50 protein-coding genes and 1 tRNA gene (1 of these 51 running past the window's edge) are annotated in these 57,671 nt (G+C 61.4%); 31 read left to right on the forward strand and 20 right to left on the reverse strand.

Going from position 1 to position 57,671, the window contains the following annotated elements; all coding sequences use genetic code 11:
- Positions 1-561: 561 nt before the first annotated feature.
- Together JKL46_RS17925 and JKL46_RS17930 are read left to right on the forward strand one after the other, a co-directional pair.
- A complete protein-coding gene (locus JKL46_RS17925; RefSeq protein ID WP_201835412.1) occupies positions 562-1,854 on the forward strand; it encodes an adenylosuccinate synthase in 1,293 nt (430 codons plus the stop codon).
- A 34-nt stretch (positions 1,855-1,888) separates the two neighbouring features.
- On the forward strand, positions 1,889-3,079 hold the full coding sequence (locus JKL46_RS17930; protein WP_201835414.1) for a histidine kinase: 1,191 nt from the start codon (positions 1,889-1,891) through the stop codon (positions 3,077-3,079).
- A gap of 110 nt (positions 3,080-3,189) precedes the next feature.
- On the opposite strand, the gene rpoH is transcribed toward JKL46_RS17930, so the two are convergent.
- Complete coding sequence (gene rpoH, locus JKL46_RS17935; protein WP_201835416.1) at positions 3,190-4,080, reverse strand: RNA polymerase sigma factor RpoH; 891 nt, start codon at positions 4,078-4,080, stop codon at positions 3,190-3,192.
- 188 nt (positions 4,081-4,268) lie between these two features.
- Positions 4,269-5,267: an RluA family pseudouridine synthase gene (locus tag JKL46_RS17940; RefSeq protein WP_201835418.1), complete on the reverse strand. Its 999-nt coding sequence runs from the start codon at positions 5,265-5,267 to the stop codon at positions 4,269-4,271.
- A 95-nt stretch (positions 5,268-5,362) separates the two neighbouring features.
- On the opposite strand from JKL46_RS17940, the gene JKL46_RS17945 reads away from it, so the two are divergent.
- Positions 5,363-5,438: transfer RNA gene (locus JKL46_RS17945), tRNA-Glu, on the forward strand.
- Between the two features lie 263 nt (positions 5,439-5,701).
- On the opposite strand, the gene JKL46_RS17950 is transcribed toward JKL46_RS17945, so the two are convergent.
- From JKL46_RS17950 to JKL46_RS17980, 7 genes are all read right to left on the reverse strand, one after another.
- Positions 5,702-7,207: a tripartite tricarboxylate transporter permease gene (locus JKL46_RS17950; protein ID WP_201835420.1), complete on the reverse strand. Its 1,506-nt coding sequence runs from the start codon at positions 7,205-7,207 to the stop codon at positions 5,702-5,704.
- A gap of 1 nt (position 7,208) precedes the next feature.
- Positions 7,209-7,655, reverse strand: a complete 447-nt coding sequence (locus JKL46_RS17955; protein WP_201835422.1) for a tripartite tricarboxylate transporter TctB family protein — start codon at positions 7,653-7,655, stop codon at positions 7,209-7,211.
- A gap of 131 nt (positions 7,656-7,786) precedes the next feature.
- A complete protein-coding gene (locus JKL46_RS17960) occupies positions 7,787-8,791 on the reverse strand; it encodes a Bug family tripartite tricarboxylate transporter substrate binding protein (protein ID WP_201835423.1) in 1,005 nt (334 codons plus the stop codon).
- 136 nt (positions 8,792-8,927) lie between these two features.
- Positions 8,928-9,785, reverse strand: coding sequence for an amidohydrolase family protein (locus JKL46_RS17965; RefSeq protein ID WP_201835425.1), 858 nt, complete (start codon positions 9,783-9,785; stop codon positions 8,928-8,930).
- Between the two features lie 32 nt (positions 9,786-9,817).
- Positions 9,818-10,783, reverse strand: coding sequence for a PhnD/SsuA/transferrin family substrate-binding protein (locus tag JKL46_RS17970; RefSeq protein WP_201835427.1), 966 nt, complete (start codon positions 10,781-10,783; stop codon positions 9,818-9,820).
- 75 nt (positions 10,784-10,858) lie between these two features.
- Complete coding sequence (locus JKL46_RS17975) at positions 10,859-11,752, reverse strand: substrate-binding domain-containing protein (protein WP_201835429.1); 894 nt, start codon at positions 11,750-11,752, stop codon at positions 10,859-10,861.
- 437 nt (positions 11,753-12,189) lie between these two features.
- A complete protein-coding gene (locus JKL46_RS17980; protein ID WP_201835434.1) occupies positions 12,190-13,416 on the reverse strand; it encodes a LysR family transcriptional regulator in 1,227 nt (408 codons plus the stop codon).
- A gap of 359 nt (positions 13,417-13,775) precedes the next feature.
- Here JKL46_RS17980 and JKL46_RS17985 point away from each other — a divergent pair, with 359 nt between their 5' ends.
- From JKL46_RS17985 to JKL46_RS18015, 7 genes are all read left to right on the forward strand, one after another.
- Positions 13,776-14,822, forward strand: coding sequence for an amidohydrolase family protein (locus JKL46_RS17985; RefSeq protein WP_201835436.1), 1,047 nt, complete (start codon positions 13,776-13,778; stop codon positions 14,820-14,822).
- Positions 14,815-15,678 carry an HpcH/HpaI aldolase family protein gene (locus JKL46_RS17990; protein ID WP_201835437.1) on the forward strand — a complete coding sequence of 288 codons (864 nt, stop codon included), beginning with the start codon at positions 14,815-14,817 and terminating at the stop codon, positions 15,676-15,678. Before JKL46_RS17985 ends, JKL46_RS17990 begins: the two co-directional genes overlap by 8 nt.
- 24 nt (positions 15,679-15,702) lie before the next feature.
- Positions 15,703-17,388 (forward strand): thiamine pyrophosphate-dependent enzyme, encoded by a 1,686-nt coding sequence (locus JKL46_RS17995; RefSeq protein ID WP_201835440.1) that lies wholly within the window; start codon positions 15,703-15,705, stop codon positions 17,386-17,388.
- 520 nt (positions 17,389-17,908) lie between these two features.
- A complete protein-coding gene (locus tag JKL46_RS18000; RefSeq protein WP_201835442.1) occupies positions 17,909-18,925 on the forward strand; it encodes a Bug family tripartite tricarboxylate transporter substrate binding protein in 1,017 nt (338 codons plus the stop codon).
- A gap of 136 nt (positions 18,926-19,061) precedes the next feature.
- Complete coding sequence (locus JKL46_RS18005; RefSeq protein ID WP_201835444.1) at positions 19,062-19,517, forward strand: tripartite tricarboxylate transporter TctB family protein; 456 nt, start codon at positions 19,062-19,064, stop codon at positions 19,515-19,517.
- A gap of 14 nt (positions 19,518-19,531) precedes the next feature.
- Positions 19,532-21,073: a tripartite tricarboxylate transporter permease gene (locus JKL46_RS18010; protein ID WP_201835454.1), complete on the forward strand. Its 1,542-nt coding sequence runs from the start codon at positions 19,532-19,534 to the stop codon at positions 21,071-21,073.
- 10 nt (positions 21,074-21,083) lie between these two features.
- A complete protein-coding gene (locus JKL46_RS18015; protein ID WP_201835456.1) occupies positions 21,084-22,241 on the forward strand; it encodes a M24 family metallopeptidase in 1,158 nt (385 codons plus the stop codon).
- 117 nt (positions 22,242-22,358) lie between these two features.
- On the opposite strand, the gene JKL46_RS18020 is transcribed toward JKL46_RS18015, so the two are convergent.
- Positions 22,359-23,288, reverse strand: a complete 930-nt coding sequence (locus JKL46_RS18020) for a LysR family transcriptional regulator (RefSeq protein ID WP_201835458.1) — start codon at positions 23,286-23,288, stop codon at positions 22,359-22,361.
- 111 nt (positions 23,289-23,399) lie between these two features.
- Between JKL46_RS18020 and JKL46_RS18025 the strand changes: the two genes are divergently transcribed.
- From JKL46_RS18025 to JKL46_RS18050, 6 genes are all read left to right on the forward strand, one after another.
- Positions 23,400-24,167 (forward strand): alpha/beta fold hydrolase, encoded by a 768-nt coding sequence (locus JKL46_RS18025; protein ID WP_201835460.1) that lies wholly within the window; start codon positions 23,400-23,402, stop codon positions 24,165-24,167.
- A 16-nt stretch (positions 24,168-24,183) separates the two neighbouring features.
- The gene (locus tag JKL46_RS18030; protein WP_201835462.1) at positions 24,184-25,317 is read left to right on the forward strand and encodes an LLM class flavin-dependent oxidoreductase; all 1,134 of its coding nucleotides are present in this window, start codon (positions 24,184-24,186) and stop codon (positions 25,315-25,317) included.
- 129 nt (positions 25,318-25,446) lie between these two features.
- Entirely contained in the window at positions 25,447-26,982 is a 1,536-nt protein-coding gene (locus JKL46_RS18035) for an acetolactate synthase large subunit (RefSeq protein WP_201835464.1), read from the forward strand.
- Between the two features lie 399 nt (positions 26,983-27,381).
- Positions 27,382-27,921, forward strand: coding sequence for a flavin reductase family protein (locus JKL46_RS18040; protein WP_201835466.1), 540 nt, complete (start codon positions 27,382-27,384; stop codon positions 27,919-27,921).
- Positions 27,922-27,979: 58 nt separating this feature from the next.
- On the forward strand, positions 27,980-28,744 hold the full coding sequence (locus JKL46_RS18045) for an SDR family NAD(P)-dependent oxidoreductase (protein WP_201835468.1): 765 nt from the start codon (positions 27,980-27,982) through the stop codon (positions 28,742-28,744).
- Positions 28,745-28,774: 30 nt separating this feature from the next.
- On the forward strand, positions 28,775-29,650 hold the full coding sequence (locus JKL46_RS18050; RefSeq protein ID WP_201835470.1) for an aspartate/glutamate racemase family protein: 876 nt from the start codon (positions 28,775-28,777) through the stop codon (positions 29,648-29,650).
- A gap of 92 nt (positions 29,651-29,742) precedes the next feature.
- Here JKL46_RS18050 and ppk2 read toward each other — a convergent pair whose 3' ends face one another.
- Positions 29,743-30,582, reverse strand: coding sequence for a polyphosphate kinase 2 (gene ppk2, locus JKL46_RS18055; RefSeq protein WP_201835472.1), 840 nt, complete (start codon positions 30,580-30,582; stop codon positions 29,743-29,745).
- 414 nt (positions 30,583-30,996) lie between these two features.
- Between ppk2 and JKL46_RS18060 the strand changes: the two genes are divergently transcribed.
- The 14 genes from JKL46_RS18060 (at position 30,997) to JKL46_RS18125 (ending at position 46,222) form a co-directional block, all read left to right on the forward strand.
- A complete protein-coding gene (locus JKL46_RS18060; RefSeq protein ID WP_201835474.1) occupies positions 30,997-32,100 on the forward strand; it encodes an AraC family transcriptional regulator in 1,104 nt (367 codons plus the stop codon).
- Positions 32,101-32,253: 153 nt separating this feature from the next.
- The gene (locus JKL46_RS18065; RefSeq protein ID WP_201835476.1) at positions 32,254-33,066 is read left to right on the forward strand and encodes a DUF2092 domain-containing protein; all 813 of its coding nucleotides are present in this window, start codon (positions 32,254-32,256) and stop codon (positions 33,064-33,066) included.
- The gene (locus JKL46_RS18070) at positions 33,066-33,362 is read left to right on the forward strand and encodes a hypothetical protein (RefSeq protein ID WP_201835660.1); all 297 of its coding nucleotides are present in this window, start codon (positions 33,066-33,068) and stop codon (positions 33,360-33,362) included. The genes JKL46_RS18065 and JKL46_RS18070 overlap by 1 nt, the downstream gene beginning before the upstream one ends.
- Positions 33,363-33,538: 176 nt before the next feature.
- On the forward strand, positions 33,539-33,982 hold the full coding sequence (locus tag JKL46_RS36340) for a helix-turn-helix transcriptional regulator (protein WP_201835662.1): 444 nt from the start codon (positions 33,539-33,541) through the stop codon (positions 33,980-33,982).
- A 332-nt stretch (positions 33,983-34,314) separates the two neighbouring features.
- A complete protein-coding gene (locus JKL46_RS18080; RefSeq protein WP_201835478.1) occupies positions 34,315-35,295 on the forward strand; it encodes a phosphate acetyltransferase in 981 nt (326 codons plus the stop codon).
- Between the two features lie 3 nt (positions 35,296-35,298).
- Positions 35,299-36,507: an acetate/propionate family kinase gene (locus JKL46_RS18085; RefSeq protein WP_201835480.1), complete on the forward strand. Its 1,209-nt coding sequence runs from the start codon at positions 35,299-35,301 to the stop codon at positions 36,505-36,507.
- A 16-nt stretch (positions 36,508-36,523) separates the two neighbouring features.
- On the forward strand, positions 36,524-37,033 hold the full coding sequence (locus JKL46_RS18090; protein WP_201835482.1) for a hypothetical protein: 510 nt from the start codon (positions 36,524-36,526) through the stop codon (positions 37,031-37,033).
- 101 nt (positions 37,034-37,134) lie between these two features.
- Complete coding sequence (locus JKL46_RS18095; RefSeq protein ID WP_246529382.1) at positions 37,135-39,462, forward strand: DUF3141 domain-containing protein; 2,328 nt, start codon at positions 37,135-37,137, stop codon at positions 39,460-39,462.
- On the forward strand, positions 39,459-40,265 hold the full coding sequence (fabI, locus tag JKL46_RS18100; RefSeq protein WP_201835492.1) for an enoyl-ACP reductase FabI: 807 nt from the start codon (positions 39,459-39,461) through the stop codon (positions 40,263-40,265). The genes JKL46_RS18095 and fabI overlap by 4 nt, the downstream gene beginning before the upstream one ends.
- Before the next feature lie 59 nt (positions 40,266-40,324).
- Positions 40,325-40,807, forward strand: coding sequence for a hypothetical protein (locus tag JKL46_RS18105; protein WP_201835494.1), 483 nt, complete (start codon positions 40,325-40,327; stop codon positions 40,805-40,807).
- Positions 40,800-42,035, forward strand: a complete 1,236-nt coding sequence (locus JKL46_RS18110) for an HlyD family secretion protein (RefSeq protein WP_201835496.1) — start codon at positions 40,800-40,802, stop codon at positions 42,033-42,035. The genes JKL46_RS18105 and JKL46_RS18110 overlap by 8 nt, the downstream gene beginning before the upstream one ends.
- A gap of 122 nt (positions 42,036-42,157) precedes the next feature.
- Positions 42,158-42,499 carry a phasin family protein gene (locus tag JKL46_RS18115; RefSeq protein ID WP_201835498.1) on the forward strand — a complete coding sequence of 114 codons (342 nt, stop codon included), beginning with the start codon at positions 42,158-42,160 and terminating at the stop codon, positions 42,497-42,499.
- A 258-nt stretch (positions 42,500-42,757) separates the two neighbouring features.
- Positions 42,758-43,396: a hypothetical protein gene (locus tag JKL46_RS18120; protein ID WP_201835500.1), complete on the forward strand. Its 639-nt coding sequence runs from the start codon at positions 42,758-42,760 to the stop codon at positions 43,394-43,396.
- 69 nt (positions 43,397-43,465) lie between these two features.
- On the forward strand, positions 43,466-46,222 hold the full coding sequence (locus JKL46_RS18125; protein ID WP_201835508.1) for an SH3 domain-containing protein: 2,757 nt from the start codon (positions 43,466-43,468) through the stop codon (positions 46,220-46,222).
- A 140-nt stretch (positions 46,223-46,362) separates the two neighbouring features.
- Here the strand turns inward: JKL46_RS18125 and JKL46_RS18130 are convergent, their stop codons facing one another.
- From JKL46_RS18130 to JKL46_RS18170, 9 genes are all read right to left on the reverse strand, one after another.
- The gene (locus tag JKL46_RS18130) at positions 46,363-47,805 is read right to left on the reverse strand and encodes a porin (RefSeq protein ID WP_201835510.1); all 1,443 of its coding nucleotides are present in this window, start codon (positions 47,803-47,805) and stop codon (positions 46,363-46,365) included.
- A 136-nt stretch (positions 47,806-47,941) separates the two neighbouring features.
- Positions 47,942-49,510, reverse strand: coding sequence for an aspartate:alanine exchanger family transporter (locus tag JKL46_RS18135; RefSeq protein WP_201835512.1), 1,569 nt, complete (start codon positions 49,508-49,510; stop codon positions 47,942-47,944).
- A gap of 9 nt (positions 49,511-49,519) precedes the next feature.
- Complete coding sequence (gene pflA / locus JKL46_RS18140) at positions 49,520-50,341, reverse strand: pyruvate formate-lyase-activating protein (protein ID WP_201835514.1); 822 nt, start codon at positions 50,339-50,341, stop codon at positions 49,520-49,522.
- 4 nt (positions 50,342-50,345) lie between these two features.
- A complete protein-coding gene (gene pflB, locus JKL46_RS18145; RefSeq protein WP_201835516.1) occupies positions 50,346-52,571 on the reverse strand; it encodes a formate C-acetyltransferase in 2,226 nt (741 codons plus the stop codon).
- A 194-nt stretch (positions 52,572-52,765) separates the two neighbouring features.
- Positions 52,766-54,412, reverse strand: a complete 1,647-nt coding sequence (locus tag JKL46_RS18150; protein WP_201835531.1) for an L-serine ammonia-lyase — start codon at positions 54,410-54,412, stop codon at positions 52,766-52,768.
- A 197-nt stretch (positions 54,413-54,609) separates the two neighbouring features.
- Positions 54,610-55,014 carry a hypothetical protein gene (locus JKL46_RS18155; RefSeq protein WP_201835533.1) on the reverse strand — a complete coding sequence of 135 codons (405 nt, stop codon included), beginning with the start codon at positions 55,012-55,014 and terminating at the stop codon, positions 54,610-54,612.
- 32 nt (positions 55,015-55,046) lie between these two features.
- Complete coding sequence (locus tag JKL46_RS18160; RefSeq protein WP_201835535.1) at positions 55,047-55,802, reverse strand: calcium-binding protein; 756 nt, start codon at positions 55,800-55,802, stop codon at positions 55,047-55,049.
- A gap of 226 nt (positions 55,803-56,028) precedes the next feature.
- Positions 56,029-56,454 (reverse strand): hypothetical protein, encoded by a 426-nt coding sequence (locus JKL46_RS18165; RefSeq protein WP_201835537.1) that lies wholly within the window; start codon positions 56,452-56,454, stop codon positions 56,029-56,031.
- Positions 56,455-56,605: 151 nt separating this feature from the next.
- Positions 56,606-57,316: a GntR family transcriptional regulator gene (locus JKL46_RS18170; RefSeq protein WP_201835539.1), complete on the reverse strand. Its 711-nt coding sequence runs from the start codon at positions 57,314-57,316 to the stop codon at positions 56,606-56,608.
- Between the two features lie 130 nt (positions 57,317-57,446).
- Between JKL46_RS18170 and JKL46_RS18175 the strand changes: the two genes are divergently transcribed.
- A protein-coding gene (locus tag JKL46_RS18175) for a dihydrodipicolinate synthase family protein (RefSeq protein WP_201835541.1) crosses the window boundary here: on the forward strand, positions 57,447-57,671 show its beginning. Its footprint extends 702 nt past the window's final position; 225 of the gene's 927 nt are visible here — the first part of the coding sequence; it begins with the start codon at positions 57,447-57,449; its stop codon lies beyond the right edge, outside the window.

The raw sequence follows: 57,671 nt of genomic DNA on the forward strand, positions 1-57,671 counted from the left end.
CGCAGGGTGAGATGACGGCGAGGGAAACGTCATCCCGGGAGGAGCGTGGCGCTGTCATCCCGGACGGCGCAGCCGAGCCGGGATCGCTGGAGGAGCGTGGCGCTGTCATCCCGGACGAAGCAAAGCGAAGATCCGGGATCGCAAGCCGAATAAAGCGCTGTCATCCCGGGGCGGCGCAGCCGAGCCCGGGATCCAGAACCGCCGACGCCGCAGAACCATGCGCGACGCGGATCGTCTCGTCCTGAGACGACGCGGTTCCGGATCCCCGCCTGCGCGGGGATGACAAGGTCGAGGGTTCCTGCGCGTCGTTCTGCATACGATCCCGGATCGTCGCTCACGCTCCGTCCGGGAGGACGTAGAGGAGCGCGCCGAACGGGAATGATGCAGCCTCGATATTTCATCTGGCGAAAAACCACATTCCCGCCCATCGGGGCTTATATGATCTCGGAATCGAGGTTCATTCCGCCTTGACCTGCGGCGCGCGATCCACCATGAGGGTTTGCAAGGTTTTTACCCAACCCTGGCCTTGCGCCGGGGTTTTTTTATGTGAGGCTTTAAGCGATGGCGAACGTGGTTGTCGTGGGCGCCCAATGGGGCGACGAAGGCAAGGGCAAGATCGTCGACTGGCTGTCCGAACAGGCGGACGTGGTCGTGCGGTTCCAGGGCGGGCACAATGCCGGCCATACCCTCGTGATCGGCGAAAAGGTCTACAAGCTGTCGCTGCTGCCCTCCGGCGTCGTGCGCCCGGGCAAGCTCTCCGTCATCGGCAACGGCGTCGTGCTCGATCCGCATGCGCTCGCCGGCGAGGTGGCGCGGTTGTCCGAGCAGGGCGTTTCGATCTCCCGCGAGAACCTGCGCGTGGCCGAGAACGCCACGCTGATCCTGTCCATCCACCGCGAGCTCGACGCCCTGCGCGAGAGCGGCAGCGCCGGCACCAAGATCGGCACTACCAAGCGCGGCATCGGCCCGGCCTACGAGGACAAGGCGGGCCGCCGCGCCATCCGCCTGATGGATCTCGCCGATCTGTCCGCACTGCCGGAAAAGATCGAGCGGCTGCTCACGCATCACAACGCGCTTCGCCGCGGCTTCGGCCTCGAGGAGTTCGGCGCCGACGCGATCTACGAGGAGCTGGCCTCCGTCGCCCCGAAGGTGCTGCCCTACATGGATGCCGTGTGGCGCCTCCTCGACGAGGAGCGCAGGGCCGGCAAGCGCATCCTGTTCGAGGGTGCGCAGGGCGCGCTGCTCGATGTCGACCACGGCACCTATCCCTTCGTCACGTCCTCCAACACGGTCGCCGGGCAGGCTGCCACCGGGTCGGGCCTCGGCCCGGGCAGCGTCGGCTACGTGCTCGGCATCGCCAAGGCCTACACGACCCGCGTCGGCGAGGGACCGTTCCCGACCGAGCTGTTCGACGAGACCGGCGAGCTGATCGGGCAGAAGGGCAAGGAATTCGGCGTGGTCACGGGCCGGAAGCGCCGCTGCGGCTGGTTCGACGCGACGCTCGTGCGCCAGACCGTGAGCACCTCCGGCATCGACGGCATCGCGCTCACCAAGCTCGACATCCTCGACGGCTTCGAGACGATCAAGATCGGCGTCGGCTACAAGCTCGACGGTGAGATCATCGACTACTTCCCCGCGAGCCAGGGCGCTCAGGCGCGGGTCGAGCCGATCTACGAGGAGATCGAGGGCTGGAGCGGGTCGACCGCCGGAGCGCGCTCCTGGGCCGACCTGCCGGCGCAGGCGATCAAATATGTCCGCCGCGTCGAGGAGCTGATCGGGGCACCCGTCGCCGTTCTCTCCACCTCGCCGGAGCGTGACGACACAATCCTGATGAAGAACCCCTTTGAGGGTTGACGACGGAGCCGCAGCGGGTCATTCCCTGTGAGAAATGGCAGATTATTACCCTCTCATCGCGCGGGCCGTCGAAGGCCTGCCCGAGCAATCCAGCGACCAGCGGCACGCTGTGTACGAGCGTGCCCGTACGGCACTGATCGCGCAGCTGCGCAATCTGAATCCGCCTCTGTCCGAGGCGGAGATCCAGCAGGAAGGCCGCTCCCTCGACGAGGCCATCACCCGCGTCGAGGCTGATTACGCAGTGGCAGACGGGGCCGTCGCGGATGATTTCGCAACGGCCCATTCCGGCGATCACGCTGCCGCAGGAGGTTCGCGTGCCGCGCCGCCGGCGCACGGCCTGCGCGCGCCGGCGCCGCCGATGGCGGCCGACGACGAGGTGGAAGACGACACTCCTTACGCCGAGCCCGCCGTCGCCCGGCCGAAGGTCGACAGCCGGCCGCATCCGGCCATGCAGAACAAGGGACGGACGCGGACGATCATCTTCGGATCGGTCCTCGCCTTGGTGATCGCGGCGATCGCCGCCTTCGCCTTCCTGTGGCGCGACAGGCCCGAGAATCTGCCGCCGGAGACGCCCGTCGCAGAGGCACCGCAGGCGCCGCCCGCCGATTCCAAGATCAACGAGCGGGTCGGAGGGCAGGCCGCGCCGGCTCAGGCGCCCGCGCCCGCTCCCCGTCAGGAGGTCGCGGCGGTTCAGCGTGCGGTCTTCTACGAGGAGGATCCCGCCAATCCGCAGGCGCCGAAGGCGCAGGTCGGGCGCGTCACCTGGCGCCTCGAGGACGTCAATCCAGGCCAGGGCCAGCCGCTCGAGCGGGCGGTCACCGCCATGATCGAGATTCCCGATGCGGGGCTCAACATGCGGATGGTCCTGCGGCGCAATCTCGACACGACCCTGCCGGCCTCGCATACGGTGGAACTCACCTTCACCACCCGCGAGGGCGACCTGACCCGCGTCATCCGCGACGTCGGCCTCCTGCAGTTCAAGGACGAGGAAGCGGCCCGCGGGACGCCGGTGGCAGGTCTCCCGGTGCCGGTGCGCGAGAACCTTTTTCTGATCGGCCTGTCCAACCTGCAGGTCGACGTGGCGCGCAATACGCAGCTGTTCGTGCGCCGCAACTGGATCGACCTGCCGGTGCGCATGGCCTCCGGACAGCGCGCGATCCTGAGCTTCGAGAAGGGCGCCTCCGGCAACCAGATCCTCAACAACGCCTTCAGCCAGTGGCAGTAGGCTAGAACGTTTTTCGGCGAAGAGGATCCGGCTCGCCGTAAAAAATGTTTCAAAGCAAAAAGCCGCGCGAGAGCGCGGCTTTTCTCTTGGTCGACGATTGTCGGTGGGATTTAGGCGTCGGCCGAGGTCGTCTCGATCTGGGTCAGGTTCTTCTTGACCGCTTCCTGGATCTTCTCGAAGGCGCGCACCTCGATCTGGCGAACGCGCTCGCGGGAGACCCCGAACTCGGTGGAGAGTTCCTCCAGGGTGATCGGATCGTCCGACAGACGGCGGGCTTCGAAAATGCGCCGCTCGCGCGGGTTGAGCACCGAGAGCGCATTGCGCAGGGCCTTGAGCCGGTTCTGGCCCTCTTCCTCCTCGACGAGCGTCTGCTCCTGGCTCTGGCCCTGATCGACGAGCCAGTCCTGCCATTCCCCGCCGCCCTCGCCCTCATCGCGTAAGGGAGCGTTGAGCGAGGCGTCGCCGCCGAGACGACGGTTCATGTCGACCACATCCTGCTCGGTTACGCCGAGCTGGGTCGCGATCTGCTTGACGTTGTCGGGATGCAGGTCGCCTTCCTCGAAGGCGGAGATGCGGCCCTTGGCCTTGCGCAGGTTGAAGAACAGCTTCTTCTGGTTCGCGGTGGTGCCCATCTTCACGAGGGACCACGAACGCAGGATGTATTCTTGAATCGCCGCCTTGATCCACCACATGGCATAAGTGGCGAGGCGGAAGCCCTTGTCGGGCTCGAAGCGCTTGACGGCCTGCATCAGGCCGACATTGCCTTCCGACACTACTTCGCCGATCGGCAGGCCGTAGCCGCGATAGCCCATGGCGATCTTGGCGACCAGGCGCAGGTGGGACGTGACGAGCTTGTGAGCGGCTTCGCGATCTCCATGCTCGCGCCAGCTTTTGGCGAGCATATATTCCTCATGCGGCTCGAGCATGGGGAAGCGACGGATCTCGTCGAGATAACGCGAAAGGCCTCCTTCATTGGCAAGCACCGGAAGCGCTGCAGCCATAGTTTCTCCTCCTCTGGCTCCCTCAGGGTGAGGCAAGCCTGTGGCGGCCCCCCTCCATGGCCGGCCGCCGAACGTGTCTATATAAGCGGTTCAACCGTGTCCGAATAGAGGCGTCAGGCTTCAAGACGTGGTGAACGCTCCAGACTCCCAAGGGTGCCAGCGTGGCCGCATTTTGCGGCCGATTGACGCTAAATCGGCGCCCTCAGGGCCTGCAGGAGGGCGGCCATGTCCGCGGGCAGGGTGCTCTCGAAACGTAGGAATTCGCCGCTGCGCGGATGTTCGAAGCCCAGGATCGCGGCATGCAGGGCCTGCCGGTTCAGGGCGTTCAGGGCCTCCCGCTGCGGCTCGCCAAGGCGGTTCGCCTTGGTCTTGAACCCGGAGCCATAATTGGCATCGCCGAGCAGCGGATGGCCGATATGCGCCATGTGCACGCGGATCTGGTGCGTGCGCCCGGTTTCCAACTCGCAGCGCACGAGGCTCGCCAACGGCAGGGCCGGGGGCAGATCCTCCAGCACCTCGTAATGGGTGATGGCGTGGCGACCTCGCTCCTCGCCGACCACGACGATCTTCTCGCGGTTATGCGTGGAGCGGGCGAGCGCCGCCTCCACGATGCCCTTCCGTCGGTCGGGCACACCCCAGAGGATCGCCAGATAGGAGCGTTCCAGCGGCCCTGAGCGGCCGTGATCGGCGAATTGCGCCGCCAGCGCCTGGTGAGCGAGATCGTTCTTGGCCACCACCAGAAGCCCTGACGTGTCCTTGTCGAGACGATGCACGATGCCCGGCCGCTTCACGCCGCCGATGCCGGAGAGGCTCTCCCCGCAATGGGCGATGAGGGCATTCACCAAGGTGCCGGAATCATGCCCGGCCGCGGGATGGACGACGAGCCCGGGCGGCTTGTCGATGACGATCACATCGTCGTCCTCGTAGACGATGACGAGCTCCATCGCTTCTCCGGCCGGCTCAGCCGGCACCGCCGGCGGCACCGTCAGCGCAATCCGCGCGCCGCCCGCCACCTTGCGGTTCGGGTCGAGCACCGGCACCCCGTCGACAACCACCTGGCCGTCCCGGATCAGCGCCTGCAGGCGGCTGCGCGACAGATCGCCCTGCAGCCGCGCCAGCACCCGGTCGAGCCGCTCAGGCGCCAGAGTGTCGTCCAAATGCCATTCCTGTCGAACCGCGTCGTTCACCACATCCTCATTCCAACCTGCGCCCTCGCTTTTTTCGGCAAAAGGGCTTGAAGCAAATCAGAAGGGTGGTTATACGAGCGGCCTCCACCTTGCTAGCTCCCTTCGTCTAGCGGTCTAGGACGTCGCCCTCTCACGGCGAAAACAGGGGTTCGAGTCCCCTAGGGAGCGCCAAAGGTTCGATAAGGCCTTTGAACGCCTTAACCTCACCCATAAATATCTTGACGCTCGTCAAACGGGACGGACCGGCGCTATGCGCATCCCGGGCTTCTCCAAGCCTGAGGCGCAATTCGTTGAATTACGCGCCAGGGAAAAGCCAAGCTGGCCCTTAAGATTAAAAGCCGATCTCAAACCGAGCCGAGACAGGGTTGGCTAACCCTGTCTCGGAGCACGCTGAAAGTATCATCGATCGAAGGGCATCCGATGACTTGCCGAAACTACTCGGCTTCGGAGAACACCTCTTCTCTCTTGTTCCGGATCTGGGGAAGAACGGTCACGAGCAGCAGGGCGAGAGCGACGAGGAGAATTCCCGCCGAGATCGGATGCGTCACGAAGATCCACGGATCGCCACGAGACAGCTGCAGCGTCCGGCGCAGGTTTTCCTCCAGCATCGGCCCAAGGATGAAGCCGAGCAGCAAAGGTGCCGGCTCGCATTTCATGCGGACCAGCAGGTATCCGACGAAGCCGAAGATCGCTGCGATATAGATCTCGAAAGTCTGGTTCTGGATCGAATAGAGACCGACGACGCAGAACATCAGGATTGCAGGATAGAGCACCTTGTAGGGAATGGTGATCAGCTTGACCCATAACCCCACCATCGGCAGGTTGAGCACGACCAGCAGCACATTGCCGACCCACATCGAAGCGATCAGGGCCCAGAAAAGATCCGGGTTGGTCGTCATTACCTGCGGGCCGGGCGAGATGTTGTTGATCATCATCGCGCCCATCATCAGCGCCATGACGCCGTTGGAGGGCAGGCCCAGAGTCAGCATCGGGATGAACGAAGTCTGAGCGGCCGCATTGTTCGCGGCCTCGGGACCCGCCACGCCTTCCACCGCACCGTTGCCGAATTTCCGTGGCTCGCGCGAAACCCGCTTCTCCAAGGTGTAGGCGGCGAACGACGCCAGAGCGGCTCCTCCGCCAGGCAGAACGCCGAGGACCGAGCCGATGAGCGTACCGCGTACAGCAGCGGGAGCCGCGGCATCGAACTCCTTTTTGTTGGGCCAGAGCGAGGTGATCTTGTGAATGGCCGGCCCGCTGCCCGTCTTTTCCGCAACCGTGCTGATGATGTCGGCGAAGGCGAACATGCCCATCGCCAAGGCCACGAACTCGAGTCCCGAGCTCAGCTCGAGAAAGCCGAACGTAAACCGATAAGAGCCACTGCTGGCATCGACGCCGATGCAGCCCAGGATCAATCCGACCAGCACCATGCAGATGGCTTTGAGCAGAGACCCGTGAGCAAGGATGACCGCTGCGACCAATCCCAGCACCATCAAAGAGAAATACTCCGTCGAGCCGAATGACGATGCGACATTGGACAGGATCGGCGAGAAGGCGGCGACGACGCCAGTCGAGACCGTTCCCGCGAACACGGAGGCGAGGGCGGCGATGGCCAGGGCTGCACCGGCGCGGCCCTGCTGAGCCATCTTGTAACCGTCGATTGCGGTGACCACGGAAGACGATTCGCCGGGGAGATTGACCAGGATTGCCGCTGTCGAGCCGCCATACTGGGCACCGTAATAAATGCCTGCCAGCATGATCAGCGACGAGATGGGATCGAGCGCATAGGTCAGCGGCAGCAGCATCGAAATGGTGGCGAGAGGCCCCAGCCCGGGCAAGACGCCGATCGCAGTGCCGAGAAGCACCCCGACAAAGCAGAAGAGGATGTTCTTGATCTCTAACGCGTGTGAGAAACCGAGACTCGGATTGGCGATCAGATCCATGTCATAGCCCCCAGAGCAACGGTATGCGCAGGTCCAGGCCCAGGATGAAAATGGCGTATGCCATGGCAGTAAGCACTGCAGCAGTGATGACGACCGGCAGGATTTTGACATTCCGTCCGGCAAAGGCAGAGATGATCACCAGGGCAGGGATGGCGATCAGAAGTCCTGCCGTCAGCAACAGGCTCGCGGATATGACGATGGCCAGCGTGATGATGGCGGCGGATCGCCATTCCAGCGGGGCAATTCGTTCCGATTCAGCGCGCAGCGACTGCACGATCACGAGGCTGCCGGTGACGGTGAGCAGGATGCCGAGCCAGAAGGGGAAGAAACCAGGTCCCATTCTGGCAGGCGTGCCGAGCGGATACTGCAGTGCCAGCGTTGCAACGATAAGTCCGAAGGCGGTGAAAAATAGACCGGATTGCCCATCGGGGCTCCGTAGAAGATTCATGGTTCTCCTCCTGAACGGCCGAGCAGGCGCCAGGAGCAGCTTTTGAGAGCTGCATCCTGATGCCCGCTGGCATGATCCCAACCCGACATTAACGGCATGCAGGTCGTTTTGGTGGGAGCTATAGGTTGCACTTATTGTTCAATCGGCATTCCCGAGGCTTTAATCACGGATTCCCACTTTGCAACGTCCGCTTGGATCCGCTGGGACACGACGTCCGGACCACCGTGGAACGGCTCCATGCCGAATGAAAGCATCTTTTCGCGAATGTCAGGCTGGTCGATGATGCGCTGAATCTCCGCATTGAGCTTCTGCTTGACCTGATCCGGTACACCTTTGGGCGCGACGTACGAGTTCCAGCTCGAAACGTCGAAGGGCGCTACGCCGCTTTCCTCAACCGTCGGAGTGTCGGGATACACGGGCGAGCGCTTGCTCCTGGTGGTCGCAATGAGCTTGACCTGCTTCGTCTTGATAGGGCTCATGGCGCCGGAGACGATCTCAAGGGCGACGTCGACCTCTCCGCGCGCCACCGCGCCCATGAGTTCAGGCGTGCTGTTGTAGGTCACGATCTCGACCTTGATGCCTGCCACTGTCGCAAACAGCAGTGAGGAGAGATGCTGCGTGCTTCCCACTGCGACCGAACCGATATTGATCTTTCCCGGATTGGCCTTCGCCTTCTTGACGAGGTCCTGCACGGACTCGATGCCCGATTGAGGGGAGGCGACAACGACGAGACCGAACTCGGCGACCGGTGAAATCGGCTGGAAATCGGTGATCTGATCGGGCTTCTGATTGGGCATGAGCGTGCGTCGGATCGTGGCCGAGTTGCCCATGTTGAGCAGGGTGTAGCCTTCCTTGTCGCCCTTGAAGGCCTTTTGAGTTGCGACTGCGCCGCCGGCGCCGGGTTGGTTGTCGACCAGGAAGCGCTGTCCAAGGGAATCTTCGAGCTTCTCTGAGATGAGGCGCGCCGCGATGTCGGACACGCCTCCGGTGCCGAACGGCAGGATGATCGTGACGGGACGAGTCGGATATTTGCTCTGCGCCATGGCGGGAGCGCTGAATCCGGCGAGGGCGGCGACAGACATGGCGACGACGACGGCGGTGAAGCGTCTGCGGCTAAACTGACTTGAAGCGTTCATTGTTTTGTTCCTCCCAAAAATTGCACAGCGTTCCTGCCGCCGACCGGTCCGCTCGGATCCGGTCGGCGGCGTATTCGTCAGGCCCTCCTCAGCGTAGCCTTGGCCTTCTGGCCACTCTCTCTGAGACAGGGTGCAATCACTTGAGCACCGGGTAAAGCCTGAGGGCAGTTCCACCCATGATCTGGGCGCGATCGGCTTCGGAAAGGAAGGCGAGAGCTCCCTCACACCGCTCGACGATCTCCCCCAAAGTCCCGGGCGATGCAGGATAATTCGAACCCCATGCGATGCGTTCGGGACCGAAGGCATCCACCAGCTTCGGCAGGAAGGTGGCGGGCGAGGCCTTGCCTTCGTTCATGACCTTGAGGGCCGAGGGAGTGTACTTGATGACAAGCTGCGGATAGCGCGCGGCGAGATCCAGAACGACCTGGGCGTTCGGGTAGGGCTCTCCCGTCGAAAGGTCGGGCTTCGCCATATGATCGAGCAGGACCGGCACATCCGGGAACCGGTCCATCATGTCGCGGAGCATGCCGAGGCCGCCTACGGTGGCCTGGATGCAGATGGGCAGGCGGATCTGGGAGGCATAGTCCCAGACCGGATAGGTCTTGGGATCGTTCAGCCATTCGGCTTGGCCTGGCATCGTGCTGCCGGTGGTGAAGAAGCGCAGGCCCGTGCATCCTTTCGCCAGCCAGGACTTCAATGTCTCGACGGCGTCGGGCGCAAGGGCGTCGATCGAACAAACTGCCGTCAAACGGTCGGGATACTGAGCGACGGCGTCGGCAACCAGGCTGTTGTCGAAGCCGTAGGTCGTGGACGAATGAACGAGCGCTGCCTTCGCAACGCCGCTTTCGTCCATCGCTGCGATCAGTTCTTCAGCCGTCAGCGAATGGGCCGACTTGGACCAGTCGGACCGCTTGCCGCCGAGCGGCGCCATCGGATAGCGCTCGGTGTCGGGCGAAACGATATGGGGGTGAATGTCGACGCGTGGATAGGACATGTGGGGAAAGCCGTTCGTTTAAGAGGGATGCATCAGATATCGACGAACACGGACTCGCGCGTCGGCCGCTCATCGATGAGCCGCTGCTGGTGAGCGTATTGGATGAGCGCATCGATCGAGGGCGCATTGGCCTTGAGGCCGAAGACCAGCGGATCGGGGCCGACGACTTTCATGTCGCGGATATAGCGCTTGTCGGTCGCGTCCTCGGCCTCGCCTCTGGCAAGCCGGTCGAGCTGGAGCTGCTTCGAGGCCTGGAACGCGTCCATCAGCGCTTCGGGCAGCCACGGGTTGTCGGCGAGGACGTCATCCTTCACGACCACGATGCCATGGATGGGATAGATGCCGGTGCGGCCGTACCATTCCGCCTCGGCCTTGGCGGTATCGGCGATGACTTCGGGATATTCATCGGCTGCGATGCCGCCGCCTTGCCAGCCCTCGGTCGGTGCACCTGCGCGGCCGATGCCGGCATTGCCGGTAAAGCCAGCCTGGATCTCGCCTTTCGCGAAGAGTTCGGCCAGTGAGCGCCCCTCGGGCACACGGATCACGTTCGACGGCAGCTTCATTGTCGTGACGTGCTCTTCGTCATCGACCATCCATTTGACGCGGTCCGGATCAACGCCGTACTCGTTCTGCAGGATGCCGCGCGTCCAGACGCCCGTGGTGACCGAATATGCGCGCACGCCGACGATCTTGCCTTCGAGGTCCTTAGGCTCGTTGATCTGTGCATCGGGCCGCTTGACGAGACCGTGATGGTGAAAGCGCCGCATGAGCACGATCGGAAGTGCCGTGAACCGCACTCCGTGGGCACGCGCAATCAGATAAGTCGTAGGCGCCAATTCGCAGACATCATATGCGAGATCGCGAACCATGTGGCGGAAAGCGGCGATGATCGGATTGACCTGAACGAATTCCGGTTTCACGCCCTTGATCGGGATGTCGCCAGACTTGAGGCCCCGCGTCGTGCTCGTGTCCCCGAGCGCGATCTTCAAATTCAACATCAGCTGTTTCTCCCTGAAAGACCTGCCGGCCCGCGTCCTGATGTTGTCGCGGGCGTCGATACAACCACCTCGGCCCTATGGGACGAGCCCTGCTGTCGTCTCGTCGAAGAGTTCGTCGACGCTGAACCGCCGCGGAATGATCTTTTGTTCGAACGCCCACTCGATGGCCAGGCCGATGCCCTTGCGGTTGGCTTCCAGGCCGAAAGGCGGCTGCAGGGCATTGCTGGTCGACACCGCGCGGCTTTCCACGAGCAGCCGGAATATCTCTGCGACAACGTCGGGACGGTTTTTCGCGAGATCACGATGAACCACGAACATGTGGTTGATCGGGACGACCTGTTCGCGCGCCGACCACTTCTTTCCTTCCGCGATCGCATCCGGAATCAGCGTGCGGATCCTGGGATCATCGGGCATGTCGTTGCCGAGGATGGCGGCGGAGATTTCGCCCGCGTAGAGCAGCTCGGCCAGCTTGGACCCCTTGGGCAGACGCTGGCAATTGGATGGATCCTCATATTCGGCGAGGTGGCTTTCATCGAGGGTCAGCCACGTCACCTTGTCGAGATCGACTCCATATTCATGCTGCAGGATGCCTCTGACCCAAAGGCCCGTCGTCTGGGCATAGGAGCGTACGCCGACCTTCTTGCCTTCGATGTCCTTGGGGTTGAGATCGCCGAATTCACTGTTGTAGCCGATGCAGTGATGCTGCGTGCGCCCGGAGATCGGAGCCGGCAGGAGAATATAGGGTTTGCCGTATGCAAAGGCCTGTAGAAAGGTGACGATGGCAAGTTCGCCGGCGTCGAATGCGTTCTCGCGCAGCATCGGCTTGAAGCCGTCATGCGCAGTCTTGGGACCGCAGAAATCGAACTCCACCAGAGGCGAGTTGAGGGCGCCGGTCTTGAGCGCCACCGTATTCGGATAGTCGGCGAGGTTGGTCCGCAGCTTGACTTTGCCGGATGACACGTTGTCCATTCGAATCTCCCTGATCTCAGGTCGGGGCGCGGCGATCCGGCGAGGCCTCTCGCCCTGTCCTTCCGCCGCCCAAGACACCTTTTTCTGCTGGTGATCGGACGCCGCGTTTGCGGTGCGGCGATCCAGCTTTTCGGGAGCAATGTATGTGATTGTTTACCCTGAGCCTCATTTGAAAGCCGGTGGGTGCCATAAGTTTTTTCTGATCGCTTGTGGGAATCAGGTCGTCGCGCGGCTTGGTTGAGGTGAGGGATCGACCGAAGGGAGCTTGTCAGAACGGACAGGCAGAATGCGTCGGGATGGCAGCTTGGCCTGAATTTGCCGGGTTAAGGTCACCAGATAGGCCCTCTTGCTGGCGCGAGAACAGCGCGGAGGCTTTTGACCGGACATGGCCAGGGACGCTGGCAACGATGATGCCGAACATGGCCCGCGAGGGGGAATTAGCTTTGCCTAAGTGAACTCAGGAAGATCTGCTGAAGCTTGGTCGGTTCCCAGTTCTTTCGCACCGTGACGCCCATCTTGGCCGGAGCATGGTCGATGGTGAAGGGTAGCGACGTGAGCTGGTTTCCCAGCCGTCGGTTGAGGGCCATCTCGGAGGCCGTCAGCACAGCTATCCTGTGACTCTCCGCCAGGAGGATGAAAATGGTCAGGAGCGAGTACGTCTCGACGCGAAAGCGCGGCATTGGACCGTTGCCGAAAATCCCCTCAAAGACGAAGCGCCGCTGAGCCCCTGGACCAGGAGAAATCCACTCCCATTCGCGCAGGTCGTCCAACGTGACCTTGTCCCTGCCTACCAGAGGATGATGGCGACTGACCCCAACCGTATAGGGGTCGGATCCCAGTTCCAGCTCGGCGACATCATCGACGGGAGGAGGGTTCTTGAGCGCGCCGACGAGAAAATCGATGGAGCCACTGCGCAGCTTGGAAAGAAGCTGGTCATAAGGGCCGCTGATCAGGCGTACGGTCACGTCGGGATGGGCGACGACGAAGCGATCCAGGCCGGCCGAAACGTAATTGCTGCCGGCCAGGAGCAGCGCACCGACCAGCAGACGTCCGCGTATCGCACCCGTTTCGGACTGGATTTCCTCGTGCGCCCATTCGAGCTCACGGACAGCCAGGTTCAGGCCGACCGCCAGCTTCGCGCCATCGGGACTGGTCGCGATGCCCTGCGCCGTTTTCACGAACAGTTTGCGACTGACCTGTTTCTCGAGGGTTCTCGCTGCGCGGTGAAGGGACGCCAGTGACACCTTCACATGGCGGGCCGCCTGCGCGAAGGAGCTGTATTCATCGACGGCCGTGAGGGCCAGGATCTGAGCGCGGGTGATACGCCGGGCGATCGACCCGATCTGGGCGGGGTTGTCGGCGTCACCTCCGAGGATTTCGGCCAGAACCGCTTCGATGCGCTCGAAGCACTTCTCGGCCCGGTAATGGAGAATACGCCCAAAATTGGTCAGGTAGGACCCGGTGCTGGTCCGGGCAAAGAGGCTCACACCCAATTCGCTCTCAAGGCTCTGGATCGCCTGGGTGACCGCGGACTGCGACCGATGAAGCTCGTCGGCCGCGCGGGTGATGCTGTCGATGCGGGCCACCTCCGCGAAGGCGCGCAACTGCGTCAAACTGGGCAGAAAAGCGCGGTCGTCCTGGGCTTTCGTCTGCTTGTCGCTCAAAGCGGTACCCTGGTGCCGATCCTGTTCTTAAGCTCCTGCGGATCGAGCCCTTATGGCACAGGCCCGCTGATACACAAATTCGCCTTTCGGAGAACCGGTTCCCAGGGGAGGCGGGCCTTGGCGGCCGGGCTCGATTAGCAAAATCTAATGATCCCGTTCACGATTCGAATTTGAGGTTCCTGGCCTCGGGGTATTTGTCTGAACTCACCGACCGCTACCCCCACCTTCGGGAACATGCGGGATCAGAGCACGTCGAGGCAGTTTGGGATGGCCCGGAACTGCTGTGGTGAGGAGCAGCGCGTGACATTCGTTGATACCCACCGGAATTCCACCTCGGCACATATCGGAGAAGATCATCCATGATCGTCGACTGCCATGGGCATTATACCACCGCACCCAACGGCCTTAAGACCTTCCGCCAGCTTCAGATCGAGGCCTTGGAAGATCCCTCGCGCAATCCCAGCAAACATTCGATCAAGATCAGCGATGACGAGATCCGCGAGAGCCTGGAGGGTGCCCAGCTCAAGCTGCAGCGCGACCGTGGCATCGATGTAACTCTGTTTTCGCCCATCGCCGGCCAAATGGCCCATCACATCGGCAATGCGGTGACCAGCCAGGTATGGTCGGAGGCGTGCAACGACCTGATCTACCGGGTCACCCAGCTCTATCCCGACAATTATATCGGGGTGTGCCAGCTGCCCCAGTCGAGCGGCGTTCCGCCGAAGAGCGTCATTCCCGAGCTCGAGCGCTGCATCAACGAGCTAGGCTTCGTGGGCTGCAACCTCAATCCCGATCCGTCCGGCGGGTATTGGAAGGATCTGCCCTTGAGCGACCGCCAGTGGTACCCGCTCTATGAGAAGATGGTGGAACTCGACGTGCCCGCCATGATCCATGTCAGCGGCACCTGCAATCCGGGTATCCACCACACAGGCGCCCATTACCTGAACGGCGACACCACGGCCTTCATGCAGTTCCTGACCTCGGACGTGTTCAAGGATTTCCCCACTCTCAAATTCGTCATCCCCCATGGCGGCGGTGCGGTTCCTTATCACTGGGGACGCTATCGGGGCCTGGCGCAGGATATGAAGCGGCCACCGCTCCAGGAACATCTGCTCGGCAACATCTTCTTCGATACCTGCGTCTACCACCAGCCCGGCATCGATCTTCTGGCCAAGGTGATTCCCGTCGACAACGTGCTGTTCGCCACCGAGATGGTCGGCGCCGTGCGCGGCATCGACCCGGAAACCGGTTACTACTTCGACGACACCAAGCGCTATATCGACAACGTGAGCTGGCTGACCGACGAGGATCGCTACAAGATCTTCGAAGGCAACGCCCGCAAGGTCTATCCGCGCGTCAATCCAATTCTCGACCGCATCGCAAAGAAGGCTCATGACCATGCCTGATCTACCGCGCCTCAACGGCGTCATTCGCGCCCTCGAAAAGGGCCAGCACGTGGTGATGTCCTTCGCCAAAGCGGATATCGAAGAATCCATCGTTTTCTCGACGTCGAAATATGACGGCATCATCATCGAGAAAGAGCACAATGTCTGGGACGGCAAGGGGCTGCGCGACGCGATGCAGTACTTGCTTAACCGCCGCCAGATCGCCTCGTCCGGAACCATCGCGCCGGCGGTAACGCCGATCGTGCGCATTCCGCCCAACGGCGGCGAGATGAACCAGTGGTTCGCCAAACAGGCGCTGGATCTCGGCGCCTACGGCGTGGTCTGGCCGCATATCAGCACGGTTGAAGAGGCTTACAATGCGGTCTCCGCATGCCGCTATCCTCGGCTGAAGTCGTCGCCGCTCTATGAGCCTGCCGGCTTGCGCGGCGATGGTCCGCATACTGCTTGCCGCTACTGGGGCGTCACCAACCAGGAGTATTACAAGAAAGCCGATGTCTGGCCTCTGGCTTCCGACGGCGAGATCCTCGTCCTGTTGATGATCGAGGACACCAAGGGGATCAGCAACCTTCCCGATATGCTCAAGAACGTGCCGGGCATCGGCGGTGTGCTCATCGGGGAGGGGGATCTTGGCCAGGAGCTGGGCATCCCGCGTCAGTACGAGCATCCCGAACTGCTGGCAGCGATGGCCGAGATCCGCGCCATCTGCAAGCAGCACAACATCCCGGTCGGGCATCCGCATGTCGAGCCGGAGAACATCGAGCGGGTGATCGAGGAAGGCTATCGGATCCTCATCACGCCTCCGCGCCGCAGCTTCGCGTTCATGGAGAAAGCGCTTGACCTCGTCGGGCGCGGTTGAGATCACGGAAGGGAGAGCATCGTCGTGCAAGATCGTGCCAAGACTCGTACCGGAGGCCAGATCCTGGTGGATCAGTTGCGTATCCACGGCGTGGATACGGTCTTTTGCGTGCCGGGCGAGAGCTATTTGGCTGTGCTCGACGCGCTGCACGATGCCTCGACCCTCCGCGTCGTCTCGTGCCGGCATGAAGGCGGCGCGGCCATGATGGCGGACGCCTATGGTAAACTCACCAACAAGCCCGGCATCTGCATGGTGACGCGCGGGCCGGGCGCCACCAATGCCAGCGCAGGCCTTCACGTCGCGATGCAGGATGCAACGCCGATGATCCTTTTCGTCGGACAGGTGGCGCGGGGCCAGATCGAGCGGGAAGCCTTCCAGGAGATCGATTACAGACGCATGCTGGGACAGGTGGCGAAGTGGGTCACCGAGGTCAACGATTCCGCTCGCCTGCCCGAACTCATTGCTCGTGCTTTTGCGGTGGCCACCAGCGGCCGTCCCGGCCCGGTCGTCATCGCCTTGCCTGAAGACATGCTGACTGAGACCGCCGCTGTCGCCGATGCGCTGGCTTATAAGCCGCTCAAGAGCTGGCCGGGCGTCGGTGAGATCCAGGCTCTGCGGAATCTGCTCACCGAGGCAGAGCGGCCCTTCGCCATTCTTGGTGGCTCTCCATGGGATGAAGAGGCAGTTGCCACGTTCGAAGCCTTCGCGGCGGCCAACAGGCTCCCCGTCTGCACCAGTTTCCGGCGTGCGGACCGCTTCGACAACGCCCATGCCTGCTATGCGGGAGACCTCGGCATCGGATCAAACCCCAAGCTGCGCGAGCAACTCCGCCAGGCGGATCTGCTGATCGTGGTCGGGGCTCGTCTCACGGAAATGACGACCGTCGGATATACCCTCTTCGACATTCCGAAGCCGCGCCAGCGGCTGGTTCATGTCCACCCCGATCCCGAGGAGCTTGGAAGGGTCTATCAGCCGACATTGGCGATCAATGCCACGCCTCGGGAATTTGCACGCTCGCTGCGAGACCTGGCGCCGATCGAAGACCCTGTCTGGGCCGAGACCCCGTCGATCGCTCACAGCGAATACCTTTCCTGGCAGAAATGCCCGCCTGCGCCCGGCACGATCCACATGGGCGACATCATGGCATGGCTTGAGGAAAACATGCCGCCGGAAACCATCTATACGAACGGCGCCGGCAACTTTTCCGTCTGGGTTCACCGCTTTCACCAATACCGGCGGCTCGGTACGGAACTCGCCCCCACCAGCGGCTCGATGGGCTACGGCCTGCCCGCAGCCGTGGCAGCCGCGATCACCCGTCCTCAGACGCCTGTGCTCTGCGTCGCCGGCGACGGCGACTTCATGATGACGGGGCAGGAACTCGCGACGGCAATGGCGCAGAAAGCCAAGTTCACCGTCATCATCGTGAATAACGGGATGTACGGCACCATTCGCATGCATCAGGAAAACCACTATCCCGGCCGCGTCATCAGCACCGATCTGGTCAATCCTGACTTTGCCGCTTACGCCCGCTCTTTCGGAGCACACGGGGAAACCGTGGAGAGGACGGCCTACTTCGCCGCTGCCTTCACGCGTGCGCAGCGCTTCAACGGTCCTTCCGTCATCGAGCTGCGCATGGATCCGGAGGTCATTACACCCCAGGCGACTCTCACCGGCCTGCGCGAGGCAGCGCTTGCCAAGAAGTCACACTAGTTTCGATTTTCCTCCGTGGCGACGGGTTGGATCAACCGCGACATTCACTCTGTTCGCCATACACTCGACGCGACTCGTGATACCGGTAGGACGCTACCGCGCAGATGGACCTATGGCGCGGCGTTTTCCGACTCTTTGCGAAGCCTTGCGCCGACGTCGGTTGCAGCCTCGGCGAGGGTTTCGCGTAGGGGGTGGCGTGGACACGATCCGCCAAGGCATCTCGTATTTTTCTTCACATATGTGCTTCTAATTTATGTCCTTCCGTCCGTAACCGGCTCTATTACTATCACTGTTAATGAACCTTGATCGGGGCGCTAGAACCTCGACCCGGTTCAGGGATGACCTGGGCTGTCATGCCCGATTATCCCGACGCAGGGATCTGCAAAAGATTTCGAGAGGTCGCGATGTTGATGACCCAAACGAAGCTTTTGGCTCTGGCCGGCCCTCGCCGCACAGATTGGCATCGCTTGGCCCGAAATCTCAGCACATGAAGCTACCGTCTCACGCGGAGGAAACGCCTATGGACAAAGCAGTAACATGGTATCGGCAGAATAAGGCTCGCATATTCTTCACCCTGGCCGTGCCCCTCGCCCTTTGCAGTGTCCAGAGGGCGCAAGCCCAGGACTTCCCGGCGAAACCCATCACCGTCATCATTCCCTTCGGTCCCGGCGGTCATTCCGACCTGGTCACGAGGCCGCTCTCAGCCGTCGCACAAAAGTATCTCGGGCAGCCACTCGTTGTTGAGATGAAGCCGGGTGGTCAGGGCATCATTGGGACGGAACATGCCGCCAAGAGCGCGCCGGATGGCTACACTCTGCTTGCCACAGGTGTCGGCTGGAATGCCGCGCTGCCCGCAATCGAGGGGCGCTCCTACGGGCCGGACCAGCTGGAGCCCGTTGTCATGCTCAGCGAGGAATCGACGTTTCTGACGGTTCGCGCAGACTCGCCTTACAAGACGCTGAAGGATCTCGTCACTTACGTCAAAGCCAATCCCGGAAAGGTCACCGTCGGTATCGGCGGTCCCTACACGACGAGCGAAACGTTCTGGAGATGGATGACCAAGACGCAGGGAGCCTCGGTTCGACTGGTCAAGTTCGGTGGCGGATCGCAGATGATGCTCGCGGGTCTCGGTGGGCATGTCGACGTGTTTGGCGGATCTCCACTTTCGGTGTCGGAACAGGCCCGCGCGGGGAAGATCAAACCTCTCGTGTATTATGGCGAGAAGCGCCATCCGGAATATCCGGATGTGCCGACTGCGCGGGAAGAGGGTTTCGACATCGCGCTTGAGATCTGGAACGGATACGCAGCACCCAAGGGAACGCCCCGTCCCGTAATCGACAAGCTTGCGGAGGCCATTCGCAAGATGCTCGACGATCCCGCCGTCAAGGAAGCCTACAAGCAGGCGGGCGAGCATGTCACCTTCCTCGGTCCCGACGAGTATCGCAAGGTCTGGCGTGAGACCTATGATTTCTACGCGGACATGAAGGGTGCCTACAGCATCAAGGGCATCGTCGACGAGGCGAAGCCGGCAAATTAGCAGCCTGCAATCGAGGCAGAGGCACTCGTCTCACGCCGGTAAGCCATGGCGGAGGCCCGACAACAGATCCTTCCAGGAAGGCCTCCGTGTCGAGTCTCCGCTCCAAGCAACAACAACATGGGTGAGGACTGCAAGAATGGCCAAATCCTCCGAACTCGTCATGAGCGCCTTCTTCGTACTCTTCGCGTTCGGCTGCATCGCCGCTTCCTTGCAGCTGCCGCTCGGAACGCCGCTGGAGCCTATGCCGGGCTTTATCCCGCTCATCGTGAGCCTTTTCCTCCTGTTCGTTTCACTTGCGCAATTCGCTACGGCATTCCGGACCGCGGGGAATTCCAAGGCGGTGCTTGGGGAGCAATGGAAGCAGCCGGCCAGCATTGTGGTCGGCCTGATCGTGTACAGCATCACTCTCGACTTTCTTGGATACATCATCGCGACAACAGGCTTGTCGCTGCTGATCATCCGCATCTTCGAACCACAGGGGTGGCTCAGGCCACTGGTCATCGCGATCGCGGTTTCGGTTTTCAGCTATGTTCTGTTCGACCGCCTGCTTGAAGTGAATCTTCCTGACGGCCTTTTGCGTGGCCTGCTCTAGTCGCCGGAGTCATCATGGACCTCTTCTCAAATCTCATTGAGGGATTCAGCGTCGCGCTGATACCGACAAATCTACTGCTCGGATTCATCGGGGCGGTTCTCGGCACGGCGGTTGGTGTGTTGCCCGGACTTGGGCCTTCCGCAACCATCGCTTTGCTGCTGCCGCTCACGTACAAGTTGGACCCTGTCGGCGCCATCATCATGCTGGCCGGCATCTACTACGGTGCGATGTTCGGCGGTTCGACCACATCCATTCTTCTCAACATTCCCGGAGAGAACTCGTCGGTCGTCACCTGTATCGACGGCTATCAGATGGCTCGAAAGGGTCGCGCGGGAGCCGCTCTTGGGATGTGCGCCATCGGCTCGTTCATCGGCGGTCTCATCAGTGTCCTGATATTGATCCTGATCGCGCCCGCGCTGTCCGATTTGGCTCTAAGCTTCGGTCCGCCCGAATACACGGCCATGCTTCTGCTCGGTCTCTTCATGGTGGTCTATCTCTCATCGGAATCGGTTCTCAAGGGTCTCATGGCCATGAGCATCGGGTGCCTGCTCGGCATGGTTGGTCGGGATGTCACCTACGGCTTGGATCGTTTCACCTTCGGCAGTGACTATCTCCTGTCGGGCCTCAACTTCGTGCCGGTGGCTATGGGTCTCTATGGCATTTCCGAAGTGATGCTGAACATGGAGAAGCAGGAGACACGTGAGGTTTTCAAGACGGATTTGAAAGGCCTATGGCCTACGCGGGCAGACTGGAAGGCCTCGTGGGCGCCGATTCTCCGTGGTGGCGCGTTGGGCTCGCTGCTCGGGGTTCTTCCAGGCGGTGGAACCGTCATGGCGACCTTCGGGTCCTATACGATTGAGAAGCGCCTTTCGAAGACGCCCGAGCGGTTCGGGAATGGCGCAATCGAAGGTGTTGCTGCCCCGGAGACGGCAAACAATGCATCGGCGACAACTGCCTTCGTCCCGCTGCTGACCCTCGGCATTCCGACCCACACGGCCCATGCCCTGATCTTCATGGCTATGATGATCCATGGCATCCGACCGGGCCCGCTGTTGATGACGGAGCATCCTGAGATGTTCTGGGGTGTGATTGCGTCGATGGTGACAGGAAATCTGATGCTCCTTCTGCTCAACCTGCCGCTTGTCGGCATGTGGGCGAAGATGCTGACCGTCCCGTACAAGTATCTCGTGCTGGTGATCATCACGGTCTGCGTGATGGGAGCCTACAGCGTCAATCTGTCGGCGTATGATATCACGACGATGGCTCTCTTCGGCGTCGTCGGCTACGGGCTCAGAAAATTCGGTTTCCCGATTTCACCAATTGTCCTGTCGATGGTGCTTGTGCCGAACCTCGAGGCCTCCTTCCAGCAGTCGATGGTTCTGGGCATGGGTGATCTGAGAATCTTCTTCTCGCGGCCGATCTCGGGAACCCTCATGGCCCTCATTGTCCTGATCCTGCTGTTCCCGATCGTGAGCTGGCTGTGGAACCGCCGCGGGGATCTAAAAAAGCTGAGGCAGCAGAACAATTCGCCCGCCGTGAAAGCCAATAATCTTTAAGGGGAGAAGCATGAATATCTTCGGTACCACATTCAACTTCGAAGGACGCCTGGCCAAGATCAAGAAGGTCATGGCTGCGAACGATCTGGACTGTCTCATCGTCCACAACTGGACAAATCAATACTACCTGTCCGGACACTACCAGCATTTGCCCTGGTATCCCGTTTCGCACACGCACATCACGGAATCACCGCTGATGATCTTCAAGGATCACGATCCGGTTTTCCTGTGCGCATTTATCACGCTGAACGCCGTTAGAGAGGGCACGTGGATCAAAGACGTTCGGGCCATCGATCAAGGCTTTGCACCGAGCGCCTATGAGGGCATCGCAAAAGTTCTCAAGGAAAGGGGACTGGATGCAGGGAAGATCGGTATCGAAGAGAAATGCTGCACCGCGAGTACCCAATATAATCTGGCAAAGGCGCTTCCCAATGCCGAACTGAAGTTTGCCGGCGATCTCCTGTATAAGGCGCGGGCCGTCAAGGAGCCGGAAGAGATCGAGCTGATCAAGCAGGCCATCGCGATTTCGGAATCTGCAATCCAGGTTGCGAAAGACGTTGCGAAGCCCGGCGTCACCGAGATGGAAGTGCAGCTCGCCATGGAAATCGAGATGAAGCGGCTTGGCGCGTTCCGTGAAGTCGAGACGATGTGCCAGTCGGGGGTGAAAACTGCCAATTACAGAGCTTTTGCCGCAGACTGGAAGAAGATCGAGAAGGACGAGCCGGTCACTATCGATCTGGGCTGCCTCTACAAAGGTTACGGTTGCGACATCGCGCGCACGTGGGTTGTGGGGACACCCAGTGCCGAGCACAAGAAGATCGCCAACGATCTCTACGCCACCTACGAGAAATTCTGCACCTTCACGAAGCCCGGCATGACATTCGCGGAGGTCTTCGACTACATTCGCGGTCAGATGATCGAAATGGGCTATCCTGCCACCAAGACGGCATTCCCGTGTCAGCAGTTTGCGATCCACGGTGTCGGCCTCGGTCCATTCCATGACTTCCCGCACCCGACGCATCGCGAAACGATCTTTGAGCCTGGAATGATTATTTCCTTCCAGCCATCCGTGCGCCAGAAGACGTTCACGATCCGCTTCGAGGATAATCTTCTGATCACGGATCGCGGTGTCGAGCTGCTTAGCAAAACGCCGAGGGAACTCATCTAAATCCCGACAGGGCAATTTCATTAGGCAGAAATGGCGGGGTCGAAACCCCGCCATTTCGCTTGCTCGACCCATGCAAGCGCGCGTCGCTTCGATACCCGGATATGGTCCTGACCAGCCTTAGGAAGGGACTTTATCGGGAGTTGACGGTTCCGACTTCTGATAGTGCCGCTTGGCTGCGGTGATCTCAACGAGATAGTCGAATACGGCCCTCACACGCGCCGGCAGGTGGCGACCGGCAGGATAGATCGCCGAAACCGGAGGGCCGTCAACCTCGTAGCCCTGCAGGATGGGGAGGAGGGTTCCTTGCTCCAAATCGCGGTGCAGAGCCCACCATGACGAATGCACGATGCCAAGCCCCTTTACGGCTGCCTCACGCAGCGCGTCACCGTTGTAGACGGCTAGATTGCCGCTGACGCGGACGCGTTGCCGGCCGCCCTGCGCGGACCGGAAGGTCCAATCGTTCCCGAAGCGGCCATAGATGCAGTTATGGTCGAGGAGATCTTCCGGGGTGTCAGGTGTTCCAGATCGGTCGAGATAGGTGGGGGACGCCGCCGTGATCATCGGACCGCGCGTCAACTGCCTGCGGATGGAGGCGGAATCCGCGAGCTCGCCCGTATGAACGCCCACATCGAAACCGGACTCGATGAGATCGACAGGACGATCGCTGAAGTGAACCTGCAGCTTGACCTGCGGATAGCGCTCGAAAAATTCCGGTAGCGCCGGGACCAGTGTCAGACGCCCGAAGAGATTCGGAACGACAACACGGACGGTACCCTGTGTCGAGCTCGTTGCCTGGCGCAGCAGGCTTTCCGCTTCGCTGAGATCAGACAGAATCCGCTGTGCCCGCTCAAACAACTCCTGCCCCTGATCCGTGAGGACCAGACGCCGCGTTGTGCGATTGAAGAGGCGTGTGCCGAGATCGTCCTCGAGACGACCGATGATCTTCGTAACCGTTGATGCAGACGTGCCGAGCTTCTGAGCAGCGGCAGTGAAGTTACCCTGCTCACACACGGTGACGAAGGTCTGGAAGGCCGCGAATTTGTTCATGGCAAGCGTCCGATCTCAGAACAATTTTCATAGGTACCATTCTAATTACTGCGATTTTTGCGCGCAAGGGGATCGGCTATCGTCATTCAGGAAAATGAGGAGGCGGACCAGTTGTTAGCAGAGGATTTGTTCGTCCAGACAACATATGGGCGTATTCATGCGCTTGCAGCGGGCAGCGGCGAGCCGCTGATCCTGCTGCACAGCAACGGAGGCTCGGCTTACGAATACGAGCACGTCATCGAGGATTTGGCGCGCAGCTTCCGCGTGATCGCTTGGGACATGCCAGGTCAAGGCGATTCCGATCCCTTGGCCCATCATATCGGGGTTCATGATTATGCAGGCGCCGTAATCGAATTCATGGACGCCCTCGGGATTGCCAAGGCCCATGTGCTGGGAGCCTCGATCGGAGGGGCGATCTGCGTGGCGTTAGGCGCCCATCATTCCGCCCGGATCGAGCAGCTGTTCATCGTCGAATGTCCTTATCGGTCGGCGCAGGAATGGCAGAAGAACTGGGCCAATACGGAAGCGAATTACGCGCCGGTGACCCAGTCATTGGAGCGGGTCGCGCCTCGCTTGCGCGCGGTAACGCCGGAACTGCTGACGCGCTGGAATATCGACCGGTCGAAGGCAGGGACGAAGACCTGTCTCAGCGTGATGTGGGCGCTGCGTGAATACGACATCGGGGCGGACCTGGCAAAAATTCCGGCAAATGCGGTTCTGGTCTTTGGCGATAGAAGCCCGACAGTCGGTAAACTCGATCAGTTCAAGGCCGTTCTGAAGGCACCGAGCGTGCACGTCATCGACAATTGCGGTCATTTTCCGATGGTCGACGACCCGGAGCGGTTCGTTGCGATCATCGAGCATGAAGTATCGGCATAAGGATCAGGAGGAAGCGATGAGACTCGGATATTTTGCCATGCCGATGCACCCGATGCACCGGCCCTGGCACGAAACACTGGACGAAGACCGTGAAGCCGTCATCCTGTGTGACAAGCTAGGATTTTACGATGCGTTCATTGGTGAGCATCTGACGGACCGGGTGGAAAATATCACAAACAGCATGCTTTTCCTGGCCACGCTGATCCATGCGACCAAGACGATCAAGCTGGCCACGGGAACGACGAACCTGTCCCAGACGCATCCTACGCTGATCGCATCACATGCGGCGATGTTCGACCAGTTGGCTAAAGGACGCTTCATCTTCGGCATCAGTCCCGGCAACCTGCGTTCGGACGCCGAAGCGCTTGGCCGGCTCGATGAAGACCGAGGCAAGCTTTTCGCGGAGGCGATCGACGTGATCCTGGAAATCTGGAGTCGCGAGGCGCCTTACAGGATCGACCTTCCGGACAACCGTTTCAAGGTAACGACAGAGACGACCGCAGCACTGGAGATCGGGCTGGGTTACCTTGGAAAACCCTATCAGAGCCCGAGGCCCGAGGTCGTGGGCACGGTTGTCGCGCCGTATTCCAAGGGCGTGGTGCTCATGGGCCAGCGCGACTTCCACCCTATCTCCGCAAACTTCCTGCAAGCGAAATGGGCCAGGACACACTGGACCAACTATGCCGAAGGCAAGGCATCGGTCGGGCTGCAGGCGGACCCTGCCGACTGGCGTGTTGCGCGCACCATTTTCGTCGCCGATGACGATGCCACTGCCAAGCGCTACGCTGGTGGTGATCCAGGAAGCCCATATCGGTTCTACTACAATCAGATCATGACGAAGTTCTCGCGCATCGGGCGCTTGGCTGTCTTCAAGGATCGTATCGATCAGCCGGACAGCGAGATCACGCTCGACTATGTGATGAACAGCCTCGTTCTGTCCGGCTCGGTCAATAGCGTGGTTGACCAGATTCTCGCCATGCGCGAGGTCACGGGTGATTGTGGCGAGCTGGTCTATGCCGGCATGGATTGGGTCGATCCCAAGCTCGCGAAGCGGTCAATGGAACTCATGGCAACCGAAGTCATGCCGAGAGTAAACGCCGCCATTGCGCAATCCAACTCAGTTCGGCGGAAGGTTGCTGCGCAAGCCTAATTTCCTGCGGCAGCCCCCAACGAAAGTGTGCTATACCCGAGCGCTGTGGACGGCGATGGCGCATCGCGTCGCCTTCTCACCATGTCGCTTGCGCAATCTTCAGACGGCTTGGAATGACAGGAAAGAACGATGAACGGTGCTGAGAGCCTAGTTCGGACGCTTGTGGCGGCAGGCGTCGATACGTGCTTTGCAAATCCTGGTACGTCGGAGATGCACTTCGTCTCGGCGCTCGACAAGGTCGACGGCATGCGGTCGATCCTCGTTCTCTACGAGGGCGTGGCGACGGGTGCTGCCGACGGTTACTGGCGGATGGCCGACAGGCCGGCTTCGACTCTCCTCCACCTAGGGCCTGGCCTGGCGAACGGGCTGTCTAACATCCACAACGCGCGGAAAGCCGCGTCGGGGATGGTCAATATCATCGGAGAGCATGCCAGCTGGCACCTTGCCTACGATGCGCCTTTGGCTTCCGATATCGAAGGACTGGCGCGGCCCTTATCCGACTGGGTGAAAACCTCGCCGCGTTCGTCGACCATCGGCGCGGATGCGGCGCAGGCGGTCGCGGAGGCACGCCTGTCTCGCATCGCCTCGCTCATCCTGCCCGGCGACACGGCATGGGAGGAGGGAGGTATCATCGCTTCTCCCATCACGCCCTCGGCTCCTCCTGTTGACATCACCGCCGTGGAGGCAGCTGCGCGTGCGTTGATGAATGGCGATCAGGCCATGCTCATCATTGGTGGAAAGGCCACTCGAGGAAAAGCTCTGGAACTCGCCGGCCGCATTTGCGGGAAAACCGGGGCTACGCTCGCGACACAGTTTTTCACCGCGCGGGTTGAGCGTGGTGCCGGCCGCGTTTCGGCGTTTCGAATCCCATACTTTGTCGATCCGGCGCTGGCCGCGCTGAAGGGGTTCAAGCATATCGTAACGGTTGAGACGAGGGAGCCGGTTGCTTTCTTCGCTTATCCCGACAAGCCTAGCCTGCTGAAATCTCCAGACGCTGAAGTCTATCAAGCCTGCGGTCCGCGTTCGGACGGGCTCGCCGTCCTCGAAGCCCTTGCCGAGGCGCTCGGAGCGCGCCCGTCCCATGCACGTTACCAAGAGCGCACTGACACGCCGCTGCCATCCGGGGCTCTGAACCAACAGACAATCGCCCAAATCCTGTCGGCACTGATCCCCGAGAACGCGATCGTGGTCGACGAGTCGGTGACAACCGGACGTGAGTCATTTGCCCTCACCGCCGGGGCCGCACCGCACGACTGGCTTCAGAACATGGGAGGGTCGATCGGCTTCGGCCTACCGGTCGCAACAGGTGCCGCGGTCGCCTGTCCTGACCGGAGGGTCATTTCGCTCTCGGGTGACGGGTGCGCCATGTACACTCTGCAATCCCTTTGGACGCAGGCACGTGAAGGCCTCAACGTCACGACGTTGGTCTTCTCGAACCGCGCTTATCAGATATTGCGCGTGGAATTCGCCGGCGTTGGCGCCGGTGCCCCCGGCAAGAAGGCCGCCGAGATGATGAGCCTCGACAATCCTCCGCTCGATTTCGTGGCCCTTGCCAAAGGCATGGGCGTACCGGCCAGCCGGGTGACGACTTGCGAGGAACTGGTCGCGGCAATGAGGCGGGACCTGCGCGAGCCCGGTCCACGGCTCATCGAAGTCATGCTGTGACGATTATTTCGGCGTTCGGCGCTCTGGCATGCCACGTGCCGGGCCGCCTCGCACCCTGCAATCCAATACACTAAAGCCTTGCGCTGCAGCGATCTCAGCCCTCGCTGCCGCATGTCAGCCGTCTCAGCGAGCCCGCCTGTCCGACATGCGGGCTTGTGTAGCGTTGGATCGATGCTGTGCTCCTGAGCCGGCAGGCCAGCGGGAGCGTTCCTTAGTCCGGAACTGACTATCGGCCGACTCCCATATCGCATTATCGGCGGTGTAGCGATCAAAGCTGCTCCCGAGGCGCCAAATTACCTTCTCTATCTCGGAACAGAATTCACAAATCCATTGCTTATTTCTGCACTTCTAGAGGGCATTGAGTTCCCTTAGATTCCTCCTACGCACAGGAGAGAGCGAATGGCCCAGGTGGAGATCGTATGTGAGCCCCGGTTCATCAACAGTCACTCATTCCGCACGACAATGTCGAAGTTCGCCACTGGCGTGGCGGTGCTGACCAGCCTTCACGAAGGGCAGCGCTTCGGCATGACGATCAATTCTCTGACGTCCGTATCGCTCGATCCTCATCAAATCCTCGTTTGCCTCAACCAGGGCAGTGCGACCGGAAACGCCATCAGGTCGAGTGGCCGCTTTGCCGTGAACCTTCTCGACCGCGATCAACAGGATGTGGCGCGCAGCTTCGTCGGTCGCGATGCAAAGCGCTTCGACTGTACCGCATGCACGACGAGCGTCGCCGGCTTGCCGCTTGTCGAGGGAGCGTTGGCTTACCTTGTCTGCCGCGTCAGCGATATTTTGCCCAGCGGAGACCATGATATCGTGATTGGAGATGTGGTGGAATGCTGGCAGCGAGATGGAGAGCCCCTTGTGTTCTACAGCGGAGCGTATGGTAGCTTCGAGTCGGACGCACTGAGACTTCGTGCGTGTGGAACTTCAGCCTAATGAAGTACAACGGTCGCCGTCGCCATCGGATATCCCGGGAGGATAGATACAAAAGCCCATGAGAAACGAAAGTGCGCAAAATCAGAGCGGTACGGCATTCATCACGGGAGCGGCCTATGGCATCGGTGCGGCCGCAGCGCTTGCCCTGGCTCGCGACGGCTGCGATCTCGTGCTCGCCGATCTATCGGTAGAAATGCTGGCTGAAACGGCCGCGAAGGTTCGCGAACTCGGACGGCGGGCGGTGCCGATCAGGCTCGATCTCCGCAATCAGGACAGCATCGAGTCCGCTGTTGCAACAGCGCTCGGCTCCTTTGAGCGCCTCGATGTGCTTGTGAACAACGCTGGCGTTCCACTTCGCAAAGCCGCGCTCGATGTGACCCGGGCCGATTGGATGCAGGTGATGGACGTCAATCTGGGCGGCAGTTTCTTCATGAGCCAAGCCGTCGGACGCCATTGGATCGAGAACGGGCAGTCTGGCGCTATCGTAAGCGTCGCGTCCACTCATGGCCTTCTCGGCGTTCCAGGAAGCTCTACCTACGGCATTTCAAAGGCGGGCGTCGCCCACATGACGCGAATGCTGGCGATCGAGTGGGCGCCTCACAAGATCCGAGTCAACGCGATTGCGCCAGCGTCCACGGAAACTCCAACGCGCACTGGCCTGTCGGATCCGGCACGCCGCGAAGAGCTGCTGTCGCGATTTCCCCTGCGCCGGTTCGGTAAACCCGAGGATATGGCTGAAGCGATTGCCTATCTGGCCAGCCCGCGTGCGGAATTCATAACCGGCCAAGTTCTCGTTCTTGACGGCGGCCTCACTGTGCAGTGACGATAACGGCGGTAAAGGGAAAATAAAAAGATGAGTCAGTCAGAGTCCAGACCTGCCAGCAAGTATCGCTTCCTCATGATACAGGGCTTTCGCCTCCCCGAGGATTCTCCGTACCTGCATCGCAAGCTGACAGGTCCGAAGGAGCAGACCCTGATGGACTATCAATCGCTTGCGCCTCTGTTGGAGGACATCGACTGGGATCTTCACGCCGGTGCTCCGACGACCTACGGCAACTGGGCTGTCGAAAACCGTCAGGAATTCTCTCATTCCGGCGTGGCCCGCCTTCCGCTCGTGAAGGAGGCCTGCGAGAGCGGGAAATACAATGCCATCGTCCTGTTGGGTGGGGGGGAGCCCGGCTTTCTTGAAGCGCGCGAAATCGGCCGCCGGTACAGGATCCCGGTGACTTCCTGCGCTTTCTCGCAGATGCATGTGGCGACGATGCTGGGCAATAAGTTCAGCATCCTGGACGTGGCCGAGAGTCACAACATGTATTACTACAATCTCGTCGTTCAGCATCGCATGACCGAACGATGCGCTTCCATCCGCATGATCAACTTCCCGCATGAGCGCCCTGGTTGCGAGACCGAGCGACCCTTGCATGTTCAGCGCGACAAGGCACGGCGGGGGGAACGATCCGAGGCCGTGGAAGAGGCGGTCGAGGCGGCCGTGGCGGCAATCGAGGAGGATGGCGCCGAAGTCATCACGATCGGCTGCTCGGGAGCCTTCTGGCTGCAGCCGTTCGTTCAGAGGCGCCTCGACGAGATGGGGTGGGAGGTTCCCGTGCTTCACGGATACAAGACAGCCATCACGCTCGCCAAGATGATGGTCGATCTTGGGGTTGATGCCAGCGGATTGATGTTCCCTTCGGATCGGCCCAAACGCTGGCGAAAGAAGAAGGTCTTCTGACGGGTGCCGACTGAGTATGCCTCAGCGCGAGTTGCGGCTCGGCGGCCGAATTAAAAGCAGGCAACTGCCGCCGGCCTGAAGCCGTGCGGGCTTCAATAAATGGCCGGAACCACATGCTTCGCAGGTAACCCGGCCTCGGCGCCTTTGGGGCGCGGGTCGGCTTTGGGCACCTTCGGCAGATCGACTTTGACCTTTTCGTATGGGATCTGGTCCAGCATATGAGAGATGAGATTGAGCCGTGCCCGGCGCTTGTCGTCTGAAGGCACGATAAACCACGGTGCTTCAGGGATGTCGGTGCCGCGCAGCATGTCCTGATAGGCGAGGGTGTAGTCCCACCAGCGGCGTACCGACTCGGTGTCCATGGGGCTGAGCTTCCAATGCTTGATCGGATTGTCGATCCGGTCGGCGAATCTTTTGCGTTGCTCGTCCTGGCTCACGTCGAGAAAATACTTGAGCAGGATGATGCCGTTCGCCACGATCTCTTTTTCAACCGATGGGACAAGGCGCATGAAGCGCTCATACTCGTCCTCCGTGCAAAACCCCATCACCCGCTCGACCCCGGCCCGGTTGTACCAGGAGCGGTCGAACAAGACGATCTCGCCTGCAGCCGGGAAATGGGCGAGGTAACGCTGGATGTAGAGCTGGCTCTTCTCGCGCTCCGTCGGCGCCGGGAGGGCCACATGCCGAAACACCCTCGGGCTCACACGCTGGGTGATGCGGCTGATCACTCCGCCCTTGCCGGCCGTGTCGCGCCCCTCGAACACCACTACGATCCTTGCGCCTGTGGCCTTCGCCCAGGTTTGAAGGCGCACGAGCTCGACCTGCAGCTTTTCCAGCTTCTTCTCGAACTCCTTTCGCTTCATCGGTGTGTGAGAGTGGTTTGATGCATCGGCTTTGTCTTTTTGTTTCGTCAGCACATCTTGTCGGCTCATCTCACGCTCCCTCACCTTGGCGGATGTCGCAAGCCCGGACGCCCTCCATTTCGTCCGGCAGGGTCGTCCCATTTTCGGCGGCCGTCACGATGCGGATTCGGCCGGCGTCGTCGGATAGACAAGTAGTCGGGACCCGGCTGCTTCGTTTCTGAGAGCTTCATCAAGGACCCGCATCGGGCAATCCGACTGTCAGACAACGATCAATCGTCGCGCGAATTCACCCAAGCCACTTGATCTTTTGGGACAGCCAATTGACCCAATGGGACGGTGAAGCGGGAACATGCCGGCAATTTTCGTCGAATTGCCGCAATTCGGGATAAACCTATGTTAGTTTAGAGCTGGTCTAAAGCCATTGCCGAGAACGGTGCCAAGTGTGCAGTTTCGCGATCGACCTTGAATGCCTGCGAGGCGGCCATGAAAACCAATCATATCGTGGTGCCGCCCTTCGGCGGCAGGCAAGATATCGGGTCCTCAGCTGCGCCGATAGGAATTCCCAAACCTGGACGGACGCTTCCCCCTGGCTATATCCACCTCGGCGTAGCCAAGGAAATCGTGCCAACGTTACGCGATTTCGGCATCGAACCCGATCCGCTCATACGAGAAGCCGGGCTCGATCCGTGCCTCTTCGACGACGGGGCGAATGTGATCCAGCATGCAGCGTTGGGTCGGCTGCTATATCTCTGCGTGTCCCGCACCAAATGCCCCCATTTCGGACTTCTCGTCGGTCAGCGCGCCAGTATCCTCTCGCTTGGAATGGTCGGGCGCCTGATGCTGCATTCCGAGACCGTCGGCGATGCCATTCACGCTCTGGTATCGAACCTGAGCATTCAAAACCGCGGCGCTGTCCCGGCATTTGCAGTCAACGGCGACATCGCCCTGTTCAGCTATGCGGTCTATCAGCCCGAGGTCGAAAGCGCTAACCAGATCTCGGATGGCGCAATGGCGGTCTCGGTCAATTCTTTGCGCACCCTTCTGGGAGGCGGATGGAATCCGCTCGAAATCCTGCTGCCTCGGTCTGCGCCGGCGGATCAAGGACCTTACCGGCAGCATTTCCGGGCACCTATCAGGTTTAACCAGGAAGTCGCAGCGATTGTGCTTTCGGCAGGTGACCTGAATCGACGTATCGTCGGGGCCGATCCCTTGCTGCGAACCATGCTGGAAGAGCAGATCAGGCGGGCGAAGGGCGATCAGCATTCCGAGTTTTCAGACGATATCCGGCGGCTTCTGCGTACACGTTTGACGAACCATCGCTGTTCGGCGGACGAAATCGCCGCCCTGCTGGCGATGCACCGCCGGACCCTCAGCCGGCGTCTGAAAAGTGATGGGATGGGCTATCGATCGATCTCGAACGAGATCCGTTTCGAGATCGCGCGGCAATTGCTCGAAGATACCGAGGTGCCGCTCGGCCAGATCGCGGCGGCGTTGGGCTACTCGGAGGCAAGCGCCTTTACCCGTGCCTTCCGGCGCTGGTCGGGCCAAACCCCGACGGCCTGGCGAACGGAAAGCCATGGGGAGTGATCCTGCCCGGCTCAAACTGTCAAGCAAGTGTCCCCTCCGATCAAGCAGACTGCCAGGGCTGGCCTAGAGTGATCGTCCAGGCGGCGTAACATTTTTGCCGAAAGTCGATCCACCATCTTCTGCTCCTGAAATCAAACCGGGGAGGCTCATGTGATGCATCGAGGGATCTATCCGGATACGGCAACGTCGCTTACGCGCGGATCACTGCGCTTTGCGACGGTCGTCGTCATTGCCTGTCTGAGCGTGACGACGGCTGCGGCGGAGGAGACGTCACCGCAGGCCATCCTGAAAGCAATGGCAGATTATGTGAGCCGGCAGGAGAACCTCTCCCTGAAATACGACGCTGATATCGAGGTTGTGACCCCGGCGGTCGAGAAGATCCAGTTCAGCGCGTCAGGCGACATCATCGTAAGTCGTCCGAATAAATTCCGGGTCAGCCGTACTGGCGGCTACGCAGATGTCGAGCTCATTTCCGATGGTGCGACCGTGACCATATTCGATCGCGGCGGCAACCGGTTCGCTCAGGTCACGAGTACAGAGACTTTGGATCAGGTCGTCGACAGGCTTCGCACCGATGCTTCACTCGAGTTGCCCGGTGCCGACCTACTTTTGTCGAAACCCTACGATGAACTGATAGCCGGCGTCCTGGAGGCCAAGCATATCGGCCGCGGTGTCGTGGAAGGCGTGGAATGCGAGCACCTTGCCTTCCGCAACCTCGATACGGATTGGCAGATATGGGTCGAAGTCGGGGATCGTCCGGTTCCACGGAAATACGTCATCACGAGCAAGGCGGTGGGTGGCGCTCCGCAATATTCGTTGCGGCTCAGGGACTGGAAGACCGGAGTTAGCCCTGCATCGGATGCATTTGCATTCAAGCCGCCGGATGGGAGTAGCGGCGTTTCGATTTCGCTCCTTAAGGATATTGACGAGATCCCTGATGGCGTCGTTCCCGGAGGTACAAAATGATGACTCTTAAACAAGTGCGTCGCACCCTTCTGGCTTTGATAATCGGCAGCACGGCCCTGGCCCTGAACGACGCCGGGCCGATGCGGTTCGGATCTATCGTCGGGAAGGCGGAGGCCAGGATCGGGCGTCCCGCAACACCGCTCAGCTATGCGGGCGTCGCTCGCCGGACGACCCGGCGTGCCGTGGCTTACGGCGCAACCGCGGGAGCGGTCGCGGCGGGAACGTATTACTATGCCGCTCCGGGCTGCCGACAGGTCGTAAATTCTTATGGGCAGATCGTGTACCGCTGCCCGTAACGCTGCCTTGTACGCGAACGAAGCATGACTTCCATGTAAGGCGGAGGTTGATGCCGTCTTCGGCGATCAACTGTTAAGAGGAAGTCCCAACCGGTCAAGCAAGCACTTTGGCGATGGTTATGGTGAGTTGATTCCGCCGCGGCAGGCTTGCCGAGATGGAGAGAGGAGCGATGGAAATGCCATCAATCCACAGGGGAGACGAAGCTCGCTCACAGGGCGGATCGGATCCGCTCACTGAGACTCTCCGTCGGGTTCTTCGAACCGAACTGCTTAGGGAGGCATGCTCCGCAGCCAGCATCGCGCGCCTCTTCTCCATGCATCGACGCACATTGCACCGGCACCTGCATATGGAAGGTCAGGCGTTCCGGCGAATTGCCGATGAGGTTCGCTTCGAGATCGCCTGCGAGATGCTGGCCAACACGGATATGGCTCTCAACCAAGTCGCGGCGGCATTGAAGTATTCGGAGCTGAGCGCCTTCACCCGCGCTTTCCGGCGTTGGTCCGGTCACACGCCTTCAGAATGGCGCATTCGGCATTCCCACGTTCGTAAATCGCCATGGTCTCCGACATCACGCCATCCACCGCAAACCCTCTCCGGCGGCAGGCCCGATGGCACATGAGCGGGAGGCTTGGGAGAGAACGCCGGCAAAAGATTGGGATACGTGTCGGAGCATCGCCTTGACATCCTTCAGCCTGTTGGCCGACCGTGCGACTGCCTGGCAGCTGATGCAATCGTTTCCCTCTTGCCAGTCCTAAAATGTCAAATCCTTGACCCAATAGGTCAAGCACCGGAGCGTGAACGGACCATACTTTCTCTGGCATACAAGCCGGACGATCGCGGACTTGAGCCCTGGCCTCTCCGGCAGTCTATCGACACGATGACCGAGATTCTGGCGGCGGTCGCAGCGGTTAAGGCGACGGTCGCTTTCGGACAACCGCATGGAGACCGATCATGACGGCAGCGATGACGGTTCAGGGCTCGACTCAGCACGGTCTGAGAACCCATGAAAAATATGACCGGCTCGTCGCGGCTGCCCAAGCGGCCCCGAGGCTGAAGGTTGCCGTCGCACACCCATGCGATCAGGCATCTCTCGGCGCAGTGTTCGAGGCTGTCGAACTTGGGCTGATCGATCCCATCCTTGTCGGGCCGAAAGCCAAGATCGCGGCTGCCGCGGAGGTTTTAGGCAAAGGCCTGGACGACTTTCAGATCGTCGAAGCGGCGCATAGTCATGCCGCGGCAGAGGCTGCCGTCGACCAGGTGCGAAACGGGCAAGCCGAAGCGCTGATGAAAGGAAGTCTGCACACGGACGAGCTGATGGCGGCCGTCGTCCGACGCGAAGGGGGGCTGCGCACTGCCCGCCGGATCAGCCATTGCTTCGTGATGGACGTTCCCGGTCACGAGACGGCGCTCATCATCACCGATGCGGCAGTCAATATCGCTCCGACATTGGAAGATAAGGTCCATATCGTTCAGAACGCGATCGATCTCGCTCTTGCGCTGAAGGTGGATCCGGTAAAGGTCGCGATCCTTTCCGCGATGGAAACGGTCAATCCGAAAGTGCCTTCGACCATAGAAGCCGCGGCCTTGTGCAAGATGGCCGATCGCGGCCAGATCACAGGCGGAATTCTTGACGGTCCTCTCGCTCTCGACAATGCGATCGATCTGGGCGCGGCGAAAATCAAGAAGATTGCGTCCCCTGTCGCGGGCCAAGCCAACGTGCTCGTGGTGCCCGATCTCGAAGCCGGTAATATGCTTGCGAAGAGCCTGACTTTCCTTGCCGACGCCGACGCTGCAGGCATCGTTCTCGGTGCGCGGGTTCCCATCATCCTCACGAGCCGGGCCGACTCGACGATCACCCGACTGGCGTCCTGCGCCGTCGCCTCGCTCGTTGCCGATGCTCAGCGCCAGCGGCTCGGCCTCCCGGAGGTCTGACCCATGACTCCTGTTTTCGTGGTGCTCAATGCCGGATCATCGAGCCTCAAGTTCCAGGTTTTCGAAGCCCGTGATGAAGGGCAGCCGTGCATGGTCTTCAAGGGATTGTTCGAGGGACTTGGGGGACCGGCACATTTCGTCGTTAAGGGCACCGATGGCGCAATTCTCGACGAAATGACCTGGAGCGCTGGCGATAAGCTTGGGCATGAAGAAGCCCTGATGCACCTCGTTACATGGCTGCGCCAGCATCAGGAAGACCGCAAGCTGGTGGCGATCGGCCACCGCGTTGTTCATGGCGGGGAGGCCTTCTCCCGCCCGGTTCTGGTGGACGAGGCAGTTCTTCAGTCGCTCGAGACGCTGGTACCGCTCGCCCCTCTGCATCAGCCTCACAATCTGGAGCCGATCCGAATCGTCCGCCGGCGGATTCCTGGCATGCCGCAAGTCGCCTGCTTCGACACAGCCTTCCACCAGGGCCAGTCGGACATCGCGACAATGTTCGCCCTGCCGCGCGAGATGCGCGAGCGTGGCGTCCGTCGTTATGGCTTCCACGGCCTGTCCTATGACTACATCGCATCCGTCCTGAAAGATTACGATCCTAAACTGGCCAAGGGGCGGGTGGTCGTCGCGCATCTCGGGAACGGCGCGAGCCTGTGTGCTCTCAAAGATGGCGCCAGCGTTGCGACGACCATGGGGTTTTCCGCCCTCGACGGCCTTCCGATGGGCACGCGCTGCGGCGCGCTCGATGCCGCCGTGGTCTTCTACATGCTGCGGGAGATGAAGCTCAGTCCGGAACAGGCTGAGCGTATGCTTTACACCAAGTCCGGCCTTCTCGGCGTTTCCGGCCTTTCGAACGATATGCGAACCCTGAGATCGAAGGCGGCAACGGATTCCGACGCCAAGAGCGCCATTGATCTCTTCGTCTATCGAATCGTTCGCGAAATCGGCTCGCTCATGGCGGCGCTCGGAGGAATCGATGGACTCGTCTTCACCGCAGGGATTGGCGAGAACGACGTGGCGACGCGCGCAGAGGTGATCGCCGGCCTAAACTGGGCGGGATTTGCCCTCGATGAAGCGGCCAACCAAGCGGGCGGACGGCAGATCTCGTCGGGCGCCGGACCGACCGCGTGGATCATCCCCACCAATGAGGAACTGGTGATCGCGCGACAGACGCAGGGCGTACTTGGCGCGGCCTCCGCTCGGATAGCATCCTGAAAGGGAGATTGATGGCATGACAACGTCGCAAACCAAGACGGACGAGAAGACGCAGAATGAGCTCGGGGACGAGACGTTCATGTCGGCCGCCGACCTGCGGAACTACATGACCGAGATGCAGATGGCGAAGGCCGTGAAGTCGGTCGATGGCATGGACCGTGCCGAGAAGGCGCGCCAGGAAATGATCAAGCGCATGGCCGAGCCGCTTGAGCTTACGCCCGAAGTCCACGCGGAAATTGTGCAGAACCTGCAAATGAAGCTTCGTACCGCGGCGCAACGCGGCGCGACCGAGCTGATGGTCATGCGCTTTCCCAACGCCATTTGCACGGACCATGGCCGCGCGATCAACAACGCGGATCCTGCTTGGCCTGATACTCTGACAGGGCGTCCACGGCAGGCCTATGAGCTCTGGCGTGACCAGCTTCGGGATGCAGGATTCAGACTCAATGCGATGATCATCGAATGGCCGGGCGGGCTGCCAGGTGATGTCGGTTTCTTCCTTAAATGGGGCGACACCAAGCGATAGCTGAAGATGGGGCAAGGCGTATGACAGGAACGCGACGGACTGATCGACTGGGCGAGAGCGGACAGGCGGAGCAAGGGCTTCATCTGTCCGAGTTCGCCACCATGCAGATGAAGATTGCCCAGGTCTACCAGGAGCGGTGCTCGAACGCCTTCCAGAGTTACGCGAAAGCTGTCAAGGCGGCGAGCGAGCCCTGGCTTGGCGGCTCATCCCGCGCGGCAACTCCGCTCGATTTCTGGCGCGATGCCGGCACCTATTGGGTCGACTTCGCACAGCGGTCCACACTGTTCTGGGACACGTTGCGCCAGCGCGGCAACAACTGGATCGAACACGAGAAGGCAGGCAAGCCGCCGCTCCTCGATTTCAAATGGGAAATCGTCGCGGATGCCCGCACCTTTGAGCGCCCCGCGAATTATGCTCTCGTGCGCATCATTCCGCCGGCGGGTGTCGTAACAGATCCGGATAGCCGGCCCTTCGTGATCATCGATCCGCGAGCGGGCCATGGGCCGGGCATCGGCGGCTTCAAGCAGGATTCGCAGGTCGGAGTGGCGCTCAAGGCGGGCCATCCCGTCTATTTTGTGATCTTCTTTCCGGAGCCGGTGCAGGGACAAACCCTTGCGGATGTTTCGCGGGCGGAGGCCGAGTTTCTCCGCATCGTCGGCGAGCGTCATCCAAACACGCGCAAGCCGGTTGTGGTCGGCAATTGCCAGGGCGGGTGGGCCGCGATGCTGCTGGGCGCCTTCGATCCCGAACTTCCCGGGCCGATCGTGATCAATGGCGCGCCGATGTCCTATTGGGCCGGCAATGACGGCGAGAATCCGATGCGCTATGCGGGCGGCATGCTCGGGGGGGTATGGCCGGCCCTTTTTGCCGCCGATCTCGGTGGCGGACAGTTCGACGGAGCCTATCTTGTCGAGAATTTCGAGTATCTCAATCCGGCCAACACCTATTTCGACAAGTACTACAACCTCTTCGCAAAGATCGATACCGAGCCCGAGCGCTTTCTCGAATTCGAACGCTGGTGGGGCGGCTTCTTCCGGATGGATCGACAGGAGATCAAGTGGATCGTCGAGAACCTGTTCGTCGGCAATAACCTTGCCGCCGGGGATGCGGAATGGTCGGAGGGACGTGCCTTCGATCTCCGGGCGATCAAGTCTCCGATCATCGTGTTCGCGTCTCTCGGCGACAACATCACACCGCCGCAGCAGGCCTTCAATTGGGTGGCCGATCTCTATCCGACCACGGAAGCGCTCAAGGCGAATGGCCAGGTAATCATCGGCCTGATGCACCAAAGCGTCGGCCATCTCGGAATCTTCGTCTCCGGTGCGGTCGCCAAGCGCGAGCACACGCAGATCGTCGACCTGATCGAGTATATCGAGCATCTTCCGCCCGGTCTCTATGGCATGCAGGTCGAAGAGAAAAAGATCGACGGGAGCGTGCAATACGACGTGCTGCTGACAGAACGGCGGGTCGAGGAACTGCAGATCCTGCAGAAATACAGCCGCAAGGACGAGGTGCCGTTCAAGGCGGTTGAGACGACGTCGGAGATGCTGGCCTCCGCCTACGAGACGTTCGCCCGCCCGGTCATTGCGACGATGGTCAATCCGGTTGTCGCAAAGGCCGCCATGGCGCTCAACCCGCAGCGGTCGCAGCGCTGGGCAATGTCGGATAGCAATCCTCTCATGTGGCCGCTGAAAGGAATGGCCGATATGGCAAGGGCAAACCGGTCGCCACGCGATCGGGATGGCCCCATGGCCCGCATGGAGGCATCGATGGCTGCCATCACCTCCGCCTCGTTAGATCTCTATCGCGATCTGCGCGATGCGGCCGTGGAGAATACGTTCTTCCGTACCTATGGCCCCGCCGGATTCGGCATGGCTAGCGACGAGGAGGTTAAGGCCGATCAACCTATCGATGCGCGAGACCTGCCTGTTGTCAGCGCGGCGCTGTCGCATATCGAAGAGGGAGATCGGACGAAAGCCATCGTTCGTGCCGCGCTCCTGCTGATGAAGGCGGGCACCGGTCGGCGTCGTCTCTCCGCCATGAAACGGGCGCGCGATCTCGTCGGCAGGGATATCGGCCTCGTCGATATGTCGGCCGAGGCGGCCCGCCAGATCATCCGCGAGCAGTCCTACATCGTCGACTTCGAGCCGGTGAAGGCGCTGAAAGCACTTCCGAAGCTTCTGCGGACGTCGCACGACCGGCATACGGTGCTTGCCCTGCTCGACCGACTCGAGGGCCGGATCGAGGCCAATGCCAAGCAGCTCTCCGTGCTCGGCGAAATCCGGCAGCTGCTCGCCGATGAGAAGGGGGAGGCTGCAAAAGCGGAGCCGATCACGGTGACGCTGGTGGAGAAGTCATCCGAGGCTGACACGAAACGGCGATCTGCTCCGCGGACACGCGTCATCAGAGGTATGGGGCCAAGCTCATGAGTGACCATTCCACGGATCTGCGCAACGCCGCCCTGCAGTCCAAGATCCTGCAGGGCAAGCGCGCACTTATCATTGGCATCGCCAACGAGCATTCGATTGCCTATGGCTGCGCGCGGGTGTTCCGTCAGCTCGGGGCGGAGCTGGCGGTTACCTATCTCAACGAGAAATCCCGGGCCTATGTCGAACCCCTCGCGCAGGAACTTGAGGCGTCGATCCTCGCCCCCTGCGACGTGGCGCGGGAGGGCGAACTGGAAGCCGTGTTCCAGCAGATCCGTGACACCTGGGGCGGGCTCGATGTCGCGCTGCATTCCATCGCATTCGCTCCGAAGGACGACCTGCATGGGCGGGTCGTCGACTCGTCCGCAGACGGGTTCAAGGTCGCGATGGACATTTCCTGCCACTCGTTCATCCGTATGGCACGCCTCGCCGAGCCGCTGATGACCGATGGCGGCACTCTCCTCGCCATGAGCTACCACGGCGCAAACAAGGTCGTGCCGAACTACAATCTCATGGGCCCCGTGAAGGCGGCACTGGAGAGCGCGGTCCGTTATCTCGCTTATGAGCTGGGCGACAAGCACATCAGGGTGCATGCCATTTCTCCGGGGCCGCTCAAAACCCGGGCAGCCTCGGGCCTGAAGGATTTCGACGTCCTTCTCTCCGAAGCCATCGAGCGCGCTCCCATCGGCGAGTTGGTCGATATCGACGATGTGGGCCTTACGACAGCTTATCTGACAACGCCCTTCGCGCGGCGTCTGACCGGCACAACGACCTATGTCGATGGCGGACTGAGCATTATGGCCTGATGAAGGATGGGAGATTTCCATGATTTGCACGTCGACGAGGCCTCGATCGGAGAGCAGGTATGACACCATCGCTTAATCCTGCGGCACCTCATAACCTTCCGATTTTCATCGCCGCGCCTGGCGGGACCGATGTCCTGATGGTCATCATGGCGATCTTCCTCATACTCGCCGTCCTCGCCGTCGGTCTGCTCTTCCTTCGTCTGCATACGCTGCCCGAGCGCATCGCCCACCGGTCGCACAAACTGCAGTTCGAGATCGTCGCCGTACTGGGTTTGCTGGCCCTGTTCACGCACATTCATGCATTCTGGGTTGCCGGCCTGCTGCTGGCGTTGATCGATCTTCCCGACTTCGGCAATCCGCTTCGCAGGATCGCGGGGTCGCTGGAAAAGATTGCCGGGTTGAAGCCGGGTGAGGGGGCGACAGAGACACCTGAAGAGCTTGGGATACCTGCGGCGCCGGCGGATGAGGCCGGCGAGGGAACGGTGGAAGTGCCAAGGACGGTCACTCCATCCCGGCTCGCGAAGGAGAAGGTCCATGCTTGAGCTTCTTCTCTGCTCGATGCTGACGATTCTGCCGGACTATCTCTACCGCCGCTATGGCCAGGGAAAGAGGATCGGCAAGGAGATCACGCTGTTCTCGGTCTGGTTCGAGCTGCGCTGGGGCATCATCACCTGCCTCATGCTGACAGTCGGCTTGATCACCGTAATATTCTATAATCACCCGTCGACGACGAACGTCACGGCCTTCTTTAGAACCGTGCCGATCCTTCCGGAAACCAACGGGCGTGTCGCAGAAGTGTACATTGATGGTGTGAGCGGTTCGTTCAAGCAAGGTCAACCGATCTTCCGGCTTGACAGCGCGAGGCAGCAGGCCGCCGTAGAGACAGCTCGTCGCAAGATCGCCGAAACCCAAGCCGCCATGGTTGTCTCGGAAGCCCAGATTCTCGAGGCTGAAGGCAAGATCCAGGAGGCTAGGAGCGCCCATCAGCAGGCAGTCGACGAATTGGAGACCAAGGAAGAGATCTACCGGCGCAATCCTGGCGCAGTTGCTGTGCGCGATATCGAAAAACTCCGAGTGGCCGTGGAGGGACGCCAAGGAAGCATTGACGCCGCAACCGCTGCGAAGGCACAGGCGGAGGCGCAACTTGCAAGCCTTCTTCCTGCCCAGAAAGCCAGTGCCGAAGCCGAGTTGGCGCAGGCGGAGGTCGACTTGCAGAAGACCGTTGTCCGTGCTGGCGTCGACGGTCGGGTGGAGCAGTTCACGCTCCGCGTTGGCGATATCGTCAATCCGCTCATTCGCGCGGCAGGGGTCTTGATCCCGGAGGATTCCGGCCGGGGCCGCCTGCAAGCCGGGTTCGATCAGGTCGAGGCTCAGGTCATGAAGGTCGGCATGGTAGCGGAGGTGACGTGCATCTCCCGGCCCTGGACTATCATCCCGATGGTCGTGACTGGGGTGCAGGACTACATCGCCGCTGGTCAGTTCCGCGCCGGCGAGCAGCTTCTCGAGGCCCAGCAGGTAACACGACCAGGCACGATTCTGGTTTTTCTCGAGCCGCTCTACGACGGGGGGCTTGACGGCGTGACACCCGGCAGTAGCTGTATCGCCAATGCCTATACGAGCAATCACGAGCTGCTCGCCTCCGGCAAGGTCGGCGCTGTTCGTGGATTTGCTTTGCATGCGGTGGATGCGGTCGGGCTCGTTCACGCGATGCTTTTGCGCATCCAGGCGCTTGTGCTGCCCATCCAGTCGCTGGTGTTCGGCGGGCATTAAGGGCGGCCTCATCGAGGTGTTTTGATGGTGAAGAAGCCCATCGGGACAACCGCCGCCTGAGTAGCGTTTACGCTTCAATATCAGACAATATTGATGACGGATCTCATTGAGGAGGATGATCCATGACCACCATGCCGAAAAGATCGTCGGTATCCGACACTTTGCGCAGTATGAGTGGAAGCGCATTGGCGGGTGACAACAGCCGTGCTTTGGCAAATGCCGCCGAAACTTGGCTTTCTGCAACCGCCGAGTGTCACCGGGAAATGATGGGCTTCATGTCCATGCGCCTCGACAAGAGCGCGCAAACCCTCCGCGACGTTCTGGACTGCAAGAGCCCGGCGGATATTTCTGCCGTGCAGTCGCGATGGATGGAGGAGACCCTCCGCGACTACAATGCCGAAATGGCTAAACTCATGGCCATTTATACCAGTTCCGCTAACGGTGCGGCCGGACAGAAGAAATAGTCCCGTTCGCACTTCGCTGGCAGATCCAACGCCAATGACGGCCATACCGCACGCAATAGGCGTTATGACCGGACTTTCGTAAGCAGCGATTAGCCTGGCGGTGACAGGGCAAACTGTCACCGCCAAAGCTTCGCTTGCCGAAATACTGCGCATCTGTCCCAAATGATCAAGCAAGTTCTCCGCATGTGACTACAATGAAATTCCCTTGCAGCCTGCCCCATGCCCGGGGTTTATCTGCTGGCGAAAAGGGAGGTGACAATGAGGAAGCTTCTCTTAGGTCTCGGTGTCCTTCTGGCGAGCGCTCTTCTCGTTCCGGGTGATGCTTTCGCCCAACGGTTCGGCGGCCGTGGCGGTGGAGGCGGGATCCGTATGGGCGGCGGTGGATTTGGTGGCGGTGGTTTCCGCGGCGGCGGTTTCGGCGGCGGTTTCGGCGGCGGCTTCGGTGGGGGCTCAAGAATGTTCATCCCGCGTGGCGGTATGGGCGGAGTTGGAATCGGCGCCGGCGGTTTTCGTGGCGGGGCAATTGCTGCCGCCAGACCCGGAAGAGGGGATTTCCGCGCAGCGGCGATCGGTCGGCCGGGCTATGGCTTCCGCGCTCCCTATTACGGCCGCGTCGCGGGCGGTTATCGGCCTTACTACCGTGGCTACGGACGTTATCCGTATTACGGCAATTATTATCGCGGCTATCCCTATTATGGTGGTGCGTTGGCGGCTGGTCTTGCACTCGGCGCTCTGTCCTATCCCTATTACGGCTATGGTTATGGCTACGACTATCCGTATTACGGCTATTCCCCATACAACGTCGCATATGGCCAGGAATGCTACTGGGTCCGCCGCCGGGTGGTCGGCGTGAATGGGCGGGTCTTCATCCGTCGGGAACAGGTCTGCAACTACTGAATTCGTCCGGTCGTGATCGCTTTCGCGGCGGTTGGCAGAAGCCGGCTTTATTGGGAGGACTAACTAACGATGCGTAGGTTCATCGCGTACGCGCTTGTCCCGATCGTCTCGGCGGCGCCAAGCTTCGCTGCACCGGGTGTTACCACAGCGAGCGTCAATTTCCGCTCAGGCCCGGGAACGCAGTTCTCCTCCATTCGCACGCTGCCTGAGGGTACCGCCATCGATGTCAGAGAATGCGAGGATTCCGGCAGCTGGTGCGCGGTGACCGTCCAGGGCCGCAGCGGTTTCGTCAGCGGCCGTTACGTTCAGGAGAACAAGGAAGCCGAAGGGTGGCCGCGTACCTATGAGACCGGCAAAGGACGCATGATCCTGTTTCAGCCGCAATTCACCGAATGGACCAACTTCAAATCGATTGAGGCGCTCGTCGCGGCCGAGTTCCTCAAGACGCCAAAAGCCAACCCGGTGTTCGGAGTAATCGGGCTCAAGGGCAACACCTCCTATGACGAAGATTCAGACGAGGTGGTGATCACCGATATTGCGGTCACTGATCTGAACTTCTCCGGCCTCGGCCGGGAGGATCTGACAGCCTTGGCGGTCGAGACAGGCAAGCTTCTTCCCACCGGCCCGATCACCGTCTCCGAGGCGCGTGTAACGGCGAGCCTTGCCGAGCAGAAGCGCATGACCGACGTGCAAGGTCTCAAGTCGGATCCGCCGCCGATCTTCGTATCGAAATCTCCTGCGATCCTGCTGCAGACCGACGGCCCGCCCGCCTATGCGCCGGTGAAGGGCAAGGCCGGTCTGTCCTTCTTGGTCAACACCAACTGGGATCTCTTCCGCATCGATGAAGGCGGGGCCCTCTATCTTCGGGACGACACCCACTGGCTCACCGGCAGCGCAATAACGGGACCTTGGGCTCCCGTCACTGAATTGCCGGTCTTGCTGAAGGAACTGCCGGAGGAGACGAGTTGGGCGGATGCACGTGCCGCCATGCCGCCCGAGGCCTATGGCAGCGCTGCCGTGCCCAAGGTCGTTGTCACCGAGAAACCCTCCGAGCTGATCCTGTTCGAGCGTGAGCCCGCATTCCAGGATGTTCCTGGAACGGCGCTCCAATGGGCTTCCAATTCCGAGTCCGATGTCTTCTTCGACAAGACCGGTAAGCAATTTTACGTTCTGCTGTCCGGCCGCTGGTTCCGATCCGCGACGCTCGAGGGGCCATGGACATTCGCGACGCCCGATCTGCCGGCGGATTTCCGCAACATCCCGGAGGAGGCACCCTATTACGCGGTACGCGCCTCCGTGCCGGGAACCTCCGAGAGTGCGGAAGCTCGGCTCAAGGCCAGCATTCCCACGACGGCGCGCGTCGAGGCGGGCTCGATCACGCCGACGGTCGCCTATACCGGCGATGCCCAATTCGCGCCGATTGAAACGACCAGCCTGTCCTACGCGACGAACACCACCGAGACGGTCATAAAGGTCGGGGATCGTTATTTTCTATTGCAGGACGGCGTCTGGTTCATAGCCGACAGCCCGAACGGGCCGTGGCAACTGGCTCGCGAAGTGCCTGATGCGATCTATCAGATCCCGCCATCTTCGCCTCTCTACAACGTCACCTATGTGCGCGTGTACGAGACCGAGCCCGATGCGGTCTGGTACGGCTACACCATGGGTTATCTTTACAACTTCCTGGCCTGGGGCACCTATGTCTACGGGACCGGCTGGGCCTATCCGCCCTATTGGTACAACTGGGCCGGCTACGGATACCCGATTTACTATCCGCGTCCCGCCACCTGGGGCCTCGGGGCCTATTACAACCCCGTGCGAGGCATGTATGGTCGCTATGGCTTTGCCTACGGTCCCTATCGAGGGATCGCGGGAGTACGGGCCTGGAATCCGAGCACCGGAACCTATGTCCGTGCCGGGGCGGCCTGGGGACCGCGCGGTTCGGCCGGATTCGTCGGCGCGTACAATCCGCGCACCGATGGCGCAGCCTTCGCGGCCGGCGGGCGCAACGTCTATGGCGCCTGGAAATCGGCCGGCGTCAAGCGCGGGTCCGAATGGGCGCGCGTGACGGCGCGAGACAATGCCGCCGGAGGCTCGTCCCTGCGCTGGAACACATCGAACGGACAGGGCTTCGTCCGCGAAGGCCGTCGCGGGGATCTCTATGCCGGTCGGGACGGGAACGTGTATCGCAATACCGGTAACGGTTGGCAGCGCTTCGATGGTGGCTGGCAGGATGTGCAGCGGCCGGAGCCGCGCGACCTGCTCCAGCGGGGAGAAGGACGCGAGGGCCTTTCGCCGGAAGCCCGCGAACGCTTTCAGGAGCGTGGGGGAGGCGAGGCGCTTAGAAATCTCGCCGGCGCCGGTGCAGCGGGGGCGGCGGGCGCTGCCCTCGGGCAGCGCCTGAGCGGCGGCGAGCCGATCCGGCGCGACGCCGCCAATGCGGACGCCGTCAGGGAAAGGGCGCAGCAGCGTCAGGCCAACCCGCAGCGACCTGCTGCTCAACAGCAGCGTCGCGCGACGCAGGATCGCCCGGCTGCGCAACAGCGAGCAGCGTCGCAGCCGCGGGCCGCTCAGCAACGTCCGGGCGCTCAACGCCCGGCTGCTGCTCGCCAGCCGCTTCCGTCGAACGTCATGCGCGACATGCAGGCGCGCAATATCGGCAACCAGCGCCAGATGGCGGGCCGGGAGTTCAGGCCGCCGGCGCAGTTCTCCGGCGCGGGATCGTTCGGACCGTCCCGGAGCATGGGGCCGCGCGGCGGCTTTGGAGGCGGAGGAGGCGGGTTCGGTGGACGCGGTGGAGGGGGCTTCCGGGGAGGGCGCCGCTAGACCATCGTGCCGGCGAAACTGGTGCTCCGAATCCCATCAGGCATGTGGCATATCAAAGAGAGCTGCTTCCACATCATGTGGAAGCAGCTCTGATACATTCCATATCGCGACAGTGACGCCTTTCGTCCGAACGAAAGCGGTCAGAAGTCGCGCTGGACGCGCAGGCGTCCTTCCCACGTGTCTTCCGATCCCGTCGACCTGTATAGGCCGGTCGGGTCCCCGGTCGCGGTCGTGATCGGAACCGCAACGCGCTGGCGGGAATCGACCCGGATATAGAGCGCTTCCACGCCGATGAGGAATTCCTTCACCGGCGTCCAGATCACGTTGGCGCCGAGACGATATTCGTCGAAATCGACGAGGCCCGTGGTCGTGCCAGCCGAGCCATTGGCGAGCGTCGCCACCGTTATCGGCACGGCGTACTGCGCAATACCCGGAGCATCGAAGCGCATCCAGGACCCGAAGACGTTGGTCTGCCAGGTTGGATTCCAGTTGTGATTGAGGCCGCCTGCGATGGCATAGGCCTTGTTTGTCTTGAAGTCCCCCGTGAGCGGGTCGACGAAGGCATCGGTGATGGCCATGGAGAGGGCGCCAGCGCCGATGAACCCATTGCTGATCGGGTCCACCTGGCCGGAATTGAGATAGCCGATCGCGCCGTCCGTATAGGTCGCCATCATCCAAACGGTATCGCCGACCCCGAGAGCGGGTACGTTGGCATAGCCGAGGGCGGCCAGGGCGAAACCATAATCAGTGTCCGCGTAGGTCGGGTTCGGCAAGCCGGTGATCGGGTTGATGACGGGAACGGAGACGCCGTTCACCGTGGTGATGCCGGCGGATACGTCGCGGATCTGGTGCAGGGCCGCGGACAGCTGCGCTCCGCCCCAGGTGCCGGTATAGCGGACATTTGCCACGACATCCGGCATCCGCTCGCCCGCATAGGTGGAGGCGATCGGAGCAAAGACAGGAGACGTGCTGGCGAGACCGAACAGCGGGAAGTCCAGTTCGTTATTGATCCCGCGCTCCTTACCGTCCTCGAGCGACAGGGTGGCCGAGAAACCGTTGCCGAACGAGAAGGTATAAGCGAACAGGTTCGTTTCCGCATTCGAAGGATCGTCGAACTTCAGATCGCCGAAGTTCGGGGCCGGCAGGTCCGGATCCGTGAAGAACGAGATCGCACGACCGGCGGTGAGGCCGGCGAACTGGACGAAAGCCTGGGAAATCTCAGGTGTCGTGGAGCTGAATCCATAGGCGCCCGTGTTCCGCGTCATCTCCATGCGGATGTAGGTACGCAGCATGCCATAGGCGGTGGAGGTTCGTGCATCGATGTTGATGCGGCCGCGGCCGCGGAAGCCGATCGTGTCCTGCAGACGATTGGTCGGCTCGAGATACAGATACTCCGCACGAACCCGTCCGCCGACACGCAAGCATGTTTCCGTGCCGGGAATGTAGAAAAAGCCGTTGCCGTGGGTCGAGCAGATGCGGACATACTCGACGGGCGTCGCCGTTTTGGCGGGAAGATCGGCGGCCTGTGCTCCGCCTCCGATCAATGCGACGCTTGCAAGCAACAAAGTACGAACCGTCCTCATCGGACTAACTCCATGACAAGGTCTTGATCACGCTGGCGAAAAGTTGTGCAGACACGCGATTGGCCGTCAAGCATCTGTCGCGGGAATGCGTGTCGATCCAAGCTGAAGATCACCCCGTGTTGCGGGTTCGCATCACTCAGGTCAGGAGAACCTGAACGGCGATGATCTTGACGATCGTCATGCTAGGAAAACAGATCGCATAACCGATATCTGTCCTCTCCGTTGGCGCCAGGCGCCCGGCCGCAACTATGATGGCGGGATTGCCGGTCGAACCGGCACAGACGCCGAGCAGGTCGTCGAACGGAATGCGCAGAAAATATCCGACCACCAGAACGATCAGAACCAGAGTGAGCAGAACTGCCGCACCGCCGAGAAGGATTTGGATCCCATTGGAAGCGACGGTCTGAACGAAGGGAGCGCCCGCGCCAATGGCGACCGAGCCGATGAACACCGCCAGGCCGAGATTGCGCAGAACCAGATTGGCGACCACCGGAATCCTCCAGCCGAGCGGCCCGGTGCGGCCGAGCCAGCCCAGGATGAGCGCCATCGTGAGCGGCCCGCCGGCGACGCCGAGGCTGAATGTGCCTCCTCCAGGCAGAGGCACGGGAATCATGCCGAGCAGGAGCCCGAGCGCGATCCCGACGCCGATGGATACGAAGGATAATTCGGCATTGCCCTTGATGCTGTCGCCGAAATGGCGCTGAACTTCGGCCTTGCGGTCAGTGGGAACGGCGGCCACGAGCAGGTCGCCGTACTCGATTGTCAGATCGGGGGAGGCGATGACGTCGAGATCACCCCTGCGAATGTGCGAAATCACGACGGGAAAATCGGGAAGCGGGATTTCGCTGATGCTCCGGCCGACGAAGGTGGCTTTCGAGACGTAGACGCGAACCACATCGTAGTTCGCGCGATCACGGCTGATGCGGCCTGGATCCTCATGCCCCATGGCGACCTTCGCCCGCTCGATGCTCGCCGGACTGCCGACCAGCAGCAAGCCGTCGCCTTCGTGCAGGACGGTGCCTGCATCCGGCGGCGCATTCACATGATGCTGGCGGACTGCGACGATCTTGATGTCGGTCGGCAGGATCGCGGAGATCTGCTCGACAGTCCGGTCCTCGCAGGTCGACTCGAGGGTGAGCTCCGCAACGCGAACGTTCTGCGAAGGGGCCTTGAAGACCGGCCTGACCCATGCGGCCATCATGGTCATCAGAACGATCGGCCCAACGACACCGAAGGGATAGGAAACCGAGTAGCCGATCGCTGGATCCTGATTGCCCGCCGCCGCCAGTGCCGCCTGCAGAGTGGGCGTGCTCGTGCCCGATCCGGCGAACAACCCGGCCGCCGTCGCCATGGAAATTCCGAGCGGTGCGGCAAGCGACATCGCAACCATGAGCGAGGCGATCACGGCCACGGCCGCGAGCGCGATGTACTTGAGGCCCGGCCCTTTCAGGCTCGCGAAGAATTGCGGCCCATATTGAATGCCGACGCCATAGACGAACATCACGAGGCCGAGCGTTCCGACCAATCCCGGAGGTGCCGCTTTCGGTGCGATGGCGCCGATAATGAGGCCGGTGAACAGGACGGCGCCGGCGCCGAACGAGACGCCCGCAAGCGAGATCTGTCCGATTGCATAACCGGTGGCGATGGCGATGAACAATGCCAGAAGAGGGGAGGATTCAAGCAGCGTACGAACGATATCGAGCATCGATCCCCCTCATCTTGCACGGCAACCGGCTTCCCGGAACTGACCGATCACCCGCGCCACCAGCTCAGAGGATGGCGTCGGGGTGTCGGACAGCTCGTAGTCGAGACCCATCGCCTTCCACTTGAACGTTCCCATCTGATGGAACGGGAGAACCTCGACCCACTCCACATTCTTCATTGGAGCGACGAAGCGGGCGATGCCCTCGACATTGGCCGGGTCGTCGGTCAAGCCCGGAACCAGCACGAACCGCACCCAGACCGGCTTGCCGAGTGCCGCGAGGCGCTCCGCGAATTGAATCGTCGGGCGTATGTCCTGCCCCACGGCACGGCGATAGGTCGCCGGGTCCCAAGATTTGATATCGAGCAGCACGAGATCGACTTGACGCAGGTACTCATCGTCGGCGCGCGCGCCGAGGAAGCCGGATGTATCCAACGCCGTGTGGAGACCCATTCCCTTGGCGGCCGCGAAGAGCCGCTTGGTGAAATGCAGCTGAACCAGCGGTTCACCACCAGAGATCGTCAAACCGCCATCCATGGCGCGCAAAGGTGCGGCGTAGGCCTGCAAAGCGGTTTTTGCACGCTCGAATGAAACGCGCGTGCCGTCCTTGAGATGCCACGTGTCCGGGTTGTGGCAATAGAGGCATCGCAGCAGGCAGCCGCTCATGAACACGACGACCCGGATTCCAGGGCCGTCGAGGGTAGACCCCGTCTCGTAGGAATGGATCCATCCGGAATCGCCGCGGGGATCGTTGAACCCCGCCGTCTCCGGGGCGTCGGGAGATCGCGCCTGTTGCAGGTCGTACCGGCTGTGGGCCCAGGGCTCGTCGGCCATGACCTCACCCATCTCCGTGGAACGTACGGCTGATGACATCCATCTGCTGTTCTCGGGTCAGGCGGACGAAATTGACCGCATAGCCCGAGACACGGATCGTCAGCTGCGGATATTTGTCCGGGTGCTCCATCGCATCGAGCAAGGTGTCGCGGTTGAGGACGTTGAGGTTCATGTGGAAGCCGCCCTGACCGCAATAGGTATCGAGTACCTTCACGGCCTGCTTGATCTTTTCCCCCTGGTCCAGGCGATTGAGGCTCGGCGTGATGGACACGGTGTAGCTGATGCCGTCCTGTGCATCCGCATAAGGCAGCTTTGCCACCGACAAGCACGAGGCGAGCCATCCATGGCTGTCTCGGCCATGCATCGGATTCGCACCGGGAGCGAACGGCTCGCCGGCTTTGCGGCCATCCGGCGTGTTGCCAGTATTCTTGCCGTAGACGACATTGCTCGTGATGGTCAGCACCGACTGCGTATGGACGGCATTGCGGTAGGTCGGATGCTTCCTGATCTTGCGCATGAAGGTCGAGACGAGATCGGCGGCAATGGTGTCGACACGGTCGTCGTTGTTGCCGTATTTCGGGAAGTCGCCCGTGATCTCGTAGTCGACGATCAGCCCGTCATCGCGCCGTACGGGCTTCACCTGGGCATACTTGATTGCCGACAGCGAGTCGGCCACCACCGACAATCCTGCGATGCCGAAGGCCATCGTACGCAGGATCTGCTGATCGTGGAGCGCCATTTCCAGGCGCTCGTAGTAATACTTGTCATGCATGTAGTGGATGCAGTTCATGGCATGGACGTAGGTCCGTGCGAGCCACTCCATCATGACATCGAACTTCGCCACGACGTCGTCGTACTCGAGAACGTCACCGGAGACAGGTGATGCCGCCGGCCCGACCTGATCGCCGCTCACCTCGTCCCGCCCGCCGTTGATGGCGTAGAGAAGGCACTTGCCGAGATTGACCCTTGCTCCGAAGAACTGCATCTGGCTGCCGATGCGCATGGCCGAGACGCAGCAGGCGATGCCGTAATCGTCACCCCAATAGGGTCGCATCAGATCGTCGTTCTCGTACTGGATGGACGAAGTCTCGGCCGAGACCTTGATGCAATAGCGCTTGAAGGGCTCTGGGAGCTGCTTCGACCAGAGCACCGTCATGTTGGGCTCCGGCGCCGGGCCGAGATTGGTCAGCGTGTGCAGCATCCGGAAACTGGTACGCGTGACCAGGGGGCGCCCGTTGAGGTCCATGCCGCCGACGCATTCGGTCGCCCAGTAGGGATCGCCGGAGAACAGGGCGTCGTAATCAGGTGTGCGCAGGAAGCGCACGATGCGCAGTTTCTGGACGAGCTGATCGATGAGTTCCTGGGCGCCCGCTTCATCGAGCGCACCGCTCTTCAGATCACGCTCGATATAGATGTCGAGGAAGGACGAGATGCGGCCGATGGACATGGCCGCGCCGTTGGCCTCCTTGATGGCACCGAGATAGCCGAAATAAGTCCATTGCACGGCTTCGCGTGCGTCAGCCGCTGGACGCGTGATGTCCAAGCCGTATTCCTTGCCCATCTCCGCCAGATCGGCCAGGGCCCGCATCTGCTCGGAAAGTTCCTCGCGCTCGCGGATCACGTCATCGCTCGGCCATTTGGCATCGAGCAGTGCACGGTCGATGCGCTTCGCTGCCAGCAGCTTGTCGGTCCCGTAGAGGGCGACCCGGCGATAATCGCCGATGATCCGGCCGCGGCCATAGGCATCGGGCAGACCCGTGATGATGTGACTGCGCCGGCAGGCCATGATCTCCGGCGTATAGGCATCGAAGACCCCGTCGTTGTGAGTCTTTCGGTACTTGGTGAAGACATCGTGCACGATGGGATCCGGCTCGAAGCCGGCCGCCTTCAGCCCGGCTTCGACCATGCGCAACCCGCCATAGGGCATGATGGCCCGGCGGAATGGCGCGTCGGTCTGCAGCCCGACGATCAACTCGTTGTCTCGGTCGATATAGCCGGCCGCGTGGGAGGTCATGGAGGAGGGGGTCTTGGTGTCGACGTCCAGAACGCCCTTTCTGATCTCCTCCTTGAAGTAGGGTTGGAGCTTCGCCCAGACGGCTTTCGTCTTCTCGCTGGGGCCGGCCAGAAATGACTCGTCGCCATCATAGGGCACGACGTTGCGCTGAATGAAATCGCGGACGTCGACGGCGTTCTGCCAGCGGCCCGGCGTGAAGCCTTCCCACTCGTTCATCGCGTCTTCGGCTGCCGATAGGGGCTGTTCGCCAGATCCATCGGGTCGTGGCTTCTTTTGTCCCGACTGCTGCTTGGATGTCTCCGCGGATCGTTGAGCAGCAATGGCTTCATCCGGCATGGCGGCCTCCTCCCACATGCTTGCGGGATTTCATCGGTGCGATGATGGCCGCGCAGGCGCGGCCATCGGTCGGCTCAGCAGAGAGTCAGGTTCTGCGCCAGCCCTGCCTCGCTCGTCTCCTTGTACTTCGAGTTCATATCCCGCGCGGTGTCGGAGAGCGTCTTGATCGTCGTGTCCAGGTCGACCCGGTGCCGGCTCGCGATCTCGTTGGTGGCGATCATGGCGGCGACCCAGGCCTTCACGGCGCCGAAGGCACAGCGCTCGATGCAGGGAACCTGCACGTAGCCGGCGACGGGATCGCAGGTCATGCCGAGGTGATGCTCAAGCGCGGATTCCGCCGCGTTCTCGATCACGCGCGGCGGCTGGTTCAAGACCTGCGTGATCAGAGCGGCGGCCATCGAGGAGGCGACACCGATCTCGGCTTGGCATCCGCCTTCCGCCGCAGCAAGGGTCGCGTTGTGCTTGCACAGATAGCCGACAGCCAAGCCGGCCAGGAGGCCTTGCCGGATCTTGTCCATGGGCACCGCCCGACCGCTCTGGGTCAGGGCATAGACGATGGCCGGCATGACACCTGCCGAGCCTCCCGTCGGCGCCGTGATGACCAGATGGCCGCGGGCGTTTTCCTCCGAGGCGGCCAAGGCAAAGGCAGAGACGAGCCCGATCGCCCGGTCGCTCATATAGGTGTCGTCCTGAGCGCGCTCGAACACGGTTGCCGCCTTTGACTGAAGCTTGATCGGTCCAGGCAGCACGTCATCCTTGTAGGACAGGCCGGTCTTCACCGTGGCGATCATCGCATTGGCGATCTTGTCCAGAAAGGCGTTGACCTGCTCCTCGCTCTTGCCGGACACGGCCATCTCGTTCGCCATCACCACATCGGCAACCGACAGGTTGTTCTTCTCCGCGTGCTCGCGCAGCTCCTTCATCGTCGCATAGGGATATTTCGGCTGCCCCTTCTTGGGCGGCTCGTAGCCTTTCCATTCGATGAAGCCGCCGCCGACGGAATAGTATTCCTGCTCGTAAAGGACCTTGTCGCCAGCCATGAGGCGGGCCGTCATGGTGTTCGGATGCGGGAAATCGCCCTTCGTCGCATCATAGACGATATCGGCGAGGGACAGGTTGAACGTCTTGTCTCCAATCTTCACGGGATAGGTCTGCTGAGGCTTGGCGATCATTTCGTCGAGGAAGCGCGGATCGACTGTCGCCGGCTCCTTGCCGACGAGGCCGGCAAGCGCGGCGCGCTCGGTGCCGTGGCCTTTTCCCGTCGCACTCAGACTGCCGAAGAGGTGGACCTTGAGGCCGGTGGCTTGAGCGATCTGATCCGCGGGCAGCTTGGCGCAGCGCTGGTAGAAGTCGTAGGTGATGCGCATCGGCCCGATCGTGTGCGAGCTCGAGGGGCCGGGGCCGACCTTGTAGAACTCGTCCGCAACCGTCATGACCGGCCCTTTGGCCGTCTTGACGACACCGAGGTCGGGCGAGAGGGCTGAGCTCATCTTGAGACCGGCATCGCCGCCTGCGGCCGCCTTTGCCGTCTGCTGGGCGGCGGCCTCCGTCGCGGCCTGTTGCGCACGAGCCTCGGGCGCCCAGGTTGTGCCAGTCATCACCGCTGCCGCGCCGATGGCGGCATTGCGGATGAGGAACGCCCGACGGTCTATTCCCGCGGGGGCGTCGCCTGGTTCAGGCAATACGGAATGAAGCTCGGCGTCCCTGCTGGAGCGAGTCATGTGCGCGTCCTCCTGTTCGAGGATCGGAGACGCGGCACGAATGCGAGGCGGCTCTGCCCTCGTTCTATCTAAGGAAAGATTCCTCTCTCCTTCTGACGCGATGCTACATCGACCGATGAAAGCTGCTTGATCGATGAGGACATTCTCTTGACATTTTAAGCCAATGGCCACGCTTCGGCGGAGAGCCTTAAAACGGCTCAATAGTATCTGCGGTACGCAACGCGAGGACGCAGATATCCGCGACCGTAATAGCCTCGATACGCTCCGTAGTAGCGAGGCGCGTAATAGACCGGCCGGGCATAAACGCGTGGGCCGTAATAGACCGGTCGCGGGTAGTAGCGCGGTGCATAATATGGGTAGGCATAGCCCGGCCATGGGCCGTAATAGCCATATCCATAGCCATAGGCAGGTGTCGCAGCCGCGGTGATCAGGCCTCCGAGGATCGCACCTCCGATCAGTCCCGCCGCGACGGCACCGCCGCCGCCCCAGCCCCAGCCGCCATGATAGCCCCAGCCTCCTCCACGCCAGTATTGTGCGTTGGCCGCTCCGGTGCTGCCGGCCACCATCAGGGCGGCGGCAGTGAGAGTCGCGATCTTGCGCATGACAATCTCCCAAACGTCGTCTCGCGCCCCACTCAGATGTTGATGATGTACCGGTAGTTCATGTCGGCGGCGCTGCCGGCGCCGGTGAGGATGATTCCGGTCTCGAAAAGGTTGTCGTTGTTGAGATCGGAGAGGAGATACCCCGTGTCCGTCGTCGGGTTGTACAGGAAGACGTGCGCGATGCTGCCGCTGGTGAATGTCGCCTCGGCCTGAGATGCGGCAGCCTCGATCGACGTGGCACTCGTGCTGGCTTCCCTGTAGTTGGCGGATGTTCCCGCGATGCGCATGCCGATCCAGTCGGTGGCGGCACTCCAGTCGGTGATCGTGTCGGCGCTTGCCGTCGTGATGCCGGAGGAGCCTCTTGTGAAGACGAAGGCGTCATCGCCGGTTCCGCCGGTGAGACGGTCGCGTCCGGTGCCACCGTCGAGCAGATCGTCGCTCGATCCGCCGGAGAGGGAATCCCTGCCCGAACCTCCATACAGATTGTCGTAGTTCGCGCCACCCGAGAGAAAGTCGTTTCCGCTTTCGCCGAAGAGAAAATCGAAGCCGTAGCCGCCGACAAGCGTGTCGTTGCCCGATCCACCATAGATGTCATCGGGGCCATCGCCGCCGTTCAGGTAGTCGTTACCGTTTTCGCCGAGAATGATGTCGTAGCCCCAGCCGCCAAAGATATCGTCGTCGCCGCTGAAGCCGTAGAGGTCGTCATCGCTGCCGAAGCCGTAGATGATATCGCGGCTGGCCGTGCCGTCGATCAGGTTCGGCCAATCGTCTCCAAGGAAGGTCGCCATGGACCCCTCCGCATCGCCCCTTTGGTTGTCTCAAAAGATCAGGCTTTGGTCGCGGATCCGTTCCTTGAGATTATAGGTCACCCGGCGGAGACAGCGCGGGAAATTGCGGGGACGGGCAGGGGATTTAGGGTGCGGTCGAGCGCCACACTTTGTCGCCGTGCCCGATGTTGAGGCCGGCATGATGATCGCGATGGAAACTTGACAGTTTTCGCGTCAACTGCGGGCCTCAGCGCGTGCAGCGCTGATAGGACGTTCCGGTCGTATCCTGTTCGTTGAAATATCGCTTGAGGGATCCGTCCGGCGTCAACGCCATGAGCACGCGCACATCGCTGCCGGCGACGGCGTTGGCGCAGGAAAGGTGAACGGAATGGCGGTCTCCGGCAGGCCTGACCGACCGGATGCGGCAGGACGCCATGGGCGTCCGCAGGCTATTGCCCGAGACGATGAATGCGGGCGCGAAAATATCGACCGGTCGCTTGAACGAGGTCCGCGTACCCGAAGATGCATAGACCTCCGCACAGGAAGAGCCCTGTGCGAGCCACGCGCCCTGGATTGTTGAAGGGCTGCCTTGGGCGAATGCCGCACTCGACAGAGCGAGATACGCAATTCCCATTCCGAGCCCGGCGGCGCCGGCCATTCCTGCTATTCCCATCGCGATCTCCCTTGAAGACGGGACGCCCCGGCCGCCGCGCACCAGAGATTGAAGTTTCACTCTATGCGCATGCAAGCGCCACGCTTGATAGAAAGGGACAGTCGCTTGACATTTCGGGTCGCGGGCATGGGATCTGAAACCTCGGCAGAAACTATCCGCCCGCGTCGCTTCTCTGATGATCCATAAGGAAATTCTGTAACGATTTGCCGACTTCCTCGATATGCCTTTTGAGAAGCGTACAGGCCGCAGTGATCTGGCCGCCTTCGCACAGGTGCAGGAGCTCCGCATGTTCGGTTTCAGCGCGCTCCATGCCGCCCGTCAGGGACAGCTGAAGCCGGGTGTGCCGGTCGCATTCCTGGAGCAGACCGGTGACGATTGCCAGCGTGCGGGTTTGCCCGGCATGGCGGTAGAGAAGGGTGTGGAATGCGGTGTTCAATTCGCCCCAGCGCCTGATGTGGTTGGCGCGCAGCTCCGCGCTGTATTCCTGCAGAATCCCGTTGAGTTCGGCATAGTCCGCAGCCGTGAGATGACGCGCTGACGCCTTCAGGAGCCGGGGCTCGAGCAGGGCTCTGAGTTCGAACAGTTCCTGAACCTCTTCGGTCGAAAGCTCCGAGACGATGGCGCCGCGGTGAGGGTGGATTTTCACCAATCCTTCCGCCTCGAGCTGCATCAGGGCCTCTCGGACCGGGATGCGGCTCACTCCGAACTCGCTGGCAAGCGCGTCCTGCCGCAGGGGGGATCCAGCCTTGAAATCCCCATCGAGGATCCTTTGTCGTAGATCCTCGGCCACGGCAGCCGCAATGGTCCGATGCTGGAGGGTTTTCTGCGCAGTTCGGGCGGCGGGCTTGGCTTGCGCGGTCATGGAATCCTGCACTCGTTGTGTCCATCGTTCCGGTCGAGGGCGATGCCCGGCAGCCGGATCCGCTTGACAGGATAGATTTTATACAATCTACAATATCGACATTCAACATCTTTGGCGAGGAGCATGCGACATGGCGAAGATCGGCTGGGAAGGGGTCTTTCCCGCGGTGACCACTCAGTTCAAGCCCAATTTCGACCTGGACATCGATGCGACGGCCAAGGTGATGGATGGCCTGATCCGCGACGGCGTCTCCGGGCTCATCGTCTGCGGCACGGTGGGAGAGAACACCTCGCTCAGCCGTTCGGAGAAGGTGGCGGTCATGGAGGCCGCCAAGGACGTCGCGCGCGGCAGGGTG

The organism is Microvirga zambiensis WSM3693 (assembly GCF_016735695.1).
GTDB classification, from domain to species: Bacteria; Pseudomonadota; Alphaproteobacteria; order Rhizobiales; family Beijerinckiaceae; genus Microvirga; species Microvirga zambiensis.

Bases quoted from the DNA above. Each gene is read 5' to 3' on its own strand.
- JKL46_RS18090 (WP_201835482.1), top strand. From the start codon at position 36,524: ATGACAACGTCGCAAACCAAGACGGACGAGAAGACGCAGAATGAGCTC.
- JKL46_RS18070 (WP_201835660.1), top strand. From the start codon at position 33,066: ATGACTCTTAAACAAGTGCGTCGCACCCTTCTGGCTTTGATAATCGGC.
- JKL46_RS17965 (WP_201835425.1), bottom strand. From the start codon at position 9,785: ATGTCCTATCCACGCGTCGACATTCACCCCCATATCGTTTCGCCCGAC.
- pflB (WP_201835516.1), bottom strand. From the start codon at position 52,571: ATGAACGAGTGGGAAGGCTTCACGCCGGGCCGCTGGCAGAACGCCGTC.
- JKL46_RS17970 (WP_201835427.1), bottom strand. From the start codon at position 10,783: ATGTTGAATTTGAAGATCGCGCTCGGGGACACGAGCACGACGCGGGGC.
- JKL46_RS18135 (WP_201835512.1), bottom strand. From the start codon at position 49,510: ATGCTCGATATCGTTCGTACGCTGCTTGAATCCTCCCCTCTTCTGGCA.
- JKL46_RS18095 (WP_246529382.1), top strand. From the start codon at position 37,135: ATGCAGATGAAGATTGCCCAGGTCTACCAGGAGCGGTGCTCGAACGCC.
- JKL46_RS18015 (WP_201835456.1), top strand. From the start codon at position 21,084: ATGAATATCTTCGGTACCACATTCAACTTCGAAGGACGCCTGGCCAAG.
- JKL46_RS17955 (WP_201835422.1), bottom strand. From the start codon at position 7,655: ATGAATCTTCTACGGAGCCCCGATGGGCAATCCGGTCTATTTTTCACC.
- JKL46_RS18080 (WP_201835478.1), top strand. From the start codon at position 34,315: ATGACGGCAGCGATGACGGTTCAGGGCTCGACTCAGCACGGTCTGAGA.
- JKL46_RS36340 (WP_201835662.1), top strand. From the start codon at position 33,539: ATGCCATCAATCCACAGGGGAGACGAAGCTCGCTCACAGGGCGGATCG.
- JKL46_RS18040 (WP_201835466.1), top strand. From the start codon at position 27,382: ATGGCCCAGGTGGAGATCGTATGTGAGCCCCGGTTCATCAACAGTCAC.
- JKL46_RS17990 (WP_201835437.1), top strand. From the start codon at position 14,815: ATGCCTGATCTACCGCGCCTCAACGGCGTCATTCGCGCCCTCGAAAAG.
- JKL46_RS18000 (WP_201835442.1), top strand. From the start codon at position 17,909: ATGGACAAAGCAGTAACATGGTATCGGCAGAATAAGGCTCGCATATTC.
- JKL46_RS17985 (WP_201835436.1), top strand. From the start codon at position 13,776: ATGATCGTCGACTGCCATGGGCATTATACCACCGCACCCAACGGCCTT.
- JKL46_RS18030 (WP_201835462.1), top strand. From the start codon at position 24,184: ATGAGACTCGGATATTTTGCCATGCCGATGCACCCGATGCACCGGCCC.
- JKL46_RS18065 (WP_201835476.1), top strand. From the start codon at position 32,254: ATGCATCGAGGGATCTATCCGGATACGGCAACGTCGCTTACGCGCGGA.
- JKL46_RS18165 (WP_201835537.1), bottom strand. From the start codon at position 56,454: ATGGGAATAGCAGGAATGGCCGGCGCCGCCGGGCTCGGAATGGGAATT.
- JKL46_RS18125 (WP_201835508.1), top strand. From the start codon at position 43,466: ATGCGTAGGTTCATCGCGTACGCGCTTGTCCCGATCGTCTCGGCGGCG.
- JKL46_RS17925 (WP_201835412.1), top strand. From the start codon at position 562: ATGGCGAACGTGGTTGTCGTGGGCGCCCAATGGGGCGACGAAGGCAAG.
- JKL46_RS18005 (WP_201835444.1), top strand. From the start codon at position 19,062: ATGGCCAAATCCTCCGAACTCGTCATGAGCGCCTTCTTCGTACTCTTC.
- JKL46_RS18160 (WP_201835535.1), bottom strand. From the start codon at position 55,802: ATGGCGACCTTCCTTGGAGACGATTGGCCGAACCTGATCGACGGCACG.
- JKL46_RS18130 (WP_201835510.1), bottom strand. From the start codon at position 47,805: ATGAGGACGGTTCGTACTTTGTTGCTTGCAAGCGTCGCATTGATCGGA.
- JKL46_RS18170 (WP_201835539.1), bottom strand. From the start codon at position 57,316: ATGACCGCGCAAGCCAAGCCCGCCGCCCGAACTGCGCAGAAAACCCTC.
- JKL46_RS18105 (WP_201835494.1), top strand. From the start codon at position 40,325: ATGACACCATCGCTTAATCCTGCGGCACCTCATAACCTTCCGATTTTC.
- JKL46_RS18110 (WP_201835496.1), top strand. From the start codon at position 40,800: ATGCTTGAGCTTCTTCTCTGCTCGATGCTGACGATTCTGCCGGACTAT.
- JKL46_RS18050 (WP_201835470.1), top strand. From the start codon at position 28,775: ATGAGTCAGTCAGAGTCCAGACCTGCCAGCAAGTATCGCTTCCTCATG.
- JKL46_RS18085 (WP_201835480.1), top strand. From the start codon at position 35,299: ATGACTCCTGTTTTCGTGGTGCTCAATGCCGGATCATCGAGCCTCAAG.
- JKL46_RS17930 (WP_201835414.1), top strand. From the start codon at position 1,889: ATGGCAGATTATTACCCTCTCATCGCGCGGGCCGTCGAAGGCCTGCCC.
- JKL46_RS18155 (WP_201835533.1), bottom strand. From the start codon at position 55,014: ATGCGCAAGATCGCGACTCTCACTGCCGCCGCCCTGATGGTGGCCGGC.
- JKL46_RS17960 (WP_201835423.1), bottom strand. From the start codon at position 8,791: ATGAACGCTTCAAGTCAGTTTAGCCGCAGACGCTTCACCGCCGTCGTC.
- pflA (WP_201835514.1), bottom strand. From the start codon at position 50,341: ATGGCCGACGAGCCCTGGGCCCACAGCCGGTACGACCTGCAACAGGCG.
- JKL46_RS18060 (WP_201835474.1), top strand. From the start codon at position 30,997: ATGAAAACCAATCATATCGTGGTGCCGCCCTTCGGCGGCAGGCAAGAT.
- fabI (WP_201835492.1), top strand. From the start codon at position 39,459: ATGAGTGACCATTCCACGGATCTGCGCAACGCCGCCCTGCAGTCCAAG.
- JKL46_RS18020 (WP_201835458.1), bottom strand. From the start codon at position 23,288: ATGAACAAATTCGCGGCCTTCCAGACCTTCGTCACCGTGTGTGAGCAG.
- ppk2 (WP_201835472.1), bottom strand. From the start codon at position 30,582: ATGAGCCGACAAGATGTGCTGACGAAACAAAAAGACAAAGCCGATGCA.
- JKL46_RS18045 (WP_201835468.1), top strand. From the start codon at position 27,980: ATGAGAAACGAAAGTGCGCAAAATCAGAGCGGTACGGCATTCATCACG.
- JKL46_RS17950 (WP_201835420.1), bottom strand. From the start codon at position 7,207: ATGGATCTGATCGCCAATCCGAGTCTCGGTTTCTCACACGCGTTAGAG.
- JKL46_RS18010 (WP_201835454.1), top strand. From the start codon at position 19,532: ATGGACCTCTTCTCAAATCTCATTGAGGGATTCAGCGTCGCGCTGATA.
- JKL46_RS17975 (WP_201835429.1), bottom strand. From the start codon at position 11,752: ATGGACAACGTGTCATCCGGCAAAGTCAAGCTGCGGACCAACCTCGCC.
- JKL46_RS18115 (WP_201835498.1), top strand. From the start codon at position 42,158: ATGACCACCATGCCGAAAAGATCGTCGGTATCCGACACTTTGCGCAGT.
- JKL46_RS18035 (WP_201835464.1), top strand. From the start codon at position 25,447: ATGAACGGTGCTGAGAGCCTAGTTCGGACGCTTGTGGCGGCAGGCGTC.
- rpoH (WP_201835416.1), bottom strand. From the start codon at position 4,080: ATGGCTGCAGCGCTTCCGGTGCTTGCCAATGAAGGAGGCCTTTCGCGT.
- JKL46_RS18120 (WP_201835500.1), top strand. From the start codon at position 42,758: ATGAGGAAGCTTCTCTTAGGTCTCGGTGTCCTTCTGGCGAGCGCTCTT.
- JKL46_RS18150 (WP_201835531.1), bottom strand. From the start codon at position 54,412: ATGACTCGCTCCAGCAGGGACGCCGAGCTTCATTCCGTATTGCCTGAA.